This is a genomic window from Streptomyces sp. NPDC005863 (assembly GCF_042871345.1).
Lineage (GTDB): Bacteria > Actinomycetota > Actinomycetes > Streptomycetales > Streptomycetaceae > Streptomyces.
Genome location: NZ_JBIAII010000003.1, coordinates 56,904 through 113,109, shown reverse-complemented (window position 1 = coordinate 113,109; position 56,206 = coordinate 56,904). Strand labels below are relative to the sequence as shown.

At 72.1% G+C, this 56,206-nt stretch carries 54 protein-coding genes (1 of these 54 running past the window's edge); 36 read left to right on the top strand and 18 right to left on the bottom strand.

Annotation, left to right across the window (positions count from 1 at the left end; all coding sequences use genetic code 11):
• The 3 genes in view from ACFYO9_RS12900 to ACFYO9_RS12890 are tightly spaced (at most 56 nt apart) and all read right to left on the bottom strand, a layout consistent with a single transcriptional unit that may run on beyond the window.
• Nucleotides 1–230, bottom strand: partial view of a DsbA family protein gene (locus ACFYO9_RS12900; RefSeq protein WP_355813514.1) — the 5' end (the start) only. Its footprint begins 568 nt before the window's first position; the window shows 230 of its 798 coding nt (coding positions 1–230); its start codon is at nucleotides 228–230; the stop codon falls past the left edge of the window.
• Between the two features lie 44 nt (nucleotides 231–274).
• Complete coding sequence (locus tag ACFYO9_RS12895; RefSeq protein ID WP_358777457.1) at nucleotides 275–958, bottom strand: hypothetical protein; 684 nt, start codon at nucleotides 956–958, stop codon at nucleotides 275–277.
• Nucleotides 959–1,014: 56 nt separating this feature from the next.
• On the bottom strand, nucleotides 1,015–2,343 hold the full coding sequence (locus tag ACFYO9_RS12890) for a DUF2252 domain-containing protein (protein ID WP_358704476.1): 1,329 nt from the start codon (nucleotides 2,341–2,343) through the stop codon (nucleotides 1,015–1,017).
• 226 nt (nucleotides 2,344–2,569) lie between these two features.
• Here ACFYO9_RS12890 and dnaE point away from each other — a divergent pair, with 226 nt between their 5' ends.
• A complete protein-coding gene (gene dnaE, locus ACFYO9_RS12885) occupies nucleotides 2,570–6,112 on the top strand; it encodes a DNA polymerase III subunit alpha (RefSeq protein ID WP_358777414.1) in 3,543 nt (1,180 codons plus the stop codon).
• Nucleotides 6,113–6,219: 107 nt separating this feature from the next.
• Complete coding sequence (locus ACFYO9_RS12880) at nucleotides 6,220–6,465, top strand: hypothetical protein (RefSeq protein WP_355813506.1); 246 nt, start codon at nucleotides 6,220–6,222, stop codon at nucleotides 6,463–6,465.
• A 94-nt stretch (nucleotides 6,466–6,559) separates the two neighbouring features.
• Here ACFYO9_RS12880 and ACFYO9_RS12875 read toward each other — a convergent pair whose 3' ends face one another.
• Nucleotides 6,560–6,739: a hypothetical protein gene (locus ACFYO9_RS12875; RefSeq protein ID WP_355813503.1), complete on the bottom strand. Its 180-nt coding sequence runs from the start codon at nucleotides 6,737–6,739 to the stop codon at nucleotides 6,560–6,562.
• 310 nt (nucleotides 6,740–7,049) lie between these two features.
• On the opposite strand from ACFYO9_RS12875, the gene ACFYO9_RS12870 reads away from it, so the two are divergent.
• From ACFYO9_RS12870 to ACFYO9_RS12855, 4 genes are all read left to right on the top strand, one after another.
• Nucleotides 7,050–8,303, top strand: coding sequence for an NYN domain-containing protein (locus ACFYO9_RS12870; protein WP_355813500.1), 1,254 nt, complete (start codon nucleotides 7,050–7,052; stop codon nucleotides 8,301–8,303).
• 63 nt (nucleotides 8,304–8,366) lie between these two features.
• Nucleotides 8,367–9,401: an ABC transporter ATP-binding protein gene (locus ACFYO9_RS12865; protein WP_388666247.1), complete on the top strand. Its 1,035-nt coding sequence runs from the start codon at nucleotides 8,367–8,369 to the stop codon at nucleotides 9,399–9,401.
• Nucleotides 9,402–9,462: 61 nt separating this feature from the next.
• Nucleotides 9,463–10,284, top strand: coding sequence for an ABC transporter permease (locus ACFYO9_RS12860; protein ID WP_388666244.1), 822 nt, complete (start codon nucleotides 9,463–9,465; stop codon nucleotides 10,282–10,284).
• Nucleotides 10,285–10,404: 120 nt separating this feature from the next.
• Nucleotides 10,405–11,088, top strand: coding sequence for a DUF2567 domain-containing protein (locus tag ACFYO9_RS12855; protein WP_358777413.1), 684 nt, complete (start codon nucleotides 10,405–10,407; stop codon nucleotides 11,086–11,088).
• A 178-nt stretch (nucleotides 11,089–11,266) separates the two neighbouring features.
• On the opposite strand, the gene ybaK is transcribed toward ACFYO9_RS12855, so the two are convergent.
• The 4 genes from ybaK to ACFYO9_RS12835 form a co-directional block, all read right to left on the bottom strand.
• Complete coding sequence (ybaK, locus tag ACFYO9_RS12850; protein ID WP_358777412.1) at nucleotides 11,267–11,767, bottom strand: Cys-tRNA(Pro) deacylase; 501 nt, start codon at nucleotides 11,765–11,767, stop codon at nucleotides 11,267–11,269.
• 30 nt (nucleotides 11,768–11,797) lie between these two features.
• Entirely contained in the window at nucleotides 11,798–12,544 is a 747-nt protein-coding gene (locus ACFYO9_RS12845) for an LON peptidase substrate-binding domain-containing protein (RefSeq protein WP_355813492.1), read from the bottom strand.
• A gap of 2 nt (nucleotides 12,545–12,546) precedes the next feature.
• A complete protein-coding gene (locus tag ACFYO9_RS12840) occupies nucleotides 12,547–13,518 on the bottom strand; it encodes a hypothetical protein (protein ID WP_358777456.1) in 972 nt (323 codons plus the stop codon).
• 224 nt (nucleotides 13,519–13,742) lie between these two features.
• Nucleotides 13,743–15,257, bottom strand: coding sequence for an oxidoreductase (locus tag ACFYO9_RS12835; RefSeq protein WP_355813863.1), 1,515 nt, complete (start codon nucleotides 15,255–15,257; stop codon nucleotides 13,743–13,745).
• 218 nt (nucleotides 15,258–15,475) lie between these two features.
• Between ACFYO9_RS12835 and hisD the strand changes: the two genes are divergently transcribed.
• The 10 genes from hisD (at nucleotide 15,476) to ACFYO9_RS12785 (ending at nucleotide 23,197) form a co-directional block, all read left to right on the top strand.
• On the top strand, nucleotides 15,476–16,801 hold the full coding sequence (gene hisD / locus ACFYO9_RS12830; RefSeq protein WP_358777411.1) for a histidinol dehydrogenase: 1,326 nt from the start codon (nucleotides 15,476–15,478) through the stop codon (nucleotides 16,799–16,801).
• Nucleotides 16,798–17,913, top strand: coding sequence for a histidinol-phosphate transaminase (locus tag ACFYO9_RS12825; RefSeq protein ID WP_355813486.1), 1,116 nt, complete (start codon nucleotides 16,798–16,800; stop codon nucleotides 17,911–17,913). The genes hisD and ACFYO9_RS12825 overlap by 4 nt, the downstream gene beginning before the upstream one ends.
• The gene (hisB, locus tag ACFYO9_RS12820) at nucleotides 17,910–18,512 is read left to right on the top strand and encodes an imidazoleglycerol-phosphate dehydratase HisB (protein ID WP_355813483.1); all 603 of its coding nucleotides are present in this window, start codon (nucleotides 17,910–17,912) and stop codon (nucleotides 18,510–18,512) included. Before ACFYO9_RS12825 ends, hisB begins: the two co-directional genes overlap by 4 nt.
• Nucleotides 18,513–18,515: 3 nt before the next feature.
• Nucleotides 18,516–18,680 carry a hypothetical protein gene (locus ACFYO9_RS12815; protein ID WP_355813480.1) on the top strand — a complete coding sequence of 55 codons (165 nt, stop codon included), beginning with the start codon at nucleotides 18,516–18,518 and terminating at the stop codon, nucleotides 18,678–18,680.
• Between the two features lie 17 nt (nucleotides 18,681–18,697).
• Nucleotides 18,698–19,342 carry an imidazole glycerol phosphate synthase subunit HisH gene (gene hisH, locus ACFYO9_RS12810; protein ID WP_358777410.1) on the top strand — a complete coding sequence of 215 codons (645 nt, stop codon included), beginning with the start codon at nucleotides 18,698–18,700 and terminating at the stop codon, nucleotides 19,340–19,342.
• Entirely contained in the window at nucleotides 19,339–20,064 is a 726-nt protein-coding gene (gene priA / locus ACFYO9_RS12805) for a bifunctional 1-(5-phosphoribosyl)-5-((5-phosphoribosylamino)methylideneamino)imidazole-4-carboxamide isomerase/phosphoribosylanthranilate isomerase PriA (protein WP_355813475.1), read from the top strand. The genes hisH and priA overlap by 4 nt, the downstream gene beginning before the upstream one ends.
• On the top strand, nucleotides 20,061–20,456 hold the full coding sequence (locus tag ACFYO9_RS12800) for a RidA family protein (protein ID WP_358777409.1): 396 nt from the start codon (nucleotides 20,061–20,063) through the stop codon (nucleotides 20,454–20,456). Before priA ends, ACFYO9_RS12800 begins: the two co-directional genes overlap by 4 nt.
• The gene (gene hisF / locus ACFYO9_RS12795) at nucleotides 20,453–21,208 is read left to right on the top strand and encodes an imidazole glycerol phosphate synthase subunit HisF (protein ID WP_358777408.1); all 756 of its coding nucleotides are present in this window, start codon (nucleotides 20,453–20,455) and stop codon (nucleotides 21,206–21,208) included. Before ACFYO9_RS12800 ends, hisF begins: the two co-directional genes overlap by 4 nt.
• A gap of 149 nt (nucleotides 21,209–21,357) precedes the next feature.
• A complete protein-coding gene (locus tag ACFYO9_RS12790; RefSeq protein WP_358777407.1) occupies nucleotides 21,358–21,939 on the top strand; it encodes a helix-turn-helix domain-containing protein in 582 nt (193 codons plus the stop codon).
• 13 nt (nucleotides 21,940–21,952) lie between these two features.
• The gene (locus ACFYO9_RS12785) at nucleotides 21,953–23,197 is read left to right on the top strand and encodes an MFS transporter (RefSeq protein ID WP_358777406.1); all 1,245 of its coding nucleotides are present in this window, start codon (nucleotides 21,953–21,955) and stop codon (nucleotides 23,195–23,197) included.
• Nucleotides 23,198–23,244: 47 nt separating this feature from the next.
• On the opposite strand, the gene ACFYO9_RS12780 is transcribed toward ACFYO9_RS12785, so the two are convergent.
• A complete protein-coding gene (locus ACFYO9_RS12780; RefSeq protein ID WP_355813463.1) occupies nucleotides 23,245–23,880 on the bottom strand; it encodes a TIGR03085 family metal-binding protein in 636 nt (211 codons plus the stop codon).
• Nucleotides 23,881–23,962: 82 nt separating this feature from the next.
• Between ACFYO9_RS12780 and hisI the strand changes: the two genes are divergently transcribed.
• The 11 genes from hisI to lgt all read left to right on the top strand — a co-directional run bounded on the left by hisI (nucleotide 23,963) and on the right by lgt (nucleotide 32,728).
• On the top strand, nucleotides 23,963–24,358 hold the full coding sequence (gene hisI, locus ACFYO9_RS12775) for a phosphoribosyl-AMP cyclohydrolase (protein WP_355813460.1): 396 nt from the start codon (nucleotides 23,963–23,965) through the stop codon (nucleotides 24,356–24,358).
• An 11-nt stretch (nucleotides 24,359–24,369) separates the two neighbouring features.
• Entirely contained in the window at nucleotides 24,370–25,878 is a 1,509-nt protein-coding gene (locus ACFYO9_RS12770) for an anthranilate synthase component I (protein ID WP_358777405.1), read from the top strand.
• Between the two features lie 7 nt (nucleotides 25,879–25,885).
• Nucleotides 25,886–26,533, top strand: coding sequence for a TIGR02234 family membrane protein (locus ACFYO9_RS12765; RefSeq protein WP_358777404.1), 648 nt, complete (start codon nucleotides 25,886–25,888; stop codon nucleotides 26,531–26,533).
• Nucleotides 26,534–26,642: 109 nt separating this feature from the next.
• On the top strand, nucleotides 26,643–26,867 hold the full coding sequence (locus ACFYO9_RS12760; protein WP_355813452.1) for an HGxxPAAW family protein: 225 nt from the start codon (nucleotides 26,643–26,645) through the stop codon (nucleotides 26,865–26,867).
• 128 nt (nucleotides 26,868–26,995) lie between these two features.
• Nucleotides 26,996–27,421: a DUF2752 domain-containing protein gene (locus ACFYO9_RS12755; protein ID WP_358777403.1), complete on the top strand. Its 426-nt coding sequence runs from the start codon at nucleotides 26,996–26,998 to the stop codon at nucleotides 27,419–27,421.
• Nucleotides 27,422–27,560: 139 nt separating this feature from the next.
• Complete coding sequence (gene trpC, locus ACFYO9_RS12750; protein WP_355813446.1) at nucleotides 27,561–28,370, top strand: indole-3-glycerol phosphate synthase TrpC; 810 nt, start codon at nucleotides 27,561–27,563, stop codon at nucleotides 28,368–28,370.
• Nucleotides 28,371–28,379: 9 nt separating this feature from the next.
• Entirely contained in the window at nucleotides 28,380–28,526 is a 147-nt protein-coding gene (gene trpM / locus ACFYO9_RS12745) for a tryptophan biosynthesis modulator TrpM (RefSeq protein WP_199843006.1), read from the top strand.
• Between the two features lie 138 nt (nucleotides 28,527–28,664).
• Nucleotides 28,665–29,948 (top strand): tryptophan synthase subunit beta, encoded by a 1,284-nt coding sequence (gene trpB / locus ACFYO9_RS12740; RefSeq protein WP_358777402.1) that lies wholly within the window; start codon nucleotides 28,665–28,667, stop codon nucleotides 29,946–29,948.
• Nucleotides 29,945–30,760 carry a tryptophan synthase subunit alpha gene (trpA, locus tag ACFYO9_RS12735; protein WP_358777401.1) on the top strand — a complete coding sequence of 272 codons (816 nt, stop codon included), beginning with the start codon at nucleotides 29,945–29,947 and terminating at the stop codon, nucleotides 30,758–30,760. The genes trpB and trpA overlap by 4 nt, the downstream gene beginning before the upstream one ends.
• A 63-nt stretch (nucleotides 30,761–30,823) precedes the next feature.
• Nucleotides 30,824–31,603 carry a thioredoxin domain-containing protein gene (locus ACFYO9_RS12730; RefSeq protein WP_358777400.1) on the top strand — a complete coding sequence of 260 codons (780 nt, stop codon included), beginning with the start codon at nucleotides 30,824–30,826 and terminating at the stop codon, nucleotides 31,601–31,603.
• A 117-nt stretch (nucleotides 31,604–31,720) separates the two neighbouring features.
• Complete coding sequence (gene lgt / locus ACFYO9_RS12725; protein ID WP_358777399.1) at nucleotides 31,721–32,728, top strand: prolipoprotein diacylglyceryl transferase; 1,008 nt, start codon at nucleotides 31,721–31,723, stop codon at nucleotides 32,726–32,728.
• 84 nt (nucleotides 32,729–32,812) lie between these two features.
• Here the strand turns inward: lgt and ACFYO9_RS12720 are convergent, their stop codons facing one another.
• The 6 genes from ACFYO9_RS12720 to ACFYO9_RS12695 all read right to left on the bottom strand — a co-directional run bounded on the left by ACFYO9_RS12720 (nucleotide 32,813) and on the right by ACFYO9_RS12695 (nucleotide 40,352).
• Nucleotides 32,813–33,646 (bottom strand): CoA ester lyase, encoded by an 834-nt coding sequence (locus tag ACFYO9_RS12720; RefSeq protein ID WP_355813432.1) that lies wholly within the window; start codon nucleotides 33,644–33,646, stop codon nucleotides 32,813–32,815.
• Nucleotides 33,643–34,887 carry a CoA transferase gene (locus tag ACFYO9_RS12715; RefSeq protein ID WP_358777398.1) on the bottom strand — a complete coding sequence of 415 codons (1,245 nt, stop codon included), beginning with the start codon at nucleotides 34,885–34,887 and terminating at the stop codon, nucleotides 33,643–33,645. The genes ACFYO9_RS12720 and ACFYO9_RS12715 overlap by 4 nt, the downstream gene beginning before the upstream one ends.
• Nucleotides 34,884–36,263 (bottom strand): ADP-ribosylglycohydrolase family protein, encoded by a 1,380-nt coding sequence (locus ACFYO9_RS12710; RefSeq protein WP_358777397.1) that lies wholly within the window; start codon nucleotides 36,261–36,263, stop codon nucleotides 34,884–34,886. The genes ACFYO9_RS12715 and ACFYO9_RS12710 overlap by 4 nt, the downstream gene beginning before the upstream one ends.
• Nucleotides 36,260–37,456 (bottom strand): ADP-ribosylglycohydrolase family protein, encoded by a 1,197-nt coding sequence (locus ACFYO9_RS12705; protein WP_358777396.1) that lies wholly within the window; start codon nucleotides 37,454–37,456, stop codon nucleotides 36,260–36,262. The genes ACFYO9_RS12710 and ACFYO9_RS12705 overlap by 4 nt, the downstream gene beginning before the upstream one ends.
• On the bottom strand, nucleotides 37,453–38,997 hold the full coding sequence (locus ACFYO9_RS12700; protein ID WP_388666241.1) for an ADP-ribosylglycohydrolase family protein: 1,545 nt from the start codon (nucleotides 38,995–38,997) through the stop codon (nucleotides 37,453–37,455). The genes ACFYO9_RS12705 and ACFYO9_RS12700 overlap by 4 nt, the downstream gene beginning before the upstream one ends.
• Nucleotides 38,998–39,344: 347 nt before the next feature.
• Nucleotides 39,345–40,352, bottom strand: a complete 1,008-nt coding sequence (locus ACFYO9_RS12695) for an ADP-ribosylglycohydrolase family protein (RefSeq protein ID WP_358778492.1) — start codon at nucleotides 40,350–40,352, stop codon at nucleotides 39,345–39,347.
• Between the two features lie 278 nt (nucleotides 40,353–40,630).
• Here ACFYO9_RS12695 and ACFYO9_RS12690 point away from each other — a divergent pair, with 278 nt between their 5' ends.
• The 6 genes from ACFYO9_RS12690 to ACFYO9_RS12665 all read left to right on the top strand — a co-directional run bounded on the left by ACFYO9_RS12690 (nucleotide 40,631) and on the right by ACFYO9_RS12665 (nucleotide 51,173).
• Entirely contained in the window at nucleotides 40,631–41,362 is a 732-nt protein-coding gene (locus ACFYO9_RS12690; RefSeq protein ID WP_358710725.1) for a VIT1/CCC1 transporter family protein, read from the top strand.
• 315 nt (nucleotides 41,363–41,677) lie between these two features.
• Entirely contained in the window at nucleotides 41,678–46,246 is a 4,569-nt protein-coding gene (gene gltB, locus ACFYO9_RS12685) for a glutamate synthase large subunit (RefSeq protein ID WP_358778493.1), read from the top strand.
• Nucleotides 46,239–47,699 (top strand): glutamate synthase subunit beta, encoded by a 1,461-nt coding sequence (locus tag ACFYO9_RS12680; protein WP_358778494.1) that lies wholly within the window; start codon nucleotides 46,239–46,241, stop codon nucleotides 47,697–47,699. The genes gltB and ACFYO9_RS12680 overlap by 8 nt, the downstream gene beginning before the upstream one ends.
• A gap of 354 nt (nucleotides 47,700–48,053) precedes the next feature.
• Complete coding sequence (locus ACFYO9_RS12675; RefSeq protein ID WP_358778495.1) at nucleotides 48,054–49,319, top strand: sugar ABC transporter substrate-binding protein; 1,266 nt, start codon at nucleotides 48,054–48,056, stop codon at nucleotides 49,317–49,319.
• A gap of 67 nt (nucleotides 49,320–49,386) precedes the next feature.
• The gene (locus tag ACFYO9_RS12670) at nucleotides 49,387–50,346 is read left to right on the top strand and encodes a carbohydrate ABC transporter permease (RefSeq protein WP_388666342.1); all 960 of its coding nucleotides are present in this window, start codon (nucleotides 49,387–49,389) and stop codon (nucleotides 50,344–50,346) included.
• Complete coding sequence (locus ACFYO9_RS12665; RefSeq protein ID WP_355813402.1) at nucleotides 50,343–51,173, top strand: carbohydrate ABC transporter permease; 831 nt, start codon at nucleotides 50,343–50,345, stop codon at nucleotides 51,171–51,173. The genes ACFYO9_RS12670 and ACFYO9_RS12665 overlap by 4 nt, the downstream gene beginning before the upstream one ends.
• Nucleotides 51,174–51,197: 24 nt before the next feature.
• Here ACFYO9_RS12665 and ACFYO9_RS12660 read toward each other — a convergent pair whose 3' ends face one another.
• A complete protein-coding gene (locus tag ACFYO9_RS12660; protein ID WP_358778496.1) occupies nucleotides 51,198–52,016 on the bottom strand; it encodes a chitosanase in 819 nt (272 codons plus the stop codon).
• A gap of 150 nt (nucleotides 52,017–52,166) precedes the next feature.
• On the opposite strand from ACFYO9_RS12660, the gene ACFYO9_RS12655 reads away from it, so the two are divergent.
• The gene (locus ACFYO9_RS12655; RefSeq protein ID WP_358710737.1) at nucleotides 52,167–52,394 is read left to right on the top strand and encodes a hypothetical protein; all 228 of its coding nucleotides are present in this window, start codon (nucleotides 52,167–52,169) and stop codon (nucleotides 52,392–52,394) included.
• Between the two features lie 22 nt (nucleotides 52,395–52,416).
• The gene (locus tag ACFYO9_RS12650; protein WP_358778497.1) at nucleotides 52,417–53,550 is read left to right on the top strand and encodes a hypothetical protein; all 1,134 of its coding nucleotides are present in this window, start codon (nucleotides 52,417–52,419) and stop codon (nucleotides 53,548–53,550) included.
• Between the two features lie 22 nt (nucleotides 53,551–53,572).
• Here the strand turns inward: ACFYO9_RS12650 and ACFYO9_RS12645 are convergent, their stop codons facing one another.
• Nucleotides 53,573–54,328 (bottom strand): glucose 1-dehydrogenase, encoded by a 756-nt coding sequence (locus tag ACFYO9_RS12645; protein ID WP_358778498.1) that lies wholly within the window; start codon nucleotides 54,326–54,328, stop codon nucleotides 53,573–53,575.
• Between the two features lie 75 nt (nucleotides 54,329–54,403).
• On the opposite strand from ACFYO9_RS12645, the gene ACFYO9_RS12640 reads away from it, so the two are divergent.
• Nucleotides 54,404–55,135, top strand: a complete 732-nt coding sequence (locus tag ACFYO9_RS12640) for a VWA domain-containing protein (RefSeq protein ID WP_358778499.1) — start codon at nucleotides 54,404–54,406, stop codon at nucleotides 55,133–55,135.
• A 26-nt stretch (nucleotides 55,136–55,161) separates the two neighbouring features.
• On the opposite strand, the gene ACFYO9_RS12635 is transcribed toward ACFYO9_RS12640, so the two are convergent.
• Nucleotides 55,162–56,013 carry a tyrosine-protein phosphatase gene (locus tag ACFYO9_RS12635; protein WP_358778500.1) on the bottom strand — a complete coding sequence of 284 codons (852 nt, stop codon included), beginning with the start codon at nucleotides 56,011–56,013 and terminating at the stop codon, nucleotides 55,162–55,164.
• Nucleotides 56,014–56,206: the final 193 nt, after the last annotated feature.

Here is a 56,206-nt window from a genome sequence, read left to right as displayed (position 1 = left end):
GCGTTCGCCGGGGTGACCACCTTCGCGTCGGCGGCCTCCTCCCACTTCGAGGGCGCGTTGGACTGCATGACGGCATAGCCCACGCCGCCGGCGATGGCGAGGACGGCGACGATGGAGACGCCGACGATGACGGACCGCTTGCGCTTCTCCCGCTTGCGCTCCGCTTCCTGCTGGGCGCGGATCCGCTCGCGGGCGGCGGACTTGGCGGCCTGGCTGTTGCGCTGGCTCATGATCTTCTTCTCCGTGTACGTGACTGCGTAGGGGGCTGCGGTGCTCAGGCGAAGGCGGCCGAGCACGGCGGTCCACGCCGTCCCACGAAGTGCACGAGCAGGCGTGTACGCGTGACCCGCGCCCGGCGCTCGGGGCGCGGCAGGCGCTGTACGGGCGGCCGCGGCGCGGTCACCGATGCGACCACGAGCAGCAGCGGCCGGAACGTCGCCGCGCCGACCGCGCGCAGCAGCTGGGCCAGCGCCCGCTCGCCGCGCCGCAGCCAGGCCGCCGCGAGGAGGCCCACACCGATGTGCGCGCCGAGCAGCAGCCAGGCGGCGCCCGGGTCCATGTCGGCGAGGAGCGAGGCGGTGCCGTGCCCCTCGGCGGTCATCCGGGCCAGCGGGGTGCCGACGGGGGCGCCGCCGCACAGCACGTCGAAGCCGACGGCGCGCAGCGGGCCCGCGACGGGGCCGCCGGCCTCGCCGTAACAGACGTGCTGGCCCGCGGTGAACACCGTGTCGGCGGCCAGCTCCAGGGGGATCAGGAGGGCGGCGATGTGGCCGTAGCCCCGCTCGTTCCCCGCCGTCGCGTAGGCGATGGCGAAGACGGCGGCGGCGATCGCCGCGACCGTGGCCGGCGGCAGGGGGGCGCGGGACAGCAGCACGTGCGACGCGGCGGAGAGCGTCACGACGAGTGCCGTGAAGAGCGCCGCGCGCACGGCCCTGAGCTGCGTCCCGGATATGTCCATCGCCGAGGAGTGTGCCATGTGTTCCTGTGGGAGCCCCTCGATGGGGCCCCGCAGGTCTACAGGCCGGGGATCCGGCCGTTGCGGAACAGGTCGACGAAGATCTGGTGGTCGCCGCGCGCGCGTGCCCCGTAGCTGTGGGCGAAGTCCACGAGCAGCTCCGCGAAGCCCTCCTCGTCGGCGGCGATGGCGGCGTCGATGGCGCGCTCGGTGGAGAACGGCACGAGCTCCGAGTGGCCGCTCTCGTCGTCCGCCGCGGCGTGCATGGCGGCCGTGGCGCGGCCCAGGTCGGCGACGACCGCGGTGATCTCGTCCAGGTCGTCGATGTCCGACCAGTCCAGGTCCACCGCGTACGGCGACACCTCGGCGACGAGCTGGCCCGCGCCGTCCAACTCGGTCCAGCCAAGCCACGGGTCGGCGTGCGCCTGCAGGGCGCGCTGCGAGATGACCGTGCGGTGGCCCTCGTGCTGGAAGTAGCCGCGGACCGCGGGGTCGGTGATGTGGCGCGAGACCGCGGGGGTCTGGGCCTGCTTGAGGTAGATCACGACGTCGTTCTCCAGGGCGTCGCTGTTGCCCTCCAGGAGGATGTTGTACGAGGGGAGGCCCGCGGAGCCGATGCCGATGCCGCGGCGGCCGACGACGTCCTTCACGCGGTAGGAGTCGGGGCGGGTGAGCGAGGAGTCCGGCAGCGTCTCCAGATAGCCGTCGAAGGCGGCGAGCACCTTGTAGCGGGTGGCGGCGTCGAGCTCGATGGAGCCGCCGCCCGGCGCGAAGCGGCGCTCGAAGTCGCGGATCTCCGTCATCGAGTCCAGCAGGCTGAAGCGGGTCAGCGAGCGGGCGTCGCGCAGCGCGTCCAGGAGGGGGCCCTGGGCGGTGTCCAGCGTGAAGGGCGGCACCTCGTCGCTCTTGGCGCCCGTCGCCAGGTCGTGGATCCGCGCGCGGTAGGCCGTGGCGTACGCCCGCACCAGGCCGGTGATCTGCTCGTCGCTCAGCGCCTTGCTGTAGCCGATCAGGGCCATGGAGGCGGCGAAGCGCTTCAGGTCCCAGGTGAAGGGGCCGACGTACGCCTCGTCGAAGTCGTTCACGTTGAAGATGAGGCGGCCCTGGGCGTCCATGTACGTGCCGAAGTTCTCCGCGTGCAGGTCGCCGTGGATCCACACCCGGCCCGTGCGGTCGTCCAGGTACGGGCCGCCGTGCTGCTCGCGCTCCTGGTCGGCGTAGAAGAGGCAGGCCGTGCCGCGGTAGAACGCGAAGGCGGAGGCCGCCATCTTCCGGAACTTCACCCGGAACGCGGCGGGGTCGGCGGCGAGGAGCTCGCCGAACGCGGTGTCGAAGACGGCGAGGATCTGCTCGCCGCGCTGCTCAGCACTGGGCTGCGGGACCGACATCGCTGGGTGCCTCCTGGTACGGGGGTGGTGCGTGACACGGGGGCGGACGCTCCGCTCCCGGGGACAGGGGATCTTCCGCCCCTTCGGGACAGGTGTTCCGCCCCTTCCAACGCTCGACCGTACCCCCGAGTGCCCGCCGGGTGTCACTGCCGCGGATTAGACTTCCACGCTGTCCCCCCAGACTGCCCGCAGCCTGTAGCCCAGCGTTTCCCGGAGGCCTTCCACCGTGACCAAGCCGCCCTTCACGCACCTGCACGTGCACACCCAGTACTCGCTGCTTGACGGTGCCGCGCGGCTCAAGGACATGTTCAACGCGGCCAATGAGATGGGCATGACGCACATCGCCATGTCCGACCACGGCAACCTGCACGGTGCGTACGACTTCTTCCACTCGGCGCAGAAGGCGGGCGTGACGCCGATCATCGGCATCGAGGCGTACGTGGCGCCGGAGTCGCGCCGGAACAAGCGCAAGATCAAGTGGGGCCAGCCGCACCAGAAGCGCGACGACGTGTCCGGTTCGGGTGGTTACACGCACAAAACGATCTGGGCGGCGGACAAGACGGGTCTGCACAACCTCTTCCGGCTGTCCTCGGACGCGTATGCGGAGGGCTGGCTCCAGAAGTGGCCGCGTATGGACAAGGAGACCATCTCCCAGTGGTCGCAGGGGCTGATCGCCTCCACCGGCTGCCCCTCCGGAGAGCTCCAGACCCGGCTGCGCCTCGGCCAGTTCGACGAGGCTGTGAAGGCCGCCGCCGAGTACCAGGACATCTTCGGCAAGGACCGGTACTTCCTGGAGCTGATGGACCACGGCATCGACATCGAGCGCCGGGTCCGCGACGACCTGCTCCGGGTCGGCAAGAAGCTCGGCATCCCGCCCCTGGTGACGAACGACTCGCACTACACGTACGCGCACGAGTCCGTCGCGCACGACGCCCTGCTCTGCATCCAGACCGGCAAGAACCTCTCGGACCCGGACCGCTTCCGGTTCGACGGCACGGGTTATTACCTGAAGTCGACGGACGAGATGTACGCGATCGACTCCTCGGACGCGTGGCAGGAGGGCTGCCGCAACACGCTCCTGGTCGCGGAGCAGATCGACACCACCGGCATGTTCGAGAAGCGCGACCTCATGCCGAAGTTCGACATCCCGGAGGGCTTCACCGAAGTCACCTGGTTCCAGGAGGAGGTCCGGGTCGGCATGGAGCGCCGCTACCCGGGCGGTGTCCCCGAGGACCGGCAGAAGCAGGCCGAGTACGAGATGGACATCATCATCCAGATGGGGTTCCCGGGGTACTTCCTCGTGGTCGCCGACTTCATCATGTGGGCCAAGAACAACGGCATCGCGGTCGGCCCGGGCCGTGGCTCCGCGGCCGGCTCGATCGTCGCGTACGCCATGGGCATCACCGACCTCGACCCGATCACGCACGGCCTGATCTTCGAGCGGTTCCTCAACCCCGAGCGCGTCTCCATGCCCGATGTCGACATCGACTTCGACGAGCGCAGGCGCGTCGAGGTGATCAGGTACGTGACGGAGAAGTACGGCGCCGACAAGGTCGCCATGATCGGCACGTACGGCAAGATCAAGGCGAAGAACGCCATCAAGGACTCCGCGCGCGTGCTCGGCTATCCGTACGCGATGGGTGACCGTCTCACCAAGGCCATGCCGGCCGACGTCCTCGGCAAGGGCATCGATCTCTCGGGCATCACCGACCCCAAGCACCCGCGATACAGCGAGGCGGGCGAGATCCGGGGAATGTACGAGAACGAACCGGACGTGAAGAAGGTCATCGACACAGCCAAGGGCGTGGAGGGCCTGGTCCGGCAGATGGGCGTGCACGCCGCCGGCGTGATCATGTCCAGCGAGCCCATCGTCGACCACGCCCCGCTCTGGACGCGGCACACCGACGGCGTGACCATCACGCAGTGGGACTACCCCCAGTGCGAGTCGCTCGGCCTGCTCAAGATGGACTTCCTGGGCCTGCGCAACCTCACCATCATGGACGACGCCGTCAAGATGGTGCGGGCCGGCAAGGGCATCGACCTGGAGATGCTCTCGCTCCCGCTCGACGACCCCAAGACCTTCGAACTGCTCTGCCGCGGTGACACGCTCGGCGTCTTCCAGTTCGACGGCGGCCCGATGCGCTCGCTGCTCCGCCAGATGCAGCCCGACAACTTCGAGGACATTTCCGCCGTCTCGGCCCTGTACCGGCCGGGCCCGATGGGCATGAACTCGCACACGAACTACGCGGAGCGCAAGAACGGCCGCCAGGAGATCACGCCGATCCACCCGGAGCTCGAAGAGCCCCTGAAGGAGACGCTGGGCCTCACCTACGGCCTCATCGTGTACCAGGAGCAGGTGCAGAAGGCCGCGCAGATCGTCGCCGGCTATTCGCTCGGCGAAGCCGACATCCTGCGCCGCGTGATGGGCAAGAAGAAGCCCGACGAGCTGGCGAAGAACTTCGTCCTGTTCCAGGAGGGCGCGAAGAAGAACGGCTACTCGGACGCCGCGATCCAGGCCCTGTGGGACGTCCTGGTCCCCTTCGCCGGCTACGCGTTCAACAAGGCACACTCCTCCGCGTACGGCCTGGTCACCTACTGGACCGCGTACCTGAAGGCGAACTACCCGGCCGAGTACATGGCCGCGCTGCTCACCTCGGTGAAGGACGACAAGGACAAGTCGGCCGTCTACCTCAACGAGTGCCGGCGCATGGGCATCAAGGTGCTCCCGCCGAACGTGAACGAGTCGGTGCACAACTTCGCCGCGCAGGGCGACGACGAGATCCTCTTCGGCCTGGAGGCGGTGCGCAACGTCGGCACCAACGTGGTGGAGTCGATCATCCGCTCGCGCAAGGCCAAGGGGAAGTTCACCTCCTTCCCCGACTACCTCGACAAGGTCGAGGCGACCGCCTGCAACAAGCGCACCACGGAGTCGCTGATCAAGGCGGGCGCCTTCGACACGATGGGGCACACCCGCAAGGGCCTCACCGCGCAGTACGAGCCGATGATCGACAACGTCGTGGCGGTCAAGCGCAAGGAGGCCGAGGGCCAGTTCGACCTCTTCGGCGGGATGGGCGACGAGTCGGGCGGCGACGAGCCCGGCTTCGGGCTCGACGTGGAGTTCTCCACCGACGAGTGGGAGAAGACCTATCTGCTCGCGCAGGAGCGGGAGATGCTCGGTCTGTACGTCTCCGACCACCCGCTGTTCGGTCTGGAGCACGTTCTGTCCGACAAGGCGGACGCGGGCATCGGGCAGCTCACCGGCGGTGACTACTCGGACGGCTCGATCGTCACCATCGGCGGCATCATCTCCGGGCTCCAGCGCAAGATGACCAAGCAGGGCAACGCCTGGGCCATCGCCACCGTCGAGGACCTCGCGGGCTCCATCGAGTGCATGTTCTTCCCCGCGACCTACCAGCTCGTCTCCACCCAACTCGTCGAGGACGCCGTGGTGTTCGTCAAGGGACGCCTCGACAAGCGCGAGGACGTACCGCGCCTCGTCGCCATGGAGATGCAGGTCCCCGACCTGTCGAACGCGGGCACCAACGCGCCCGTGGTGATCACCATCCCCACGGTCAAGGTGAGCCCGCCGATGGTCACCCGCCTCGGCGAGGTCCTCAGCCACCACCGGGGCAACAGCGAGGTGCGGATCAAGCTCCAAGGGGCGCAGAAGACCACGGTGCTGCGGCTCGACCGGCACCGCGTGAAGCCGGATCCCGCGCTCTTCGGCGACCTCAAGGTGCTGCTCGGCCCGTCCTGCCTGGCGGGCTGACCCGGCCCGCCCCTTACCTGACCCGCCCCTTACTTATGCAAAACGGACACCGGGAGGAGTAAGATGCATACTGCATCTACTTCTTCTCGCGTGTGAGGTTGAGAGCCGTGAACGCTGCCGCTGTCGACAAGGCCGTATTTCTGATGCGGGAGACGCACCAGTCCCCGGAGGCCACGCGCCTGGCGCTGCGGTCCTACTTCCCGCGGATGGAGTTCACCGACCGGGTGCGGCATGTACGGGCCGCGTACGCGCTCCTCCAGGGCGGCGGCCCGGTCGCGCGGCCGGGCCTCTCCGAGCTGCAGAGGCCGAGCACGTTCATGGTCGCCCACGAGCGGCACGGCTTCACCGACTGACCTGCTTACTGACGTAACCGCACGGCAAGGGGCGCACCCGCATCGGGTGCGCCCCTCATGTGTGCCTGGTCATGCGTCAGTTGAGTCGGACGCGTCAGTTGTGGCCGAAGCGACGCTGGTGCTTACGAGCAACATCCGCGGGGCTGCCCTGGGCCTGCGACTGCAGGGGGGACTGGGCCTCCGTCGCGGTCGACTTGGCCTGCTCCTGCGCCTGCTCGGCCTGCGAGGCGCGGTCCTGCTGGCCGCCCTGCTTGCGATTCTTGTTCTTGGCCATGGTGATCTTCCTCCTGAAGGGGATCTGGGGGCCATGACACGGCCAGACTCACATATGGGGCACAAGTGTGCATTTCAGAGAATTACCGTGCGTAATAAGGCCTGTCGGCGGGCGATCCGCCGATGCGCCACGCCGAAGATCGAGTTCCGGCCGTTAACCTTCGCCGGGTCGGGCAGACTCGAAGGAAACCCGACGCGGACCCGCACCCCTGATTCGTTGTCCTGACAGGGTGTCTTCGTGGGCCTTCGAGGGAACGTCCAGAGACCTCCGGGCACTGTTCTGGAACCTCCTGGGAAAGAGGGTGGACCGCGTGGATCGCTGCATCGTCCTGGTGGACGCCGGGTATCTGCTGGGCGCCGCCGCGAGTCTCCTCGCGGGCGAACCCTCCAGGTCCCGGATCACCGTCGATCACAGCGCCCTGATCCAGGGCCTGCGCGAGCGCGCGGAAGCGGACACCGAGCGCCCCCTGCTGCGCATCTACTGGTTCGACGGGGCCCCGGACCGGGTGCCGCAGCCCGAACACCGGCGGCTGCGCGTCATGCCGCGCGTGACGGTCCGGCTCGGCGCCCTGACCCGCAGCGACGGCCGGTGGGCGCAGAAGGGCGTGGACGCCGCGATGCACGCCGAACTGACCGAACTGGCCCGCAACCGCGCCTGCTCCGACGTCGTGCTCGTCACCGGCGACGGCGATCTGCTGCCCGGCATGATGGCCGCCAAGGAGCACGGAGTCGCCGTCCACCTCTGGGCCGTGCAGGCCGCCGACGGCGACTACAACCAGTCCGAGGACCTGGTCGCCGAGGCCGACGAGCGGCGCGTGCTCGACCGGGCCTGGATCACCAAGGCCGTACGCCCCAAGGAGCTCACCGGCATCTGCGCGCCGCCGCCCGCGCCCCGCCCGGAGATCGCCGCGATCCTCTCCGCGCCGCTGCCCGAGTCCGCGCTCGCCGCCGCCGCGCAGCACGCAGAGACGGAGGCGCCCGACCGGCACGCCGCCCCCGCAGCCAACGGCCGCCGGGACACCGAGCACGCCGCCGAGCACCGGATCGCCGCGGCCAAGGGCGTGCCCACCCCCAAGGACCTGGCCGCCCTGCGCGGCCCCGGCACCCAGACCGCCGCCCAGCACCCCACCAACGCCACCCTGCGCTGGTCCTCCGACAAGGGCTGGGTCGAGCGCCCCGGCGGCGCGGCCGAGGGCCCCGAGGTCGCCGCGCTGCCAACCCTCGCCCAGCTGACCACGGCCGAGCAGCGCTGGGCCGACCGGGAGGAGGACATCACCACCGTCGGCGGCGACCCCTACGAGGTCGGACAGGTGTTCGCACGACGCTGGATGGCGCGCCTCCCGGAACAGCACAACCTGCAGAAGCTGTCGACGATGTACCCCCGGATCCCGCACCGCATCGACGGGGAACTCCTCCGCTACGCGGCCCGTTTCGGCCTGCTCGCCCACAAGGACGACCAGATCGACGAGCACGACCGCTATGCGATCCGGGCCGGTTTCTGGCGCGAGGTCGATGTGCGGACCGCCGCCGAGCACGCCCCCGCGGGGGACCGCGCCGGAGACTGACACGGGACGTAAGGGGCGCCCCGGGCGTCGCCCGCGCCCGCCGACCCCGTAGGCTCGTCCTTCGTGAGTACGCGCCCGGCACCGGCAGTCCGACAGGGACACCGTCAGGAACACGGCACCGACACCGTCTGCGCGGTGCGCGACCTGGTCCGGACGTACCCCGCCGCCCGTGCCCGCCGCGGCAGGCCCGCGACCCCCGAGATCCGCGCCACCGACGGCATCTGTCTGACGGTCGAGCGCGGCGAGATCTTCGGCCTGCTCGGCCCCAACGGCGCCGGCAAGTCCACCCTCGTACGCCAGCTGACCGGCCTCATGCGGCCCGACAGCGGGAGCGTCGAGATCCTCGGCCACGACATCGTGCGCCACCCCGAGCGGGCCGCCCGCATCCTCGCGTACCTGGGGCAGGAGTCCACCGCCCTGGACGAGCTGACCGTGTCGCTGGCCGTCGAGACGACCGGACGGCTTCGCGGTCTCGAAGTTCCGCGGGCCCGGGCCGAGCGCGACGCGGTCCTGGAGGAGCTGGGGCTCACGGCGCTGGCCTCGCGGCCGCTGAAGAAGCTGTCGGGCGGGCAGCGGCGGCTCGCCTGCTTCGCCACCGCGCTGGTGGGGGAGCGGCGGCTGCTCGTCCTCGACGAGCCGACCACCGGCATGGACCCCGTCGCGCGGCGGGCCGTCTGGGCGGCGATCGACCGGCGCAGGGCCGACCAGGGGGCGACGGTCGTGCTCGTCACCCACAACGTCATCGAGGCCGAGACGGTCCTCGACCGGGTCGCGGTCCTCGACCAGGGCAAGGTCATCGCCTGCGACACCCCCGCCGGACTCAAGGAGCAGGTCGCGGACGAGGTGCGGGTGGAGCTGGTGTGGCGCGAGCGGGCGCCGCTGGACGTGCCCGAGGTCGCCGCGCTGCGCTCCAGCGCCGTGGAGTCGGGGCGGCGGTGGTCCCTGCGGCTCGCCCCCGACGAGGCGCGGGCCGCGGTGGCGGCGGTCACCGGCGGGGCCGCGTTCGCCGCGCTCGACGACTTCACGCTGGCGACGCCCAGCCTGGAGGACGTCTATCTGGCGTTGGGCGGCAGCGGACGGGGGCTGGTGAAGGCGTGAGCGTGGACGACGGTGAAGGCAGGACCTTGGACGACGGAGACGACGACGGAAGGGTTGCCCGGTGAGTGCCGTTCCCCTCGAGGCCGTGCTGCGGGTCGACGGGCGTGACGAGGCGACGGACGGGGGCCCCGCGCCCCTCGGGCCCCCGGCCCGGCTGTTCCCGGCGCTCTCGGCCGTGTACCGGGCCCAGCTGTCCCGGGCCCGGGTCGCCCGGATACCGCTGCTGTTCGTGGCGACCTTCCAGTCCGTCGGGATCATGATCCTGATGCGGGGCGTCGTCGACGGGGGCGGTGAGGCGCGGGCGGTGGTGGCCGGCTCCTCCGTGCTCGTCGTCGCCTTCGTCGCGCTCAACCTGCTCGCGCAGTACTTCGGGCAGCTCCGCTCCGACGGCGGGCTCGACCACTACGCCACCCTGCCCGTGCCGCCCGCCGCCGTGGTCCTCGGCGCCGCGGCCGCGTACGCCTCCTTCACCGTGCCCGGCACCTTCGTCACGGCGGTCGTCGGGTGCGCGCTCTTCGGCCTCCCGCTCACCCATCTGTGGGTGCTCGTCGCGGTGATCCCGCTGGCCGGTGCCGCGCTCGCGGGGCTCGGCGCGGCCCTCGGCCTGCTCGCGCCGCGCCCGGAACTGGCCACGCTCCTCGGCCAGATGGGCATGTCGGCGGCGCTGCTGCTCGGCGTGCTGCCGGCCGACCGGATGCCCGCGCCGCTGCAGTACGCGCGTGACCTGCTGCCCTCGACGTACGGCGTGGAGGCCTTCGCCCGTACGTTCGGGCCGGATCCGGACTGGGCGGTGGTCGCGCTCGACCTGGCGGTCTGCGCGGGCGTCGGCGTGGTCTCGCTGGCCGTCGCCACCTGGGCGTTCCGCCGCGCGGCCGTCCGCTGAGGCAGCGGGGACGCAGCGGGGAAGCAGCGAGGACGCGCCGCACCGGCGCGCGGGGGCGGCGCGCGGCCCTTCCGCCGGGCCCACCCGCCGGAACACAGGTACGCCTGGCACGATGTGGGGGTGACCGCACCGCTGACACCCTCCCAACCGCCGCACCACCAACCCCCGTACGACTCCTGGCAGGCAGCCGCGCAGCCGTCGGGAGCGACGGCTCCCCACGGACACCTGGAGGACGGTCCCGGCATGAAGACCGAAGTACTGCGGGCCGCGGTGACCATGGTCGTGGTGGCTGTCAGCGGCCTGCTGCTCGCGGCCCTGTGGGTGTGGCTCGCGCCGCGGGTGCCGCTGATCTCCGACGGCAAGGCGGTGTACCTCAAGGACACCGAGGGCGAGCAGGCGATGGGCGTGGACGGAACGTTCACGCTCCTCGCGCTCGGCTTCGGCCTGGTCTGCGGGATCGTCGTGTTCCTGCTGAGCAGGCGCGGTGGCATCCCGCTGGTGGTCGGTCTCGGGGTCGGCAGCCTGCTCGGCGCGCTGCTCGGCTGGAAGGCGGGCATCTGGCTGGGGCCCGAGACGGACGTGGTGGCGCACGCCAAGGCCGTCGGCAAGGGCGTCGTCTTCGACGCGCCGCTGGAACTCAAGGCCAAGGGCACGGTCCTCGCGTGGCCGCTGGCCGCGCTGGCCGTACACCTCGGCCTCACCGCCCTGTTCGGCCCACGGGACCCCGAGCCCTACCCGGCGCCGATGCCGTACGCGGGGCCTCAGGACGACGTGCGGCCGGACGGGATGCGCCCGAACGCCTAGAGCCCTTCGCTCGGGTCAGGCCGGGCGTCTCCCGTGGTTGGCCTTGCGCTTCTTCGTTCGCCATTTCCGCATGCGCGTCTTCTTCGACATGCCCTCGGTACTAGTCCCGTACGGGACCGGTGTCGAGGGCGCTTTCACGTCGTCCGCGCGGACGACGTGAAAGGGCGCAGGGCCCGCCTCAGGCCCTGCCGACCGGCGCCAGCACCGCGCCCGTGAGCTTCGCGAGGTCGGCCGGTGCCAGTTCGACCTCCAGGCCTCTGCGGCCCGCCGAGACGCAGATCGTGGCGTGTGCCGACGCCGAGTCGTCCAGGACCGTGCGCAGCCGCTTGCGCTGGCCGAGCGGGGAGATGCCGCCGCGCACATAGCCCGTGGTGCGCTCGGCGGCGGCCGGGTCGGCCATGACGGCGCGCTTGCCAAAGACCGCGGCGGCCAGCGCCTTCAGGTCCAGGGTGCCCGCGACCGGGACGACGGCCACGGTCAGCTCCCCGTCGACCTCGGCGACCAGGGTCTTGAAGACCCGGTCGGGGGAGACGCCCATGGCCTCGGCGGCCTCCTCGCCGTACGAGGGGTGCGCCGGGTCGTGCTCGTAGGAGTGGACGGTGAAGGACGCACCGGCCGCGGTGAGCGCCACCGTCGCGGGCGTGCCTCCCGCCTGCTGCTTCTTCTGTTTCTTCGCCAAGGTGCTCGCGCCTTACGTCAGTTGAGGACGTCAGTTGAGGCTCGTCGTCCCGCGTGTCAGCTCCGTCGCGGGCAGGGACGGCAGATTGCGGATGATCGCGGTCTCGGAGCGCAGCAGCTTCAGCTCGTCCCGCAGCCGCGACGCGGTGTCCGGCGCCTCCAGGAGCCGCTGCTTGGTGGCGGTGTCCAGGACGGCCGCCGCGGCCACCAGGAACGACACGACGGACGGGTCGTCGGGCAGCTCGGCCCCCGTCGACAGCGACCGCTCCCGCGCCCCGGCCAGCCGCTTCTGGTAGGAGCGGAAGGCCCGCAGCACTCCTTCGGCCAGGGTGCCCGCGCCGTCGCCCGGCTCCTCGGGCACCTCCTCGACCTCGGCGGTGAGGAAGGCGCCGGAGGCGTCGACGGAGTGGATCCGCACCCGGGTGGTGCCGGTCGCGAGGACCTCGAAGCCGCCGTCGGCGCGCTCCCTGATGGTCGCCGCGTCCGCGACGCAGCCCACGGTGTGGAAGGCCTTGAGCGGGTCGTCGCCGAAGCCGGCGGCGGGGCCGTGCTCGGGCAGCGCCGTCGGGTCGGGGAGGCCGGGCGCGCTCGGCGCCACCTCCAGGCCGTCGCGGATCGCGACGACCGCGAACCGGCGCTGGTCCTCCTCGGACGTCTTGAGCAGCTCGCGCATCATGGCGCGATATCGCTCCTCGAAGACGTTCAGGGGCAGCACGAGGCCGGGGAACAGCACCGAGTTGAGCGGAAAGAGCGGAAGCCGGGTGGTCACGACCGGCAAGCCTAATGGTCGCCGGAGCGGCTCGGCCCGCGCGGAGGGCGCAACGGCGTCATCGACGCCACTTCGATGCGTACGCCGTCGCGCAGCTCCAGGAACTGGCCGAGCGGATCGTCGGCCATCCGGTCCCAGGGGAAGGACGTCGCGTACGGCCCGATCAGGCGCAGCTGCTCCAGGGCCTCGTCCCAGCGTTCCAGGCGGACCAGGACGTAGGTGAGGAGGTTGCGGACCTCGGCGGGCCACGGGTCCCCGGCCGCGTACCGCAGGGACAGGCCGATCGCGAGGTCCGCCGCCGCGTCGAGCCGTGCGCGCGGCACCTTGCCCGAGGGGCTGGTCAGATACGCGAAGGCGGCCCGCGCGGGAAGGACCTGTATCAGCGAGCCGGGCAGCGCGTCGCCCGCGGCCCGCTCGGCGAAGTCGAAGCACTCGCGGTGCGAGCCGTACCAGGCGGCCGAGAGGTACTGCAGGGCGGAGGCGTGGCAGCCGTAGTGGTACGAGGAGCGGCGCACCGCCTCCTCCCACAGCTGTTCGAAGACGGTGTGCGGGGCGTGGGTGCCGCGGGCGTGGTCGAGGGCGATCCGCCAGGGCACCGGGTCGCGCGGGTCGGCCTCGGCGGCGGCGGTGAGCAGCGGGCCCGACTCGCGGAGCAGCTCGGCGCGGGCCGGCGACTCCCAGCCGCGGACGACGGCGAGCTCGGCCTTGACGAGCAGCGCGTCGGGGTCGTGCGGACAGGCGTTCAGCCAGTCGTCGAACCACTCGGGGCGGGAGCGGGCGAAGGCGGCGAGCCGGGTGGCGTAGCGGTCGCGGTTCTCCCACTCGGCGGCCTCGCGGGTGGTGGCGAGGACCTTCGAGGCCGGGCCGTACTCACCGCGCCCGGCGGCGACGAGCGCGGGGGCGAGCCGCTCGTCGGGCACGTCGAGGAGCACCTCGTCGTCCGGCGGCAGCCCGGCGGCGAGCCGCGGGGTGTGCCGGACCATGCGGGCGGTACGGATGAAGGCACGCAGCACCGTGCCCTCCTTTACGCCTCAACCGGAGCCGCTCGCGCGGGCTCGCCGGTCACCTCGTGGTTGCTCGTTTGCCGGTCGCTGGGATGACGGTCGAGGGGCGGGGAAGGTTGCCTGCGGTCGCGTAACGGTTCGGCCCGCGACGGCCGGATCCGGCCACGCGAGGTCGCCCTTTCCGGCCGGGCCCGGTCCGGCCCTCAGTTGCGGCGCAGGAGGCGGGTCGCGCCCGCGGCCACCGTCGTGGCCAGGACCCAGCCGAGCAGGATCAGCGCGGTGGAGAACCACTGCCAGCCGCCGTGCAGCTGCCAGTAGGTGTCCTGGCCGAGGTTGATGACGGGCAGCAGCAGGTCCAGGGAGAACAGGGCGGGGTCCCAGTCCGGATGCTCGTCCGCCTTGATCGCCGGCGGGTCGGCGCGCGAGAAGATCACCGCGCTGACCGCCCAGAGCACCGCCATCCAGACGGCGGCCCGGCCCGGCCGGTAGCCGTAGGCGACGGTCCAGTCCTGCGCGTACCCCCACAGCTTCGCCGCCAGCGGCAGCGTCTCGCGGCGCCTGCGCTGCTTGGCGAGGAGGACCTCGCGGGCGTCGGCGTCCTCGCCGCCGTTGCGCAGGACGGCGGCGAGCTTCTCGTACGGCTCGGGGTTGTACTCGGCCGTGGCGGCCGCCACCCAGCTCAGCCGCCGGGCCAGCGGGAAGCTGCCGACGGGCACCAGGTTCTCGTAGCTGAACCCGCCCATCTGCAGCCCGCCGGGGCCGGGCCAGCTCGTCGCCCGGTCGATGAGGTTGACCACCTTGACGCCGGACAGCACGACCTTGCCGCGCTGCGGCGTCTCGCCGAGGAAGCGCAGCTCGGGCGTCTGGACGCGGCGCAGCGACAGCTCCTGGTCGTTCTGGAGGGTGAAGCGGGCCTGCGCGAAGTCGATGGCGTCGCCGAAGCGGCCGTCGTCGAGGCGGATGCCGCCCACGCACTCGAAGCGCTGCACCCGGGTGCCGCGGGCCGGTGTCGTGCCGCTGGTCTGCGGCGGATTGCCGACGGCGGCCGGGGTCAGGTACAGGGTGCGCTCGACGGTCAGCTGCGGGGCGTTCAGGGCGTGCCGGCCGTACTGGTTGATGAGCTTGCTGCCGCGCAGGCTGAGCGAGACGCCGATCTTCGCGCCGCGCAGGCTCAGCTCGCCGTGCGACTCCATCATCTCGGCCTGCAGGTCCTGGCCGACGGTGAGGCCGTCGCCGGTGATGGAGCGGCTGCGCCGGTCGCGGTAGACCACGGCCTGGTTCAGGAGCAGGTCGGTGCCGATGTGCGCGTCGGTGAGGCGGATGCCGTTGTGCACCCGGCAGCGCGGCAGGTGCAGGTCGCCCTCGGTGTGCAGCCGGGCGGCCTCGACGCGCGGGATCGAGCAGTCGACCAGGCGCAGGGTGGCGAAGCGGGCCTCGGGGAGCAGCACCTCCTTCTCGAACCGGCAGTGCTTCATCTCGGTGTACGGGCCGATCGTGCCGCCCGCGAGGTCGAGCACGTCGGTGATCTGCACGCCCGCCAGCTTCAGCGAGGAGACCCGTCCCGCCAGCGCGGGCGGGCCGTCCAGAAGCAGCCAGCAGACGATCCGTGCGCGCACGCTGCGCTCGGGGCCCCAGGGGTGCCCGCCGTGCGGGTCGTCGACGGCGGGATCGCCGGACCTGAGGTCGTAGACGCTGCCGTTGCGGAAGGCCTGCCACATGCCGATCTCCGCGGCGGTCAGCCCGTCCGGCGGGTCCCCGGTGGCGTCGTCGACCACTGCTCGTGCCCTCCCTTTTCAGGCGCGCGTTGCTCGCACACCTGTTTCATGCCCGCTGTGTGACCGGCTGAACGCTAGTGGTGAACGCCCTCTTCCGGGGTTCATATCAGCCAGTGATACGGGCGTCCGGTGCCGAAAGAAGGTCTGAGAGAATTGATCCCGTGATCTCTCGAATCGATCTGCGCGGCGACGCCCTCCCCGAGGGCCCCGCTCTGCGCTCCCTGCTGCCCCGTGCCGACTTCGACGTCGCGGCCGCCCTGGAGAAGGTGCGGCCCATCTGCGAGGACGTGCATCATCGGGGCGACGCGGCGCTGATCGAGTACGCGGAGAAGTTCGACGGTGTCCGTCTCGACCGGGTCCGCGTCCCCGCCGCCGCGCTGACCGAGGCCCTGGCCGGCCTCGACCCGGCCGTGCGCGAGGCCCTGGAGGAGTCGATCCGGCGCGCCCGCGCCGTCCACCGCGCGCAGCGCCGGGCCCCGCACACCACACAGGTCGTGCCGGGCGGCTCGGTCACCGAGAAGTGGGTGCCCGTCGAGCGCGTCGGTCTGTACGCCCCCGGCGGCCGTTCCGTCTACCCCTCGTCCGTGATCATGAACGCGGTCCCGGCGCAGGAGGCGGGCGTCGAGTCGATGGCGCTCGCGTCCCCGCCGCAGGCCGACTTCGGCGGCCTGCCGCACCCGACGATCCTGGCGGCCTGCGCGCTGCTCGGCATCGACGAGGTGTACGCGGTCGGCGGCGCCCAGGCCGTCGCGATGTTCGCGCACGGCACCGAGAGCTGCGCCCCGGCCAACATGGTCACGGGCCCCGGCAACATCTGGGTCGCCGCGGCCAAGCGCTACTTCACCGGGCGCATCGGCATCGACACCGAGGCGGGCCCGACCGAGATCGCGGTCCTCGCCGACGACACCGCCGACGCGGCGCACGTCGCGTCCGACCTGATCAGCCAGGCCGAGCACGACCCGCTCGCGGCCGCGGTCCTGGTCACCGACTCCCTCGCGCTCGCCGACGCGGTCGTCAAGGAGCTGGAGCCGCAGGTCGCCGCCACCAAGCACGTCGAGGACCGGATCGCGCCCGCCCTCGCGGGCCGCCAGTCCGCGATCGTCCTGGTCGACGGCCTGGCGGAGGGCCTGAGGGTGGTCGACGCGTACGGCGCCGAGCACCTGGAGATCCAGACCGCGGACGCCACCGCCGTCGCCGACCGCGTCAAGAACGCCGGCGCGATCTTCGTCGGCCCCTGGGCGCCGGTCTCGCTCGGCGACTACTGCGCGGGCTCCAACCACGTCCTGCCGACCGGCGGCTGCGCCTGCCACTCCTCGGGGCTCAGCGTGCAGTCGTTCCTGCGCGGCATCCACATCGTGGACTACTCCCGCGAGGCCCTCGCCGATGTGGCGCACCACGTGGTGACGCTCGCCGAGGCCGAGGACCTGCCGGCGCACGGCGCGGCGGTCAAGGCCCGCTTCGGGTGGAAGGTGCCGGTGAGCAAGTGACCACCATCGACGACCTGCCCGTCCGCGACGAGCTGCGCGGCAAGTCCCCCTACGGCGCGCCCCAGCTCGACGTCCCCGTACGCCTGAACACCAACGAGAACCCCTACCCGCTGCCCGAGCCGCTGGTGGAGCGCATCGCCGAGCGGGTCCGCGCGGCCGCCCGCGACCTCAACCGCTACCCCGACCGGGACGCCGTCGAGCTGCGCACCGAGCTCGCCCGCTACCTCACCCGCACCGGCGGCCACGAGGTCACCCTCGCCAACGTCTGGGCGGCCAACGGCTCCAACGAGGTCATCCAGCAGCTGCTGCAGACCTTCGGCGGCCCCGGCCGCACGGCCATCGGCTTCGAGCCCTCGTACTCGATGCACGGCCTCATCGCGCGCGGCACCGGCACGGGCTGGATCTCCGGCCCGCGCCACGCCGACTTCACCATCGACGCGCGGGCCGCCCGGCGGGCCATCGCCGAGCACCGCCCCGACGTCGTCTTCATCACCACGCCCAACAACCCCACGGGCAACGCCGTCCCGGCCGCGACGGTCCTCGACCTGTACGAGGCCGCGCAGGCCGCCAAGCCGTCGCTGGTGGTCATCGACGAGGCGTACGTGGAGTTCAGCCACGGCGACTCGCTGCTCCCGCTGATCGAGGGGCGGCCGAACCTCGTCGTCTCGCGCACCATGTCGAAGGCGTTCGGCGCGGCGGGGCTGCGGCTCGGCTATCTCGCCGCGGACCCGGCGGTCGTGGACGCGGTGCAGCTGGTGCGCCTGCCGTACCACCTCTCGGCCGTCACCCAGGCCACCGCGCTCGCCGCCCTGGAGCACACCGACACGCTCCTGAAGTACGTGGAGCAGCTCAAGTCCGAGCGCGACCGCCTGGTCACCGAGCTGCGCGCGCTGGACTACGAAGTGACCGACTCCGACGCCAACTTCGTGCAGTTCGGGCGGTTCGACGGCGAGGGCGGCGCGCACGCGGTGTGGCAGCGGATCCTCGACCGGGGTGTCCTGGTACGGGACAACGGCGTGCCGGGATGGCTGCGCGTGTCCACCGGAACCCCCGAAGAAAACGACGCGTTCCTCGATGCGGTACGCGAACTGAAGAAGGAGCAGAGCGCATGACCCGCGAAGGCCGCGTCGGCAGAGTCGAACGCACCACCAAGGAGACGTCCGTCGTCGTCGAGATCGACCTCGACGGCACCGGCAAGGTCGATGTGTCGACCGGCGTCGGCTTCTACGACCACATGCTCGACCAGCTCGGCCGCCACGGCCTCTTCGACCTCACGGTCAAGACCGACGGCGACCTGCACATCGACACCCACCACACCATCGAGGACACCGCGCTGGCCCTCGGCGCCGCCTTCAAGCAGGCGCTCGGCGACAAGGTGGGCATCTACCGCTTCGGCAACTGCACCGTCCCGCTCGACGAGTCGCTCGCCCAGGTGACGGTCGACCTCAGCGGCCGCCCGTACCTCGTGCACACCGAGCCCGAGACCATGGCGCCGATGATCGGCACGTACGACACGACGATGACCCGGCACATCCTGGAGTCCTTCGTCGCCCAGGCGCAGATCGCCCTGCACGTGCACGTGCCCTACGGCCGCAACGCCCACCACATCGTGGAGTGCCAGTTCAAGGCGCTGGCCCGCGCGCTGCGGTACGCCTCGGAGCGCGACCCGCGCGCGGCCGGCATCCTTCCCTCCACGAAGGGCGCGCTGTAACCCATGACCGGTCTGAACACCATCCTGATCGTCGTCGGTCTCTTCCTGCTCGGCGGCATCATCTCCTTCGTCAAGCAGGGCATGCCGAAGAGCCTGATCACGCTGCTCTCCATCGGCGCCGCCATGTGTCTGGCCGCGGGCATCATGCGGCTCGACTACTGGAACTGACGGGAGGCGTCACCGACATGAGTACTCCTCGCAAGAAAGTGGTCGTCTTCGACTACGGCTTCGGCAACGTCCGCTCCGCCGAGCGCGCCCTCGCGCGCGCGGGCGCCGACGTCGAGATCACCCGCGACTACGACACGGCCATGAACGCCGACGGCCTGCTCGTGCCCGGCGTCGGCGCCTTCGCCGCCTGCATGCAGGGGCTCAAGGAGGCGCGCGGCGACTGGATCGTCGGGCGCAGGCTGGCCGGCGGGCGGCCCGTCATGGGCATCTGCGTCGGCATGCAGATCCTCTTCGCGCGCGGCATCGAGCACGGCGTGGAGACCGAGGGCCTCGACGAGTGGCCCGGCACGGTCGGCCCGCTGAAGGCCGAGATCGTCCCGCACATGGGCTGGAACACCGTCCGGGCCTCCGCGGGCTCCCCGCTCTTCAAGGGCCTGGACGACGACGCGCGCTTCTACTTCGTGCACTCCTACGCGGTGCACGAGTGGTCCCTCGAAGTGGCGAACCCGGCGATGCGCGCCCCGTACGTGCACTGGTCCACGCACGGCGAGCCCTTCGTGGCGGCCGTCGAGAACGGCGCGCTGAGCGCCACCCAGTTCCACCCCGAGAAGTCCGGCGACGCCGGCGCCCAGCTCCTCACCAACTGGATCGGAACCCTGTGAGCACCCTCGAACTCCTTCCCGCCGTCGACGTGCGCGACGGCCAGGCCGTACGCCTCGTCCACGGCGAGTCCGGCTCGGAGACCTCCTACGGCTCCCCGCTGGAGGCCGCCCTCGCCTGGCAGCGGTCGGGCGCCGAGTGGCTGCACCTGGTCGACCTGGACGCCGCGTTCGGCACCGGCGACAACCGCGAGCTGATCGCCCAGGTCGCGGGCGCCATGGACATCAAGGTCGAGCTGTCCGGCGGCATCCGCGACGACGACACGCTCGCCGCCGCCCTCGCCACCGGCTGCACCCGCGTCAACCTCGGCACCGCCGCCCTGGAGACCCCCGAGTGGGTCGCCAAGGTCATCGCCGAGCACGGCGACAAGATCGCGGTCGGCCTCGACGTGCGCGGCACCACGCTGCGCGGCCGCGGCTGGACCCGCGACGGCGGCGACCTCTACGAGACCCTGGCGCGCCTCGACACCGAGGGCTGCGCCCGCTACGTGGTCACCGACATCGCCAAGGACGGCACGCTGCAGGGCCCCAACCTGGAGCTCCTGAAGAATGTCTGCGCGGCGACGGACCGTCCCGTGGTGGCCTCCGGCGGCGTCTCGTCCCTGGACGACCTGCGCGCCATCGCCGAGCTCGTGCCGCTCGGCGTCGAGGGTTCCATCGTGGGCAAGGCGCTGTACGCCAAGGCGTTCACGCTGGAGGAAGCGCTGGAGGCCGTGGCGCGATGAGTGAGCTGCGACGAGTTCAGAGCGGGAGCCCCTGGGAAGAGGCCTTCGGTTTCGCCCGCGCCGTCGAGGCGGGCGACCGGGTCGTCGTCGGCGGCACCACCTCCTTCAAGGGCGACGTCCTGTACGGCGAGGGCGACCCGTACGAGCAGGCGCGGGTCGCGATGGCCAACGCGCTGGAGGCGATCGGCGAGCTCGGGCTCGGCGCCGACTCCGTGATCCGCACCCGGCTCCTGCTGACCCACGCGCGGGACGTCGACGCGGTGGGCCGCGCCCACCAGGAGGTCTTCGGATCGGTGCGGCCGGTCATGACGATGGCGGTCGTCTCCGGCTTCGTCGACTCGCGCATCCTGGTCGAAGTGGAACTGGAAGCCTTCCGAGGAGCCCCGGCATGACGCTCGCGGTACGCGTGATCCCCTGCCTGGACGTGGACGGCGGCCGGGTCGTCAAGGGGGTCAACTTCCAGAACCTGCGCGACGCGGGCGACCCCGTCGAGATGGCCAAGGTGTACGACGCGGAGGGCGCCGACGAGCTGACCTTCCTGGACATCACCGCGTCCTCCGGCGACCGCGAGACCACGTACGACGTGGTGCGCCGCACCGCCGAGCAGGTCTTCATCCCGCTCACGGTGGGCGGCGGCGTGCGCACCGCGGAGGACGTCGACAAACTGCTGCGCGCGGGCGCGGACAAGGTCGGCGTCAACACGGCCGCCATCGCGCGCCCCGAGCTGATCCGCGAGATCGCGGAGCGGTTCGGGCGCCAGGTGCTCGTGCTCTCCGTGGACGCGCGCCGCACCCCGACGGGGGGCTTCGAGGTGACGACCCACGGCGGCCGCAGGTCCGCCGGGATCGACGCGGTGGAGTGGGCGCACCGCGCCGCCGAGCTCGGCGCGGGCGAGATCCTGCTCAACTCGATGGACGCGGACGGCACGAAGGACGGCTACGACATCGAGATGATCGAGGCCGTCCGCAAGCACGTCTCGGTGCCGGTCATCGCCTCCGGTGGGGCGGGCCGCCTGGAGCACTTCCCGCCGGCCGTCGCGGCCGGCGCGGACGCGGTGCTCGCCGCGTCGGTCTTCCACTTCGGTGATCTGCGGATCGGCGAGGTCAAGGAGACGTTGCGGGGGGCGGGGCACGCGGTGCGGTAGCCCTGCGGTCGGCTTGCGGGCCCCGGTCACCCTGTGGTGGCCGGGGCCTTCTGCGTATCCGGCTCCGTGTCGGAGCGAAGGGAAAGTTGCGCAAAAACTGTTGCGCAAAAATAGTTGTGCAACTTTTCTTTCGTACCTACGGTGGAGGCATGGAGAACCGGCGCAGGATCACGGACCTCGACACCCTCAGGGCCTTCGGCCACCCGCTGCGGATGAAGCTGTACAGCACGCTGCGCGTGGGCGGCCCCGCGACCGCCTCGCAGCTCGCCGCGCAGGTCGACGAGGCGGTCTCACTGGTCAGCTACCACCTGCGCAAGCTCGCCGAGCCCGGCCTCATCGAGGAGGCCGCGACGCAGAGCGCGGACGCGCGGGAGCGGTGGTGGCAGGCCGCGCAGGACACGCTGAGCTTCCGCCACGAGGACTTCAAGGACACACCGGAGGGCGCGGCCACGCACGCCGCCGTCCTGCGCGGCCTCATCGCGCACCGCAGGGAGCAGTACGAGACCTACCTCGACCAGCAGGAGGCGTGGGGCGAGCAGTGGCGCACGGCCGCGGACCAGTCGGACTACCTCGCCCGGCTGAACCCCGCCGAACTCAGCGCCCTGAACGCCGAGATTCACGCACTGATCAGGAGCTACGAGGAGCGCGGCAAGGCGGCCGAGGCGGCCGGCGACACCGAGGGGCGCGAGCACGTCGCCGTGCACATGGCCAGCTTCCCCTTCCGGATTTGAACGGAGGCACCCCGTGACCACCGCGACAGCCACCCCGCTCGCACCCGACCGCCCGGCCCACCGCGACGCCAACGTCCTGCGCTGGCTCGGCGCCTACACCACGTCGATGGTCGGCGACGGCATCTACTTCGTCGCCCTCTCCTGGGCCGCGGCCCGCGGCGGCAGCCCCGGCCAGGCGGGCCTGGTCCTCGCTGTCGGCGCCTTCCCCCGCGCCGCCCTCATGCTCGGCGGGGGAGTCGTCGCCGACCGGTTCGGGCCGCGCCGCGTCGTCATCGGCAGCGACGCGGTCCGCTGCGCGGTGATCCTCACGGCCGCCGCACTGCTGCTCGCCGCCTCGCCCGGGATCTGGCTGCTCGCCGTCCTCGCGCTGGTCTTCGGCGCCGTCGACGCGCTCTTCCTGCCGAGCGTGGGCGCGCTGCCGCCGCGCCTCACGGCGCCCGGCCAGCTGGGCCGCGTCCAGGGCATGCGGGGGCTCGCGCAGCGGATCGCCACGGTGGTCGCCGCGCCGCTGGGCGGCCTCGCGGTGGCGTTCGGCGGTCCCGCCGCCGCGTTCGGCGCCGCCGGTGTCCTGTTCGCCCTCTCCCTCGTGCTGCTGGTCGCCGTACGGCTGCGCCCGCTGCCCGCCGACGACCGGGCGGTACGCGGCGGCTCGGCCCTGCGTGAACTCGCCGACGGGCTGCGCTACATCCGCGGCCACCGCGTCCTGGCCCCGCTGACGCTCGTGGCGGCGGTGACGGAGCTCGGCTTCGCGGGGCCCGCCAACATCGGCCTGGTGCTCCTCGCCGACGAGCGCGGCTGGGGTGCCTCGGGGATGGGGTGGATCATCGCGGGCTTCGGCGGCGGCGCGGGGCTCGCGGCCCTGCTGCTCGCCGTGCGGGGGCGGATACCCCGGGCCGGGGCGGTGCAGGCGGCGGGCATCGTCGCCGGCGCGGCCGCCCTCGCGGGCATCGGCTTCGCCCCCTCGGTCGCGGTGGCCACGGCGGCCGGGCTCTGCGTGGGGCTGTGCACCGGGCTCGGCGGCGCCCTGATCGCGGCGCTCACGCAGACCTTCACCGACCCCGCCTACCTGGGGCGCGTGACCTCCGTGTTCACCCTCTTCACCATGGGCGTCGCGCCGCTCTGCTACCCGGTCGTCGGCGCGGCGATCGGGGTGTGGGGCCTGGAGCCGGTGTACGCGGCCTGCGCGGCGCTGAGCGCGGCCGGCGGCGTCATCGGCCTCTGCTCAGGCCCCCTGCGCCGCGCCGAACTGCCCCGCTGAGCGGGGCAGCCGCACGGGCCGGGGGAGCCGCACGGGCCGGGGGAGCCTCACAGCCCCAGCTGCTTGGTCTCGTGCAGCGTCGCGATCGCGCTCTTGTCGCCGTCCAGCTCGACGTCGGCGACCTCCTGCCTGCCGTACGCGAACAGCAGCAGCTCCGCGGGCTCACCCGTGACCGTCACCACCGGCACGCCCCGGTGCGCCACCGCCGTCCGGCCGTCCGGGCGGCGCAGCACCAGGCCCACCGGCGCCTTGCGGCCCACCAGGCGGGCCGAGCGCTCCAGACGGGACCACAGGGCGTCCGCGAAGACCGGGTCGAGCACGCGCGGCGTCCAGCCGGGCCGCGCACGCCGCACGTCCTCGGTGTGGATGTAGAACTCCACGGCGTTCGCCGCCTCGTCGATCTGCTTGAGCGAGAAGGGCGAGAAGCGCGGCGGTCCGGTCCTGATGAGCTGGATCAGCTCCTCGTACGGCTTCGCGGCGAACTCGTCCTGCACCCGCTCCAGGCGCCCCGCCAGCTGCTTGATCAGCAGACCGCCCGCCGCGTCCGCGCGGCGCTCGCGCACCACCACGTGGGCGGCCAGATCCCGCGTCTTCCAGCCCTCGCACAGAGTCGGCGCCTCAGGGCCCTCCGCCTCCAACAGATCGGCGAGGAGAAGTCGTTCACGCTTCGCATGGGTCGACATGTCCGCCAGCCTACGACCGCGCGGCCGGTCCGCACAGTGGACGCCCGGCGGAAGCGCCCCACCAGAGCGGCACAATGGGCCCATGACCAGCGTCCCGCCGCCCAGCAGCAACCTCGCCCCGGACATCGCCGCGCGTCTCAAGCGCGGCGCCGACGGCCTCGTACCCGCCATCGCCCAGCAGTACGACACCGGTGAGGTGCTGATGCTCGGCTGGATGGACGACGAGGCGCTGCACCGCACCCTCACCACGGGCCGCTGCACCTACTGGTCGCGCAGCCGCCAGGAGTACTGGGTCAAGGGCGACACCTCCGGCCACTTCCAGTACGTCAAGGAGGTGGCGCTCGACTGCGACGCGGACACCGTCCTCGTCCAGGTCGACCAGGTCGGCCCCGCCTGCCACACCGGCACCCGGACCTGCTTCGACACCGACGTGCTCCCCGTGCAGCCCGTGCCCGGCGGACCCGCGCCCGGTCAGTAGGGTCTGCTGCCATGGACCTCGAGACCTTCCGCAAGCTGGCGGCCGACCGCCGCGTGATCCCCGTCAGCCGCAAACTCCTCGCGGACGGCGACACCCCCGTGGGCCTCTACCGCAAGCTCGCCGCCGAGCGCCCCGGCACCTTCCTCCTGGAGTCCGCGGAGAACGGCCGGTCCTGGTCCCGCTACTCCTTCGTCGGCGTGCGCAGCGCCGCCACCCTCACGGTCCGCGACGGCGAGGCCCACTGGCTCGGCACCCCGCCGGTCGGCGTGCCCACCACCGGCGACCCGCTCGAAGCGCTGCGCGCCACCGTCGGCATACTGCACACCCCGCGCGACCTGGTCGGCGCCGACCAGCTGCCGCCCTTCACCGGCGGCATGGTCGGCTACCTCGGCTACGACATCGTGCGCCGCCTGGAGAAGATCGGCCCCGGCGAACGGGACGACCTGCGCCTGCCCGAGCTGACCATGCTCCTCACCAGCGACCTCGCCGTCCTCGACCACTGGGACGGCTCGGTCCTGCTGATCGCCAACGCGATCAACCACAACGACCTGGAGACCGGCGTCGACGAGGCCCACGCCGACGCCGTCGCCCGCCTGGACGCCATGGAGGCCGACCTCTCCCGGCCGCTCTCCCAGCCCCCCGCCGCCCTGCCGCCCTCCGAGCTCCCCGCGTACACCGCCCTGTGGGGCGGCCCCCAGTACCAGGACGCCGTCGAGGACATCAAGGAGCGCATCCGGGCCGGCGAGGCCTTCCAGGTCGTGCCCTCGCAGCGCTTCGAGACCCCGTGCACGGCGAGCGCCCTCGACGTCTACCGCGTCCTGCGGGCCACCAACCCCTCGCCGTACATGTACCTGTTCCGCCTCGACGGGTTCGACGTGGTCGGCTCCTCGCCCGAGGCGCTCGTCAAGGTCGAGGACGGGCGGGCCATGGTCCACCCCATCGCCGGGACCCGGCACCGCGGCGCCACCCCGCAGGAGGACCAGGCGCTCGCCGACGAGCTGCTCGCCGACCCCAAGGAGCGCGCCGAGCACCTGATGCTCGTCGACCTGGGCCGCAACGACCTGGGCCGGGTCTGCGAGCCCGGCTCCGTCGAGGTCGTCGACTTCATGTCGATCGAGAAGTACTCGCACGTCATGCACATCGTGTCGACGGTCACCGGCCGGGTCGCCGAGGGCCGGACCGCCTTCGACGTGCTCACCGCCTGCTTTCCGGCCGGCACCCTCTCCGGCGCCCCCAAGCCGCGCGCCATGCAGATCATCGACGAGCTGGAGCCGTCCCGCCGCGGCCTGTACGGCGGCTGCGTCGGCTACCTCGACTTCGCGGGCGACTCCGACACCGCCATCGCCATCCGCACCGCCCTGCTCCGCGACGGCACGGCGTACGTGCAGGCAGGGGCCGGTGTCGTCGCCGACTCCGACCCCGTCGCCGAGGACACCGAGTGCCGGAACAAGGCCGCCGCGGTGCTGCGCGCCATCCACACCGCGAACCGGCTGCACGACGGTTTTGGCCGTGAGGGATAGTGGACGGGTGACTTCTGCCGTTCCTCCGCCCCGTATCGAGGCCGATGCCGAGAGCCCGGCCCAGCGCAGCAGCCGGCGCAGCATCGCCGCCGCGCTGCTGCTCGGCGCCGTCGGCGCCGCCCTCGCGCTGCTCGCCTCCCGCCAGGACTGGGCCCACGGCACCGCGTCGGTGGCCGGCGGCGACCTGCCGCTGACCGCCAGCGGCGGTGACGTCACCGGCGTGCCCGCGGCCCTCGCCATAGTCGGCCTCGCGGCCCTCGTCGCCGTCTTCGCGGTCCGCCGCACCGGCCGCATCCTGGTCTCCCTGCTGCTCACGCTCAGCGGCGGCGGCATCGTGGCCGCCGCGCTGCTCGGCGCGCGGGACAGCTCCGCGCTCGACGAGAAGGCCGCCACGGCCGCCGGTGACGCCGCCGCCACCATCCACGGCCTCAGCCACACCGGCTGGCCGTACGCGGCCGCCGCCGCCGGCGCGATGCTCCTGCTCGCCGGGCTGCTCGCGCTGACCTACGGCCGGTCCTGGCCCGCCATGTCGGGACGGTACGAACGAGACGGCACCCCGAGCCCCCGCAAGGCCCGCCGCGCCGTCGACCCCGAGCGGCCCGAGGAGCTGTGGAAGGCCCTCGACCGCGGCGAGGACCCGACGCGCGGAACATGACCCCCCGCGCTCGTGGCACCCGTGCGGGTACGGGACAATGTGACCGAGCGTCGGACACGTGGCGGGCTTCCCACCCACCGCCACGCACAGAGCAACGAGGAGCACATCAATGGCGGGCAGCCACGGACACACCCCGGCCGCTTGGACCGGTTCCATCATCGCCTTCATCGGTTTCTGCGTCGCCGGTGCCTTCATGGTGATGGCGAACGTGCCGGGCTTCTGGGCCGGCATGGCGATCATCGCCATCGGCGGCCTCGTGGGCGGTGCCATGCGCATGGCGGGCCTGGGCTCGGAGAAGCGCACGCCGCGCCGGACCGTGAGCTCCGAGAGCTGACCTCGACGTACGACAAGAGGCGGACCGGCGGGTGCCGGGGCCGCCTCTTTCGTGTGTCCGGCTCCCTCGCGGGATGCGCCCGGCCCGGCCGCCGGGCGACCCGCCCGGGCGCGCGGCACAATGCACGGGTGACCGCCGAACCCGGGAGCGCCGCACCCGCCGTCCTGACCCGCCTGCTCGTGCCGGCCGGCCTGCTCGCCGCGGTCGCCGCCGCCTTCGCCTACGTCGGCGCCGTCGACCCGAACGAACCCGGCCACTACCCCGCCTGCCCGCTGCTGCGCCTCACCGGCGTCTACTGCCCCGGCTGCGGCGGCCTGCGCAGCGCCCACGCCGTGGTCCACGGCGACCTCGCGGCGGCCCTCGGCGCCAACGCGCTCGCCGTCGCCGGGTACGCGCTCTTCGCCGTGGTGTGGGCCGTATGGGTGGTCAGGGAGGCCCGCGGACGGCCCGTGCGGATCGAGTTGGGGCCGGTGACGCTGTGGGGTTTCGGCGTCCTGGTGACGCTCTTCACCCTCGTACGCAATCTGCCGTTCGGGTCATGGCTGCATCCCTGAAACCGCAGGCCGCACGGGTGACGGCTGTCCAGGTCGTGGGACGGGCGTCAACCGGATGCGAAGCCTTCGCCCTCGTGCGGATACCATCGCAGTGACCAGCTTGAACGTCAGCTCAACCGTCAGGAAGGGGGCCGCTCGCGTGAGTGTGCTCGACGAGATCATCGACGGAGTCCGTGCCGACCTCGCGGAGCGGCAGGCGCGCGTCAGCCTCGACGAGCTCAAGGAGCGCGCGGCCAAGGCCCCCGCCGCCAAGGACGGCGCGGCGGCCCTGCGCGGCGACGGCGTCAAGGTCATCTGCGAGGTGAAGCGCTCCAGCCCCTCCAAGGGCGCGCTCGCCGCGATCGCCGACCCGGCGGGACTCGCCGCCGACTACGAGGCGGGCGGCGCCGCCGTCATCTCCGTGCTCACCGAGGAGCGCCGCTTCGGCGGCTCGCTCGCCGACCTGGAGGCCGTCCGGGCCAAGGTCGACATCCCGGTGCTCCGCAAGGACTTCATCGTCACCTCGTACCAGCTGTGGGAGGCCAGGGCGTACGGCGCCGACCTCGCGCTGCTGATCGTGGCCGCCCTGGACCAGCCCGCCCTGGAGTCGCTCATCGAGCGCGCCGAGTCGATCGGCCTCACGCCGATCGTCGAGGTGCACGACGAGGACGAGGCCGAGCGGGCCGTGGACGCGGGCGCCCGGGTGATCGGTGTGAACGCCCGCGACCTGAAGACCCTCAAGGTCGACCGCTCCACCTTCGCGCGCATCGCGCCCGAGCTGCCCGACAGCGTCGTCAAGATCGCCGAGTCCGGTGTGCGCGGCCCGCACGACCTGATCGCGTACGCCAACGAGGGCGCCGACGCGGTGCTCGTCGGGGAGTCCCTGGTCACCGGCGGCAACCCGAAGGCCGCGGTCTCCGACCTGGTCGCCGCGGGCACGCACCCCGCCCTGCGGCACGGACGGAGCTGACCCTCCCCGATGACCGCCTTCGCCCGCCTCGCACCCGGCTGCCGTCCCCGCGGCTGCCGGGCGCCCGCGCGGCGCGTGCGGGGCCGGCGGGTGCGGTACCACATCGGTGCGGAGCCGGGCCAGATCCCCGGCATGCGATGGCAGGGCGGCGCCTGAACTGAAGAGCCCCGCGCCGTTGCCGGCCAGGGTGTCGTCGCGACCGCGGCCCGTCATGGGCTTGTCGCGCAGTTCCCCGCGCCCCTGAGGGGCGCGCCCAGCCCCCGTCCTCATCGTCAGCTCTGGCAAGGATCTGTCATGCCCAGCGAGTACTTCATCCCCGACCCGGAGGGTCACATCCCCAGCGCCGAAGGGTACTTCGGCGCCTTTGGCGGCAAGTTCATCCCGGAGGCCCTCGTCGCCGCCGTGGACGAGGTCGCCGTCGAGTACGACAAGGCCAAGAACGACCCCGAGTTCGCCCGCGAGCTCGACGACCTCCTGGTCAACTACACCGGCCGCCCCAGCAGCCTCACCGAGGTGCCCCGCTTCGCCGAACACGCGGGCGGCGCCCGGGTGTTCCTCAAGCGCGAGGACCTGAACCACACCGGCTCGCACAAGATCAACAACGTGCTCGGCCAGGCCCTGCTCACCCGGCGGATGGGCAAGACCCGCGTCATCGCGGAGACCGGCGCCGGCCAGCACGGCGTCGCCACCGCCACCGCGTGCGCGCTCTTCGGCCTCGAATGCACCATCTACATGGGCGAGATCGACACCGAGCGCCAGGCCCTGAACGTGGCCCGGATGCGGATGCTCGGCGCCGAGGTCATCGCCGTGAAGTCCGGCAGCCGCACCCTGAAGGACGCCATCAACGAGGCGTTCCGCGACTGGGTCGCCAACGTGGACCGCACGCACTACCTCTTCGGCACCGTCGCGGGACCGCACCCCTTCCCCGCCATGGTCCGCGACTTCCACCGGGTCATCGGCGTCGAGGCCCGGCGGCAGATCCTGGAGCGCGCGGGACGTCTGCCCGACGCCGCCGTGGCCTGTGTGGGCGGCGGCTCCAACGCCATCGGCCTCTTCCACGCCTTCATCCCGGACGCCGGTGTCCGGCTCATCGGGTGCGAGCCCGCGGGCCACGGCATCGAGACCGGCGAGCACGCGGCCACGCTGACCGCGGGCGAGCCCGGCATCCTGCACGGCTCCCGGTCGTACGTCCTGCAGGACGAGGAGGGCCAGATCACCGAGCCCTACTCGATCTCCGCGGGGCTCGACTACCCCGGCATCGGCCCCGAGCACGCCTACCTCAAGGACAGCGGCCGCGGCGAGTACCGCGCGGTCACCGACGACGCCGCCATGCAGGCCCTGCGCCTGCTGTCGCGCACCGAGGGCATCATCCCGGCCATCGAGAGCGCCCACGCGCTCGCCGGCGCGCTCGACGTCGGCAAGGAGCTCGGCAAGGACGGCCTGATCGTCGTCAACCTCTCCGGGCGCGGCGACAAGGACATGGACACGGCCGCGCGCTACTTCGGCCTGTACGACACCGACGCCGCCGTCGAGGCGGACGCCGCGGCCACCGCGGAGATCGAGGGGGACGCCAAGTGAGCGGCAACATCAGGCTGTTGGACGAGACCCTGGCCGGCGCCAAGGCCGAGGGCCGCGCCGCCCTCATCGCCTACCTGCCCGCCGGCTTCCCGACCGTCGACGGCGGCATCGCGGCCGTCAAGGCGGTCTTCGACGGCGGCGCGGACGTGGTCGAGGTCGGCCTGCCGCACTCCGACCCGGTCCTCGACGGCCCGGTCATCCAGACCGCCGACGACATCGCGCTCAAGGCCGGCCTCAAGATCGCCGACGTGCTGCGCACGGTCCGCGAGGCGTACGAGGCGACCGGCAAGCCGGTGCTCGTCATGACGTACTGGAACCCGATCGACCGCTACGGCGTGGAGCGGTTCACCGCCGAGCTCGCCGAGGCGGGCGGCGCGGGCTGCATCCTGCCCGACCTGCCCGTCCAGGAGTCCGCGCTCTGGAGGGAGCACGCCGACAAGCACGACCTGGCGACGGTCTTCGTGGTCGCGCCGAGCAGCAAGGACGAGCGGCTCGCCACCATCACCGCGGCGGGCTCCGGCTTCGTCTACGCGGCGTCGCTGATGGGCGTCACGGGCACCCGTGAGTCCGTCGGGGAGCAGGCCCAGGACCTGGTGCGGCGCACCAAGGCCACCACCGGCCTGCCGGTCTGCGTCGGCCTCGGCGTCTCCAACGCCCGCCAGGCCGCCGAGGTCGCGGGCTTCGCCGACGGGGTGATCGTCGGCTCCGCGTTCGTGCAGCGGATGCTGGACGCGCCGGACGAGGCCGCGGGCCTGGCCGCCGTGCGCGCCCTCGCCGGTGACCTCTCGAACGGCGTACGCGGGACGTCGTAACCCGTACGGGTGGATATGGGACCGGGGAGGCACGCTCGTGCCTCCCCGGTTCGTTGGCGGGGTGTGAGCGAGAAGAACCGTGAGGAAAAGCGATCGGCCCGCGTGCGGCTGGCGGAAGAGCGAGAGCGGCAGAAGGCCCGCGACAAGAAGCGCCGTGCGCTGATCGTCGGGGCCGCCGTGGTCGGAGTCCTGGGCCTGGCCGCCGTGGTGGGGCTGCTCGCCGCGGGCTCGGGCGACGACAAGAGCGACTCGGCGGGCCCGTTGGCCATCCCCAAGGGGGCGACCGGCAAGGACCGGCTTGCGCTGCCGGCCGGCAAGGACGACGCCAAGTCGACCCTCACCGTGTGGGAGGACTTCCGCTGCCCGGCCTGCAAGGGGTTCGAGGACGGCTTCCGCTCGACGGTCCACGAGCTCACCGACAAGGGACAGCTCAAGGTGGAGTACCACCTGGCCACCCTCATCGACAGGAACCTCGGCGGCAGCGGCTCGCTGCGCGCGGCGAACGCCGCGGGCTGCGCCCAGGACGCCGGCAAGTTCCCGCCGTTCCACGACGTGCTCTACAAGAACCAGCCCGCGGAGACCGACGACGCGTTCGGCAGGAACGACAAGCTGATCGAGCTCGCCGGACAGGTCGACGGCCTCGACACCGCCGCCTTCAAGAAGTGCGTCGAGGACGGCAAGCACGACAGCTGGGTGCAGAAGTCCAACCAGGCGTTCCAGGACGCCAAGCTGCAGGGCACGCCCACCGTGCGCCTCGACGGCAAGGACATCTTCGGCGACCAGAGCAACCCGCTGACGCCCCAGAAGCTGAAGAAGATGGTGGAAGAGGCGAACCGGAGCTGACGCCCCGGCGGGTGGCGGGGGCGGCATGTCCGTGGCCTAAGGCGGCGTTCCTGTTATGGATACGTAGCCGGACCGGTTGCCGCCCCCGAGGCCCGGCACGGTAGCGTCGGACGCGTCATGGACCTTGCCTTCATTCCCAGTCCGTCGCGCGGTGTGGTCGAACTCGGACCCATCCCGTTGCGCGGCTATGCGTTCTGCATCATCATCGGCGTCTTCGTGGCCGTCTGGCTCGGCAACAAGCGGTGGATCGACCGCGGGGGCCGCGCAGGCACCGTGGCCGACATCGCCGTGTGGGCCGTGCCGTTCGGCCTCGTCGGCGGGCGTCTCTACCACGTGATCACGGACTACCAGCTGTACTTCAGCGACGGCCGTGACTGGGTGGACGCCTTCAAGATCTGGGAGGGCGGCCTCGGCATCTGGGGAGCGATCGCGCTCGGCGCGGTCGGCGCGTGGATCGGCTGCCGCCGCCGCGGCATCCCGCTGCCCGCCTGGGCCGACGCGCTGGCCCCGGGCATCGCCCTCGCCCAGGCCATCGGCCGCTGGGGCAACTGGTTCAACCAGGAGCTGTACGGCAAGCCCACGGATCTGCCCTGGGCGCTGAAGATCACGTCGGCGGAGGACGGCCGGGTCCCCGGCACCTACCACCCCACCTTCCTGTACGAGTCGTTGTGGTGCATCGGCGTCGCCGTCCTGGTCATCTGGGCCGACCGCCGCTTCAAGCTGGGCCACGGCCGGGCGTTCGCGCTGTACGTCGCCTCGTACTGCGCCGGGCGCGGCTGGATCGAGTACATGCGGGTCGACGACGCGCACCACGTGCTCGGCCTGCGGCTGAACGTGTGGACCGCCATCGTGGTGTTCCTCCTCGCGGTCGCCTACCTGGTGCTGTCCGCGCGGACCCGCCCCGGCCGCGAGGAGATCGTGGAGCCGGGCGCCGGCGCCGGCGCCTCCGGCGAGGATGACGGAGACGGTGCCGCCGCGAAGGCCGAGACCGGCACCGCGGCCGACACCAAGGCGGACGCCGAGGACGGCGCGAAGGTCGGCGCCGACGGCGAGGCGAAGAGCGCGGACAAGAGCGGCGCGAAGAGCGCGGGCAAGAGCGAGGCCAAGTCCGCCGACAAGAGCTGAGCCGACAGCGCTGAGACGTCGGTCGTACGTGGAGGGGCCCCGGATCCTGTGATCCGGGGCCCCTCGTGCGTACGGCGGGTGCCGTCACCTCCTGCGGGCCAGCGCGAGGATTCGTCGCGCGCCCTCCACCACCGCCGCGTCCACGAAGCGGCCGTCCGGCAGGGCCAGCGCGCCCTCGTCGGTCGCGGCCGCCTTGGTGATCTCCTCCGCCGTCTCGATCTCCTGTGCGGTGGGCAGATAGGCCCGCTCGATCACCGGCAGCTGGCGCGGGTGGATCGCCGCGCGGCCGAGGAAACCGAGGGCACGGCCCCGGGCGCACGAGGCGGCGAGGCCGTCCAGGTCGCGGATGTCCGGGTGGACCGACTGGGCGGGCGGGGCCAGGCCCGCGGCGCGCGCGGCGACCACTACGCGGGAGCGCGCCCAGTCCAGGCCCGCGTCCTCGCGCACCCCGAGGTCGGCGCGGAGGTCGGCCTCGCCGAGAGAGATGCCGTGCAGGGCGGGGTGCGCGGTGGCGATGGCGAAGGCGTGCTCCAGGCCGAGCGCCGACTCCAGGAGGGCGTGCAGGGCGGGGGCGCCGCCGCCGGAGGGGGCCGCGCGGTCGGCGACCCGGACGATCTCCGCGCGCGAGGTGACCTTGGGCAGGCGCAGGCCCGCCACGCCCTCCAGTGCGGCGACGGCCCGCAGGTCGGCCTCGGCGAGCGGGCCGTCCAGGGCGTTCACGCGGACGTGGACGGGGAGCGGCTGGGGGTCGGTGAGGAGCTCCGCCGTCGCGGCCCGCGCGTACTCCTTGCGGTCGGGCGCGACCGCGTCCTCCAGGTCGACGATCACCGCGTCGGCGCCCGCGTGGAGGGCCTTGGCGACCACGTCGGGCCGGTCCCCGGGAACGTACAGCCAGGTCAGGGGGGAGTGAGCGGTCACAGGGCGCCCTCCTTGCGCAGGGTGGTGATCTCCCGTTCGGTCAGGCCGAGTTCGGTGAGGACGGCGTCGGTGTCGGCGCCGTGCGGGCGGCCCGCCCAGTGGATCGCGCCCGGGGTCGCGGAGAGCCGGAAGAGGACGTTCTGCATGCGCAGCGGGCCGAGCTCCGGGTCGTCGACCGTGGTGAGCGTGTTCAGGGCGGCGTACTGCGGGTCGGTCATGACGTCGGTGACGTCCTGGACGGGGGCGACCGCGGCCTCCGCCTTCTCGAAGGCCTCGACGACCTCGTCCCGGGTGTGCCGGGCGATCCAGGCACCGACCGCACCGTCGAGGACGTCCGCGTGCGCCGCGCGGTCCGCGCCCGTCGCGAACCACGGCTCGGCGATCAGTTCGGGGCGGCCCACCAGGTGCATCACGCGTTCCGCGATCGACTGGGCCGAGGTGGAGACGGCGACCCACCTGCCGTCCGCCGTGCGGTAGGTGTTGCGGGGCGCGTTGTTGGTGGAGCGGTTGCCGGTGCGCGGCTGTACGTGGCCCAACTGGTCGTACCAGAGCGGCTGGGGGCCGAGGACCGTGAGGATCGGCTCGATGATCGCCATGTCCACCACCTGGCCCTGGCCCGTGCGGTCACGGGCCGCGAGCGCCGTCATCACCGCGTACGCCGTCGCCAGGCCCGCGATGGAGTCGGCGAGGCCGAACGGCGGCAGGGTCGGGGGGCCGTCCGGCTCGCCGGTGACCGCGGCGAAACCGCTCATCGCCTCGGCGAGCGTGCCGAATCCGGGGCGGCGTGAGTACGGTCCGAACTGGCCGAAGCCGGTGACGCGGGCCAGCACCAGACGCGGGTTGACCGCACTCAGCTCCGGCCAGCCGAGGTCCCACTTCTCCAGGGTGCCGGGGCGGAAGTTCTCCACGACCACGTCGGCGGTGGCGGCCAGGCGCAGCAGGGTGTCGCGGCCGCCCGGCGTCGACAGGTCGCAGGTCGTCGTGCGCTTGTTGCGGCCGAGCAGCTTCCACCACAGGCCGACGCCGTCCTTCGACGGGCCGTGGCCGCGGGAAGGATCGGGGCGCGTGGGGTGTTCGACCTTGATGACCTCCGCGCCGAAGTCGCCGAGCATCGTGGCGGCGAGGGGGCCCGCGAAGAGCGTGGCGAGGTCGAGGACGCGCAGGCCGGTGAGGGGAGCGGTCCCGGTGCCCTTCGCGGTGTGCGTGGGGTTCGTCGGCGGCGGGTTCGTGGTGTCCGTCATGGGCGGTACGCCTCCCGGGTGGCGGTGGCGGTGGCGGTGGTGGCAGGGGCGGTGGTGGCCAGGTCGGTGGTGATCTCCGCGAGGGTGTCGAAGCCGATGCCGTTGAAGTCGCCGACGGACGTGGCGAGCCGGTTCTTCAGTGGCGCCGTCCAGCGCTCGGGGAGCCGGTCGGGGTGCCCGGCGAGGAGTCCCGCGACCGAGCCCGCCGTCGCGCCGTTGGAGTCGGTGTCCCAGCCGCCGGAGACGGCGCGCGTGATGGAGCCCGTGAAGTCGCCGTCGGCGTGGGTGAGGGCGGCGGCGATGAGGGCGGCGTTGGGCGCGACGTGCACCCAGTGGTGGGTGGCGTACGCCGCGTGGAGGCGGTCCACGACCTCGTCGAACTCCCTTGTGGACTCTGCCAGTTGGATGCCCAGGCGAACGCCTCCGGCGAGTCGGCAATCCGGCGGTACGGCGGCGAGTCCGGCGCGCAGACAGTGGTGGACGTCCACGTCTCCGGCCGCCGCCTCGGCGATCGTGGCGGCCACGAACATCGCGCCGTACACGCCGTTGTCCGTGTGGGTCAGGGCGGCGTCGCGGCGGGCCTGCTCGGCGGCCGCGCCGGGCGCCCCGGGGTTGGTCCAGCCGTGCACGTCGGCGCGGATGAGGGCGCCGATCCACTCGCGGAAGGGGTTGTGGTGGGTGGCGGTGTGCGGGGGTTCGAGACCGTGCAGGAGATTGCGGTAGGCGACGCGTTCGGCGGTGAAGGTGCGGCCCGCGGGGAGTTCGTCGAGCCAGAGCCGCGCCACGTCCGCGGTGGTGAAGGACTTTCCGTGGCGCCGCAGCAGAAGCAGGTTCAGGAGCGGGTAGTTGAGGTCGTCGTCCTCGGGCATGCCGTCGATGTTCTCGGCGAGGGAGGTGGCGGCGGAGCGCCGGTTCCAGGGGTACGCCTCCCGGAGCTCGGGCGGGACACCGCGTTCGGTGAACCAGGTGGTCAGCGGCCAGTTGCCGGTCGCGGCCGCGAGCCTGCGCAGGCCGGCCAGCGGGAGCTTCTCGACGGGCTTGCCCAGCAGGCAGCCAGCGGCCCGCCCCAGCCAGGCGGCGTGCAGACGGCCGCGCAGGTCGGCCACCCGGTACGGGCGGCGCGGCCCCGCAGCGCCGCGCGCCACCACTCCCGGTGGGCCCGGCGGGGGTGTCAGCTCGTCGAGCAACTGCTCGGCCAGGGCGCGCAGTCGGGCCGGTACGGGGCCCGGGGAGGCGCCCGCGGTGGGCGGCGCCGGATGGCCGCCCGCCGCGAGCCAGCGGGCGCGCACGGAGGTGACGCAGCGGCCCTCCTGCTCGGCCTGCCGGAGTTCGTGGCCGATCAGGTCCTCCGGCTGGACCCAGGTGAGCCGGATCATCGCGCGGCCGTCAGCGACGCGAACGCGGACTCGTGGGCGCGGCGGCGGCGCACGTCACGGGCGAAGACCTCCTCGGCCACCGAGGCGAGCACCGTCGCCGGACCGTGCAGGTCGAGGCGGGAGGCCTCGGCGACCTGCCCGGCCCACTCGGCGGGCACCGCCGCCGCGCCGCGCAGGGCGCCCGCGAGCGCGCCGCTCATCGTGGCGATGGAGTCGCAGTCACGCCCGTAGTTGACCGAACCGAGCACGGTGCGGCGGTAGTCGGCCGCGCCGACCAGCAACATGCCCAGGGCGACGGGCAGTTCCTCGATGGTGTGCAGGCGGGAGGGGCGGCGGGCGCCGAGGGAGGGGGCGCGGTAGTCGGGGCCGACCGTGTCGAAGGGGGCGACGGCGGCCCGGATCGGGGCCAGCGCCGTCTCGAAGTCGGTGTGGCGCGCGGCGACTTCGGCCACCGCCTCGATCGCGGCGCGGGTGCCGTCCTTCGCCAGGGCGAGGCAGGCGTCGATCACGGAGGTGGGGGTCGCCCCGGGCGTGCAGGCCGCCGCCACCGCCGCGGCGAAGACGGCCGCCGCCTCACGCCCGTACGAGGACTGGTGGGCGCCCGCGATGTCCAGGGCCTCGGCGTAAGCGCCCCGCGGGTGGGCCGCGTTGACCAGGCCGACCGGGGCCATGTACATCGCCGCACCGCAGTTGACGATGTTGCCGGCGCCCGCCTCGCGCGGGTCGACGTGGCCGTAGTGCAGGCGGGCCACGAGCCACTTCTCGGCCAGGAAGACCCGGTGAAGGGGGAGCGCCTCGGCCTCCAGTTCCGGGATCCAGCGCGGGTTCGTCATCAGGTCGGGGACGAGGTGGTCGGCCACGGCGTAGGCGTCGAGGTGGTCGCGGACGGTGGCGTACACGCGGATCAGGGCGTGCGTCATCAAGGTGTCGTCGGTGACGTGCCCGTCGCCCTTGTGGTACGGGGCGATGGGGCGGGCGGTGCGCCAGCGGTCGCCGTTCCAGGGGCCGACGATGCCGTGGACCCGGCCGCCGTGGCGCTCGGCGATCTGCTCGGGCGCGTACCCCTCGACGGGCCCGCCGAGCGCGTCGCCGACGGCGGCGCCGACGAGGCTGCCGGTGATGCGGTCGGCGAGGGGCAGGTCGGCGGTGGGTGTCGTGGACGTGTTCGGGGTTCCGGGTGCCGTGGTCGTCATGTTCGGTGTGGTCCCTCCGGTGCGGTGCGTTCGGTGCGTTCGCGTTCGCGTTCGGTGCGGGCCGGGAGTTCCGTGTCCGCCAGGTGTCGGGCGAGTTCCACCAGGTCGGTGCCGGCGAGGCGGGGGAGCGCGCAGCCGGAGAGGGCGCGGCAGGCGTCGCGCCAGGCCTCGGGGATCGCGGCCGCGGTGCCGAGGACGCCGGTGAGGGCGCCGGTGAGCGCGGGCGCGGAGTCGGCGACGCGCGAGAGGCACGCGGCGGCGGGCACCGCCTCGCCGATACGGCCGCGGGCCGCGGTGGTCAGGGCGAGGGCGACCGGGACGGTCTCGGCGGCGGCGATGCCGTAGCTGTAGACGTGGTCGACGATCTGGTGCTCAAGGAGCGGTACGAGGGCGAAGGCGCCGTCGTCCGCCTGGGCGCGGGCCATCTTCACGGCGTGCCGGGCGTTCCTGCCGATCTCCGTGTGCCCGGGGAGCTGGTCGAGGGCGGCGTCCACCGCGGTGTCGACGTCGGGGTCGACGAGGGCGACGGCGATCGCCGCGGCCATCGCGCGGGCGCCGTGCGTGCCGTCGCCGTCCTGGGTGTAGCGGGCGTCGAACTCGGCGAGGTCGGCGGCCGGTTGGGGGTCGCCGGGGTGGACGAGGGCGAGGACGCAGGCGCGTACGCAGGCCGCGTCGTCGAAGTAGTGCGGGTTGTCGTGGCCGGTGGCGGGCGGGCGCAGGCCGGCGGCGAGATTGCCGAGGCCCGCGCGTACGGAGATGCGGGCGCGCAGGGGGAGGACGGCGGACTCGACCTCGGGGGCGCGGGCCGCGGCGGCGGCGATCTCGGCGGCGAGGGTGTTCCAGGCGAGGTCGAGGGCGGCGCGGACGCGGCGGTCCGCGGACAGGTGCGGGTCCAGGGTGCCGTCCGCTGCGCGGAGCAGGGACTCGGCGGTGAACGCCGCCCATTCGGCGTCGTCGGAGGGACCGAGGCGGAGGGGTTCCGGGGGTTGGTTCAGGGCGATGGGGACGGGGAGGGTGGTGGTGGCGTTCTGCTCGGCGAAGGTGTCGAGTTCGCGGGTGAGGCGGCGTGTCCACTCGGGCATGCGGGTTGCTCGGTGCCGGGCGGCGGGCCACCCGGCGGCGTCGCCTGCGGCGAGGCCGAGGAGGAGTCCTTCGGCGGGGACGGGGTGCCTTCGGCCGAGGCCTCCGCTTTTGGTGCCCGGCACCGGGGGCTGTGCGCTTCTTCGGCCGGTGCCACGGGTGGGGTTGCCCGGTGCCGTGGGTTGTGAGCTTCGGCTGGTGCGACGGTTGGCGTTGCCCGGCGCCGTGGGCTGTGCGCTTTGGCTGGTGCGACGGTTGGCGTTGCCCGGCGCCGTGGGCTGTGCGCTTTGGCTGGTGCCACCGTTCTCGCCCCCCGGCGCCGGGGGCTGTGCCCACCCGTTCCTCCCCCAGTGCCTCAAGGGCCTGGGGGGACCCCCAGCGGAACGCCTGCCCACAGCGGGGGTGGCTGGGGCGGAATGCCTGCCCACAGCCGGGGCGGCTGGGGCGGAACGCCTGTCCACAGCGGGGACGGCCGGGGTGGGGTGGCTGCCCACAGCGGGGACGGGGGCGGCGGGGGCCGGGGTGCCTGGGGTACTGGGCGGTGCGGGGTGAACGGGTGGGTGGGTGGGAATGGTCCGCCGCGGAGCGGCGGGGTTTGGGGTACTGGACGGTGCGGGGTGAACGGGTGGGTGGGTGGGAGTGATCCGCCGCGGAGCGGCGGGACTGGGGGTGCTGGACGCGGCGGGGCTGGGGGTGCTGGACGCGGCGGGGCTGGGGGTGCTGGACGCGGCGGGGCTGGGGGTGCTGGACGCGGCGGGGCCGGGGGTGTTGGGCGGAGCCGCGGGGTCGGGGGACGTCTCGTCGGGGGTCATGTGGCAGACCCCGCAGGGGTCAGGAGGTCGGCCACGTCAAGGACGTGGTGCCCCCGCATCGACGGCAGACAACTGCCCCGCGCCGCCCCGATCACCGCCGACCAGGGCGGCGGAATCGCCGAGGCGCCACACGTGGCGCCGGAGAGCGCCCCCGCCACCGCCGCCGTCGTATCCGCGTCCCGCCCCATGTTCACTGCCGTGAGCACCGCGCAGCGAAAGTCGCCGCGCGCCACCGCGTACGCGCCGAACGCCAGGCCCACCGCCTCCGGCGCGAGGTCCGTCCACGGGTAGCCGCCGATGACCACCGCGGAGCGGACCGCCCGTTCGCCCTCGTGCGCGACCGCCACCGCGCGCCGCAGGGAGCGGGCCGTCCAGCAGTCGTCCGGGATGACGGAGAGGGCCGCCGCCACCACGGCGTCCACCCGCGCCCCCGCCATCGCCGCCGCGACCCCCGCCGCCACCGCCTGGCCGCCGTAGATGCCCTCGCCGTCATGGCTGACGGAGCCGTCGACGGCGACGAGGCGGGCCGCCTCGTGCGGGCGGCCCGCGGCGAAGACGCCGAACGGCGCGGCCCGCATCGCCAGGCCGTCGCTCCAGGCGTGCCGGTGCTGGGCGGAGATGGGGGCGGCGAGGCCCCGGCGCAGGTTCTCCAGGGTGCCGCGTTCGCTGAAGCCCGCGCCGCGGAACGGTCCCTCGTCGAGGTCCGCGATCCACTCGTGCCAGGCCGTCTCGACGTGCGCGACCGTCAGCGCGGAGCCGTGCCGGGCGAGCAGCAGTCCGGAGAAGATCGCGTACTCGGTGTCGTCGGTGCCGGCCGGGTGCTCGGCCACGTACCCCGTGATCCGGCCCCAACGGCGGCGGATCTCGGACGGTTTCATGTTCTCGGCGGGGGCGCCGAGCGCGTCGCCGACCGCGAGGCCGAGCAGCGCGCCGCGCGCCCGCTCGCGGAGGTCGTCGGCGTCGCCGGGGGCCGGGGCCGAGGGAACGCATGCGGTGGACGCCATGCCGTGCCTCCCTTGTGCGCGGTGGGGCGCGGAAGTGTGCGGACCGCTGGATGCGGTGCTTGGTGCATCCCTGCCACGCGGCGCGCTCAGAAGAGCATGAAGGGGCTCAGATCACCCCTTCGCTCGTCCCGGTGGGCGCCTCCGAGCCATCGGGCGATACCTCCGCGACTCCCTCCACGCGGCGCGTTTTCGCAGGTAAGTACGGCCTTCCTTGCTGGCGGGAGATTTTTTTCGCGCGTACTTTCGAGATCGTCCAACCACGCACGAGGGGGCTCACCATGGCGATCATCGAGACCGAAGCGACGCTGCACGAGGCGCACCGCGACAACCACACCCACCGCGACGTGAACGGCGGCTGGCTGCGCCCCGCGGTCTTCGGGGCGATGGACGGCCTGGTCTCCAACCTGGCCCTGATGACCGGCGTGGCGGGCGGCGCCGTCTCGCGCGAGACCATCGTCATCACCGGCCTGGCGGGCCTCGCCGCCGGTGCCTTCTCCATGGCGGCGGGCGAGTACACCTCCGTGGCCTCCCAGCGCGAGCTCGTCGAGGCGGAACTGGACGTCGAGCGCCGTGAGTTGCGCAAGCACCCCGCGGACGAGGAGCGCGAGCTCGCCGAGCTGTACGCGTCGCGCGGCGTCGAGCCCGAGCTGGCCCGCGAGGTCGCCCGGCAGCTCTCCAAGGACCCCGAGCAGGCCCTGGAGATCCACGCCCGCGAGGAGCTCGGCATCGACCCGGGCGACCTGCCCTCGCCGACCGTCGCCGCCGTCTCGTCCTTCGGCTCCTTCGCGCTCGGCGCCCTGCTGCCCCTCCTGCCGTACCTGCTGGGCGCCACCGTGCTGTGGCCCGCCCTGCTGCTCGCGCTGATCGGGCTCTTCGCCTGCGGCGCGGTGGTGGCGAAGGTGACCGCGCGCTCCTGGTGGTTCAGCGGTCTGCGGCAGCTCGCGCTCGGTGGCGCGGCGGCCGGTGTGACGTACGCCCTGGGCACTCTGTTCGGTACGGCCGTAGGATGAGGCGCTGCAGGCATATGCGAGACCTTGCATAAGTAGCCGTTACCTGGCGGTTTCGAACCCGTGATCACGGGGCATGAGCCGTAAGCGCTGCGGGCAATGAGGCCCGTGTCGCTTTGCCGCTCAGGGCCCACGGCCACGGATCTGTCCGCAAGGGCCCTCTCTGAACCGCTCCCACCTCAGCGAGCGGTGTCCACATGGTGGAATGAACTATCCGCTTTTCGAGAAGCGTTCCATCATGTAACCTGCACGAAATTTCGCCAGGGCCAACGTCGTCCCTTGCTTTTTGTTCTTGCCTCGACGACGACGGGAGTGCCGATGCGTACCCACGCCTGGTCGCCCATGGACGGTCGCCCCGCCCCCCAGGGGATGTACGACCCCCGCAACGAACACGACGCCTGCGGTGTCGGGTTCGTGGCCACCCTCACCGGTGTGGCCAGCCATGAACTGGTCGAACAGGCGCTGACCGTACTGCGCAACCTCGAGCACCGCGGCGCCACCGGCTCCGAGCCGGACTCGGGCGACGGTGCGGGCATCCTGCTCCAGGTCCCCGACGCCTTCCTGCGCGAGGTGGCCGGATTTAAACTCCCGGCCGCCGGTGCCTACGCCGTCGGCATCGCCTTCCTGCCGGTCGACACCGCCGGCACCACGGACGGCGCCGTCTCACAGATCGAGACGATCGCCTCCGAGGAGGGCCTGACGGTCCTCGGCTGGCGCGACGTGCCCGTCGCCCCCGAGCTGCTCGGCGCGACCGCCCGCGCGACCATGCCCGTCTTCCGGCAGATCTTCGTCGCCGACGGCGACACCGAGGGCCTGGACCTTGACCGCAAGGCCTTCCTGCTGCGCAAGCGCGCCGAGCGCGAGGCCGGCACGTACTTCCCCTCGCTCTCCTCGCGCACCATCGTCTACAAGGGCATGCTGACCACCGGCCAGCTGGAGCCCTTCTTCCCCGACCTGTCCGACCGCCGCTTCGCCACGGCCGTCGCGCTCGTCCACTCCCGCTTCTCGACGAACACGTTCCCGAGCTGGCCGCTCGCGCACCCGTACCGCTTCGTCGCGCACAACGGCGAGATCAACACGGTCAAGGGCAACCGCAACTGGATGCGCGCCCGCGAGTCGCAGCTCGCCTCCGACCTCTTCGGCGCGGAGAAGCTCGACCGGGTCTTCCCGATCTGCACCCCGGACGCCTCCGACTCCGCCTCCTTCGACGAGGTCCTGGAGCTCCTGCACCTCGGCGGGCGTTCGCTGCCGCACTCCGTCCTGATGATGATCCCGGAGGCCTGGGAGAACCACGCCTCCATGGAGCCGGCCCGGCGCGCCTTCTACCAGTACCACTCCACGATGATGGAGCCCTGGGACGGCCCGGCCTGCGTCACCTTCACCGACGGCACCCAGGTCGGCGCGGTCCTCGACCGCAACGGTCTGCGCCCCGGCCGCTACTGGGTCACCGACGACGGCCTCGTCGTCCTCGGCTCCGAGGTCGGCGTCCTCGACATCGACCCCGCCAAGGTCGTCCGCAAGGGCCGCCTGCAGCCGGGCCGGATGTTCCTCGTCGACACCGCCGAGCACCGCATCGTCGAGGACGACGAGATCAAGGCCGGACTCGCCGCCGAGAAGCCGTACCAGGAGTGGCTGGAGGCCGGCGAGATCGAGCTGTCCGACCTGCCCGAGCGCGAGCACATCGTGCACACGCACGCCTCCGTCACGCGCCGCCAGCAGACCTTCGGCTACACCGAGGAAGAGCTGCGCATCATCGTCGCGCCGATGGCCAAGACCGGCGGCGAGCCGCTCGGCTCCATGGGCACCGACACCCCGATCGCCGCCCTCTCCGAGCGACCCCGGCTGATCTTCGACTACTTCACGCAGCTGTTCGCGCAGGTCACCAACCCGCCGCTGGACGCCATCCGCGAAGAGCTCGTCACCTCGCTGCACAGCTCGCTCGGCCCGCAGGGCAACCTCCTGGAGCCGACCGCCGCGTCCTGTCGCAGCGTCACCCTGCCCTTCCCGGTGATCGACAACGACGAGCTGGCCAAGCTCATCCACATCAACGCCGACGGCGACATGCCCGGCATGAAGGCCGCGACGCTCTCCGGCCTCTACCGGGTCGGCGACGGCGGCGCCGCGCTCGCCGCCCGTATCGACGAGATCTGCGCCGAGGCCGACGCCGCCATCGAGGCCGGCGCCCGCCTGATCGTGCTCTCCGACCGGCACTCCGACGCCGAGCACGCGCCGATCCCCTCGCTGCTGCTCACCGCGGCCGTCCACCACCACCTCATCCGCACCAAGCAGCGCACCCAGGTGGGCCTGCTCGTCGAGGCGGGCGACGTGCGCGAGGTCCACCACGTGGCCCTCCTCATCGGCTACGGCGCCGCGGCCGTCAACCCCTACCTCGCGATGGAGTCCGTCGAGGACCTCGTCCGCGCCGGCACCTTCCTGCCCGGCATCGAGGCCGAGCAGGCCATCCGCAACCTCATCCACGCCCTCGGCAAGGGCGTCCTGAAGGTCATGTCCAAGATGGGCATCTCCACCGTCGCCTCCTACCGCGGCGCCCAGGTCTTCGAGGCCGTCGGTCTCGAAGAGGCCTTCGTGGACCGGTACTTCAGCGGTACGACCACGAAGATCGGCGGCGCCGGACTCGACGTCATCGCGCAGGAGGTCGCCGCCCGGCACGCCAAGGCCTACCCGGCCTCCGGCATCCCCTCCGCGCACCGCGCGCTGGAGATCGGCGGCGAGTACCAGTGGCGCCGCGAGGGCGAGCCGCACCTGTTCGACCCCGACACGGTCTTCCGCCTCCAGCACTCCACGCGCAGCCGCCGCTACGACATCTTCAAGCAGTACACGGGCCGCGTGAACGAGCAGTCCGAGCGCCTGATGACGCTCCGCGGACTCTTCGGCTTCAAGAGCGACCGCCCCTCGATCTCCATCGACGAGGTCGAGTCCGCCGCCGAGATCGTCAAGCGGTTCTCCACCGGCGCCATGTCGTACGGCTCGATCTCCCGCGAGGCGCACGAGACCCTCGCCATCGCCATGAACCAACTGGGCGGCAAGTCCAACACCGGTGAGGGCGGCGAGGACCCGGAGCGCCTGTACGACCCGGCGCGCCGCTCCTCCATCAAGCAGGTCGCCTCCGGCCGCTTCGGCGTGACCAGCGAGTACCTCGTCAACGCCGACGACATCCAGATCAAGATGGCGCAGGGCGCCAAGCCCGGCGAGGGCGGCCAGCTGCCCGGACACAAGGTCTACCCGTGGGTCGCCAAGACGCGTCACTCGACGCCCGGCGTCGGCCTGATCTCGCCGCCGCCGCACCACGACATCTACTCCATCGAAGACCTCGCCCAGCTGATCCACGACCTGAAGAACGCGAACCCGCAGGCGCGGATCCACGTGAAGCTGGTCTCCGAGGTCGGCGTCGGCACGGTCGCCGCGGGCGTCTCCAAGGCGCACGCGGACGTGGTGCTCATCTCCGGCCACGACGGCGGCACGGGCGCTTCGCCCCTGACGAGCCTCAAGCACGCGGGCGGCCCCTGGGAGCTCGGCCTCGCCGAGACCCAGCAGACCCTGCTGCTCAACGGCCTGCGCGACCGCATCGTCGTACAGACCGACGGCCAGCTGAAGACCGGCCGCGACGTCATCATCGCCGCGCTGCTCGGCGCCGAGGAGTTCGGTTTCGCGACCGCGCCGCTCGTCGTCTCCGGCTGCGTCATGATGCGCGTCTGCCACCTGGACACCTGCCCGGTCGGCATCGCCACGCAGAACCCGGCGCTGCGCGAGCGCTTCTCCGGCAAGGCCGAGTACATCGTCAACTTCTTCGAGTTCATCGCCGAAGAGGTCCGCGAGCTCCTCGCCGAGCTCGGCTTCCGCTCGATCGAGGAGGCCGTCGGCCACGCCGAGCTCCTCGACACCGAGAAGGCCGTCAGCCACTGGAAGGCGCAGGGCCTGGACCTGGAGCCGCTGTTCCACGTGCCGGCGCTGCCCGCGGGCGCCGTCCGGCACCAGGTCACGGTCCAGGACCACGGCCTGGAGAAGGCGCTCGACAACGAGCTGATCAGGCTCGCCGGCGACGCGCTCGCCGCGGCCGGCGCGACCGACGCGCACCCGGTCCGCGCCCAGGTCGCCATCCGCAACATCAACCGCACGGTCGGCACCATGCTCGGCCACGAGGTGACGAAGAAGTTCGGCGGCGCCGGTCTGCCCGACGACACCATCGACATCACCTTCACCGGCTCGGCCGGCCAGTCCTTCGGCGCCTTCGTGCCGCGCGGCGTGACGCTGCGCCTGGAGGGCGACGCCAACGACTACGTCGGCAAGGGCCTCTCCGGCGGCCGCATCGTGGTCCGCCCGGACCGCGGCGCCGACCACCTCGCCGAGTACTCGACGATCGCGGGCAACACCATCGCGTACGGCGCGACCGGCGGCGAGCTGTTCCTGCGCGGCCGCACCGGCGAACGCTTCTGCGTCCGCAACTCCGGTGCCACGGTGGTCTCCGAGGGCGTGGGCGACCACGGCTGCGAGTACATGACCGGTGGCCACGCGGTGGTCCTCGGCGAGACGGGCCGCAACTTCGCGGCCGGCATGTCCGGCGGCATCGCGTACGTGATCGACCTCGACCGCGACAACGTCAACGCGGGCAACCTGGGCGCCGTCGAACCGCTGGACGACACCGACAAGCAGTGGCTGCACGACGTCGTGCGCCGCCACCAGGAGGAGACGGGCTCGACCGTCGCCGAGAAGCTGCTCGCCGAGTGGGACACCGCCGTGGAGCGGTTCAGCAGGATCATCCCCAGCACGTACAAGGCAGTGCTCGCCGCCAAGGACGCCGCCGAGCGAGCCGGTCTCTCCGAGACCGAGATCACCGAGAAGATGATGGAGGCGGCGACCAATGGCTGATCCCAAGGGCTTTCTCAACCACGGCCGCGAGGTCGCGCAGACCCGCCCGGTCGGCGAGCGCGTCCAGGACTGGAACGAGGTCTACGTTCCCGGCTCGCTCCTCCCGATCATCTCCAAGCAGGCCTCGCGCTGCATGGACTGCGGCATCCCGTTCTGCCACAACGGCTGTCCGCTCGGGAACCTGATCCCGGAGTGGAACGACTACGCCTACCGCGAGGACTGGTCGGCGGCGCAGGAGCGCCTGCACGCCACCAACAACTTCCCGGAGTTCACCGGCCGGCTCTGCCCGGCCCCGTGCGAGTCGGCGTGCGTGCTCGGCATCAACCAGCCGCCCGTCACCATCAAGAACGTCGAGGTCTCGATCATCGACCAGGCCTGGGACCGCGGCGACGTCGCGCCCCAGGCCCCGGAGCGCCTCTCCGGCAAGACCGTCGCCGTCATCGGCTCGGGCCCGGCCGGTCTCGCCGCCGCCCAGCAGCTGACCCGGGCCGGCCACACGGTCGCCGTGTACGAGCGCGCCGACCGCATCGGCGGTCTGCTGCGCTACGGCATCCCCGAGTTCAAGATGGAGAAGCGGCACATCAACCGCCGCATCGAGCAGATGCGCGCGGAGGGCACCAAGTTCCGCACCGGCGTGGAGATCGGCCGCGACATCGACGCGGCGAAGCTGCGCAGGCGGTACGACGCGGTGGTCATCGCGGCCGGCGCCACCACCGCCCGCGACCTGCCCGTCCCCGGTCGTGAGCTCAAGGGCATCTACCAGGCGATGGAGTACCTCCCGCTGGCCAACAAGGTCCAGGAGGGCGACTACGTCACCACGCCCGTCTCCGCCGAGGGCAAGCACGTCGTCGTGATCGGCGGCGGCGACACCGGCGCGGACTGCGTGGGCACCGCCCACCGCCAGGGCGCGGCCTCGGTGACCCAGCTGGAGATCATGCCGAAGCCGGGCGAGGACCGCGCGCCGCACCAGCCGTGGCCGACCTTCCCCATGCTGTACAAGGTCACCTCCGCGCACGAGGAGGGCGGCGAGCGGGTCTACGCCGTCAACACGACCCACTTCGAGGGCGACGAGGACGGCAACGTCCAGTTCCTGCACCTCGTCGAGGTCGAGTTCGTCGAGGGCAGGCTGACCCCGAAGCCGGGCACCGAGCGGAAGATCCCCGCCCAGCTCGTCACCCTCGCGATGGGCTTCACCGGCACCGACCGGGAGAACGGCCTCGTGGACCAGTTCGCCCTGGAGCTCGACGAGCGCGGCAACGTCGCGCGCGACGGCGAATTCCAGACGAACGTCCCCGGTGTCTTCGTCGCCGGCGACGCCGGGCGCGGCCAGTCGCTCATCGTCTGGGCGATCGCCGAGGGCCGTTCGGCGGCGCGCGGCGTGGACCATTTCCTCACCGGTGCGAGTGACCTTCCGGCCCCGATCCGCCCCACGGACCGCTCCCTGACGGTCTGACCCGTAAGGTATGACCCGTACGGTTTTGGCCGTACGACCCCTATACGTCCCGTACAACGGCGTACGGAACTGAGCGGCGCCCGCCTCGTCCCCGACCGGACCTGGGCGGGCGTCGTCGCGTCCGGACCCGTCTTGGCCCGGCCCCGATGAGGGCGCCCCGTGCAACGGATGCGTTGCATGGGGCGCAATGCTATGAGCGTATGTTGCGTCACCCGCAACCCTCATTACGGTTCGGCCGCTTATACCAATGGGTCTAGACCGCCTCGGCCAGGTGTGACCACAATCGCTCCCACCAATCGGAACCTGGAGGGGGCCGGCATGAATCGACGTGTCATCGCCGCTGGTTGTATCGCCATGAGTCTCGGACTGACCGCCACGGCGTGCGGTGGGGATGACGGCGACGAGGGCGGCAGCGCCACCGACGGAAAGGGCAAGACCCTGACCGTATGGATCATGGAGGGGACCAACCCCGACGCGCGCCCGTTCTTCAAGGAGGCCGGGAAGGCCTTCGAGAAGAAGACCGGCGCGAAGATCCACGTCGAGTACCAGCAGTGGGCCACCGCCCAGAAGAAGTTCACGACCGCCATCGAGGGCGGCTCGGACCAGGTGCCCGACGTGGCCGAGGTCGGCACCACCTGGGTGCCGCAGTTCGCGGAGACCGACGCGCTCGTCGACGTCACCGACAAGGTCAAGGAGTCGGGCCTCGGCAACGACCTGGTCGAGGGCCTCAAGGACGCCGGCACGCTGGACGGCAAGCAGTACGGCATGCCCTGGTACGCGGGCGTCCGCTCGATCGTCTACCGCAAGGACATCTTCGAGAAGCACGGCCTCAAGCCCCCGACCACCTGGAAGGAGCTGGAGGCGACCGCCAAGGCGCTCAAGGCGAAGGAGCCGAAGATGGTCTCCTTCCCGGTGGCGGGCGGCGCGGAGATGTTCGCGACCCCCTTCATCTGGGGCGCGGGCGGTGAGCTCGCCACCGAGTCCGGCGGCAAGTGGAAGTCCGGCGTCAACTCGCCCGAGGCCATCAAGGGCATCGAGTACTACACGGGCCTCGCCACCAAAGACAAGGTCTCCCCGGCCAAGGTCAACACCTGGACGGAGAAGGAGGTCGGCGACGCCTGGAACAAGGGCGAGATCTCCATGGCCATCGGCGGCAACTGGACCCCGAAGGCCATCGTCGAGAACAACCCCGACCTCAAGGGCAAGCTCGGCGCCGTCCCCATTCCGGGTGAGAACGGCGGCATGAGCAAGTCCTTCCTCGGCGGCTCCTACCTGTCCACCTTCGACACGGACAAGAAGGACCTCGCCTGGGAGTTCGTGAAGATGCTGACCACCGGCGAGTTCGCCGCCAAGTGGGCCGAGCAGAGCAACTACTTCCCCGGCCAGAACTCCGAGCTGAAGAAGATCGAGGCGAAGAAGGACCCGCTGGTCGAGCCGTTCGCCAAGCAGATGCTGGAGGCCGGCGCGACGGTCCCCAAGACCAAGTCGTACGGCGAGATCCAGGCCTCGAAGGTCATCCCCGGCATGATCCAGTCGATCCTCACCGGCAAGTCGTCCGTGAAGGAAGCGGCGGACAAGGCGGCCAAGGACATGGACGCCATCTTCGCCAAGGACGAGTAGAAAAGGGCGAGTTCCGCAACTTGAAGGACTTACCGTGAAAGACACGCTCGTCAGCGGGGAGCCGAAGATCCCGGCTCCCCGCGGCCCCCGGCAGCCCGACGTCGCGGCCGAGGCGGCCCGTCGCCGCAAGAAGTTCGTCACCCTCACCCGTCCCTGGCTGCTCCTCGCCCCCGCCCTCGTGGTCCTCGCGGGCCTGCTGCTCTGGCCGCTGATCCAGGTCGGCAAGCTCTCCCTGCAGGACTACAAGGTCAAGTTCGGTGGCGGCGTCGGCACGTACACCGGCTTCGACCACTACGGCGACCTGCTCTCCAGCGGCCTGCTGTGGAAGACGGTCCTGCCCAACACCGTCTTCTTCGCCGTCGCCTGCGTCGGCCTGACCGTCGCGCTCGGCACCCTGGTGGCCCTGCTGCTCAACCGCCTCGGCCCGACCTGGCGGATGATCTGCTCCATCGCGATCCTCGCCGCCTGGGCCATGCCGGCGGTGACCGGCACGTACGTCTGGATCTGGCTCTTCCAGCCCCAGGACGGCATGGCCAGCCAGATCGCGGGATCGATCGGCCTGATCGACCCCGAGACCACCAACTGGTTCACCGAGCGCGGCCCGTTCTACGCCATCGCCACGCTCAACGTCGTCCACCACGGCTTCCCCTTCGTCGCCATCACCGTCCTCGCGGGACTCATGACGATCCCCAAGGAGCTGTACGAGGCGGGGGAGTTGGACGGGGCCAATGCCTGGCAGCGGTTCTGGAACATCACCGTGCCGACGATCAAGCCGGTCTTCCTCGTGGTGACCATCCTCTCCACCATCTGGGACTTCAAGGTCTTCACCCAGGTGTATCTGCAACCCGGCGGCGACGGCTCCAACGAGGACGTCTACAACCTCGGCGTCTTCTCCTACATCCAGGCCTTCGCCAAGAACGACTACGGCACGGGCGCCGCGGCCGCGGTCCTGCTGACCGTGCTGCTCCTGATCATCACCGTCGTCTACATCCGCACGCTGTTCCGGCAGGGGGAGGAGGACCTGTGACCCGCCGCACCACGCTCGCCTCGCGCATCGGACTGCCGGCCGCGGTCGCCGGGCTCCTGCTCTTCACGCTCTTCCCCGTCTACTGGATGATCTCCACGGCGCTCGACCCGAAGGCCGCCCTGCGCGGCTCGGACCTGCTGCCGAGCGGTCTCAGCCTGGAACACTTCGAATTCGTCTTCGACAAGGGCAACTTCGGCACGTATCTGCTGAACTCCGCGCTCGTCGGCCTCGCCACGATCGTCGCGGCGGCGCTGCTCTCGCTCTTCGCGGCCATCGCGGTGGCGCGGTTCAAGTTCCGCTTCCGCACCTCCGTGCTGATCATGATCCTGGTCGTGCAGATGGTGCCGCTGGAGGCCCTGGTCATCCCGCTCTTCATCCAGATGCGGGACTACGACCTGCTCAACTCGCTCCTTGGCCTGAGCATCGTCTACATCGCGCTCTCGCTGCCCTTCGCGATCTGGACGCTGCGCGGCTTCGTCGCGACCGTGCCCAAGGAGGTCGAGGAGGCCGCCTACATCGACGGGGCGTCCTGGCCGCGGATGTTCTGGTCGGTCCTGCTGCCGCTGGTCGCGCCGGGGCTCGTGGCCACCTCGATCTTCGCCTTCATCACGGCGTGGAACGAGTTCGTCTTCGCGTACACCTTCATGAAGGGCAGCGACAAGTACACGGCCGCCGTGGGCATTTACCAGTTCTTCGGCGAGAACTCGACGGCCTGGGGCCCGGTCATGGCCAGCTCCACGCTGGTCACCGTGCCGGTGATGATCTTCTTCGTGATCGTGCACCGGAAGCTCGGCTCGGGCCTCGCGGCGGGCGCGGTCAAGGGCTGACGGCCGGCCGGCGGGTGTACGGGGTCACGGCACTTTGTACGTCTCCCCGTACACCTTCCAGGTCAGCGGCGTCTTCAGGGCCAGATTGCCCTCGTCGAGGAAGGTGCGCTGCGCGGTGTCCACGCGGGAGGTGTCGCGGTGCGCCGTCTCCCGCTTCATCGCGGCGCGGCGGACGTCCAGGAAGGCGTCGAGGTACGCCTTCTCGTCGCCGCCCCGGGACGGCGGATCCGCCCGCTTCATGGCCGCCTCGCGCAGGCCCTGGAAGGAGCGGGGGCCGGGTCCTGGGCCGTGCATGACCAGCGCGTCGTAGTAGATGAACTGGCCGAGCGAGCCGAGGCCGTCGCGCTCGGCCCTGCGCACCGCCGGGTCGAAGTAGCCGCGGTCGCGTGCCCGGTCCTGGGCCCTGCGGAACGCGGGCTTCGCCGCCTCCGCCTTCCAGGCCCCGGTGAAGCCGGCGCCCAGGCCCTGGTGCGAGTCGCTGCCGTCCACCTCGCGCAGGGCGGGCAGATAGCGTGCGAGGCCGTTGTGCGGATGGGACCTGGTGTACCGCTCGACGAGGGCCAGCAGGTCGTGCGTGCCGGTGCAGAAGCCGATGAGGCCCGCGGTGTAGCCGCGGCCGTCGCCGATGTCCTCGACGTAGCCGTACTGGCCGCGCCAGTCCAGCGTCGAGTTCTCCGCGCTCGACACCAGCTGCTGCGCCAGTTCCTTCTTCGCGGGCGCGGCGAGTCCGCGGTCCCGCCCGCCGTTCCCCGCGTCGCTCCGGTCCGGGGCGCCGCCCGCGAGACACGCGGCCGTGGCGGCGAGCGGGACCACGGCGAGCAGGAGGAGACCGGCGCGTTTCATCCGGCCAAGATTACGTGGACACGACCTGCGGGACGTCCCGTGGCTCCCACCCGGCGTCGGCCCGCGGGGCCCCACTCTATTGACTAAAAGTCAATTCGGCGCCAGTCTCTGGTCCCGGACCCGGCCATGCGGCCGGCCAAGGGAGGCGACGTGGACACCGAGACACGGCAGCGACGCGAGCGACTCGCCGCGGAGCTGCGCGACCAACCACCGCAATCCTTCGGGCAGTTGACGCCCGACCAGCTCACGACGCTGGCCGACGCGCTGGAGCGGCAGCGCGAGAGCCGGGCCGCGGGACTGAACGGAGCCGCCGAGGAGGCGCTCAAGCTCGTGCCCGCGCTGGCCCGCGGTCCCGTCCGCCGGATTCTCTTCCGATAGCCGAGTGGAGCGAGGAGTCAGCATGGACAAGCTGCGCGGCAGGGCCGAGACCCGCAAGATCGCCCACCTGCTCGACGTCGAACCGGACACGCTCGCCTTCCTTCAGGGCCTGCCCGTCGAGGACGTACGCCGCTTCCGCACCCAGAGCGTCGCCGCGCTCTTCGACCGGGCGCCCGACATGCTCGACCGGATCGCGGCCGCCACCAGGCTCGTACCGGCCGGCGTCGCGGCCGCCATCTCGCAGAAGGCGCTCGGCCCACGCCTGGCCGCCGCCGTCGCGGGACGGCTCGAACCCGCCCGCGCCGCCGACATCATCGAGAAGCTGCCGGTCTCCTTCACCGCCGAGTCCTGCGGCCACCTCGACCCGCGCCGCATCGAGGGCATCGTCGACCGCCTCGACGAGGACCTGGTCGTCCGCATCGCCGTGACCCTCGCCGAACGCGGCGACCACCTCACCATGGGGCGCTTCGTCGGCCATCTGTCCGACGCCGCGCTGCGGCGCATCCTGCCCTCGGTCGACGACGCCGCCGTACTGAAGACGGGCTTCGCGATCGACGTGCCCGAACGGCTCGGCCACATCATCGACCTGATGGGCCCCGACCGGCTCGCGGCCGTCATCGGCTCCGCGGCCGCCGACGGCCTGTGGCCCGAGGCGCTGGCCGTCGCCGGCATGGTGACGGGGGAGCAGCGCGGCCGCATCGCCTCGCTCGCCGCAGGACAGCCGCAGCACCGGCTCGATTCCCTGGTCGCCACGGTCGCGGAGCAGGACCTGTGGGAGTCCCTGCTGCCCCTGGTCGCGCTGCTCGACGACGAGGAGCGGCGCGCGGTGGCCGAACTGCCCTCGCTGCGGGACGCGGACGTGCTCGCCGGGATCGTGCGCGCGGTGGTGGTCACCGGGCTGTGGGCTCAGTTCCTGCCCCTGGTCGAGGTGTTGCCGCCACAGGCCCGTACGGTCGTCGCGGGCACGGCGGGGGCGCTGCCGGAGGCCGACCTGGACGCGCTCGCCCGGGAGGTCGACAAGCAGGACCTGTGGGAACTGGTCATGCCGCTGGTCGAGTTGATGGACGACGACGCGAAGACGCGGATCTTCGCGCTGCCGGCGTTCCAGGAGCAGGGGGGCGGGGGCGAGGGCGGGGTGTCCGGGGCTCGTCCCTGACCGGTGGAGCCCCGCGGGCCGGTCACCCCGTCGTCGACCCGCCGTCCACGGTGAACTCCGCGCCCGTGACGTACGACGAGGCGTCCGACGCCAGGAACAGCACCAGCTCGCCGACCTCCTCCGGGCGGCCCATCCTGCCGAGCGGCAGGTGCGACCAGTCCCGCCCGGCGGAGGCCGCGGAGATCATCGGGGTGTCGATCGCCCCCGGATGCACGGAGTTGACCCGCACCCGGTGCCGCGCCAGATCCAGCGCGGCGGAGCGGGTCAGACCGCGCAGCCCGAACTTCGTCGACCCGTACGCCGCGTGGCCCGGGATGCCGACCAGGCCCGCCGTCGACGACACGTTCACGATCGAGCCGCCGCCCACCTCCTTGAACGCGGGCAGCACCGCCTGGATGCCCAGGAACGGTCCGAGCAGATTGACCCGGACCAGCTCCTCGAAGTTCTCGTACGTCTCGACCTCCACGGACGCCGTGCGCCACAGCGCGGCATTGTTGACCAGGGCGTCCAGCCGCCCGAAGGCGTCGAGCGCGCCCGCCACGGCCGAGGCCCAGCTCCGCGCGTCGGTGACGTCATGGCGTACGAACAGCCCCTGGCCGCCCAGGGAATCGGCGACCTCGCGGCCCTCCTCCTCGCGTACGTCCGTGACCACGACCCGGGCCCCCGCGGCCGCGAACAGCCGGGCCTCCGCCGCTCCTTGGCCGCGTCCCGCACCCGTGATGAGGACGGTTCGGCCGTCCAGTCCGTAGGAGATCCTTCGCGTGTCCCCGGAATCCATGTCACCCTCCATGCATGCCGAATCGGCATGTGTCTAGCAGCCATATGGGCAAGCCGGAAGGGGCGGGACGAAGCGATGGGACCTGCGATCAGTCTGCGCAAGGTGGAGGACTCGGCGCCCGCGCTGGTCGACCTCTACAAGAGCGCCGGGGTCTCCCTGCGCAAACACGGTCTCGAAGGGGCGCGGGCGGCGGTCTACCTCGTCGTCGACTACTCCGGTTCCATGCGGGAGTACTACAAGGACGGCAGCGTCCAGGCCCTCGCCGACCGGGTGCTCGGGCTCTCCGCGCACCTGGACGACGACGGGGTCGTGCCCACCGTCTTCTTCTCCACGGACATCGACGCGGTGACGGACATCGCGCTGGACAACCACCGCGGCCGGATCGACGCGATCGTGGCCGGGCTCGGGCACATGGGCAAGACCAGCTACCACCTGGCGATGGACGCGGTCATCGACCACTACATGGACAGCGGCTCGCGCGCGCCCGCCCTCGTCGTCTTCCAGACCGACGGCGGCCCCATCAACAAGCTCGCCGCCGAACGCTATCTGTGCAAGGCGGCCAAGCTGCCGCTGTTCTGGCAGTTCATCGGGTTCGGCGACCCGAGGAGCAAGCAGTTCGACTACCTCCGCAAGCTCGACGAACTCGCCGTCCCCGCCAAGCGCCCGGTCGACAACGCGGGCTTCTTCCACGCCGGGCACGACCCCCTGGCGCTGCCGGACGACGAGCTCTACGACCGGCTCGTGGGGGAGTTCCCGGCGTGGCTCGCGGCGGCGCGGGCGGGCGGGATCGTGCCCCGAGCGGAATGAGGGTGCCCCGAGCCGGATGAGGGGCCCTAGTCGACCATGCGCCGGCGCAGCTTCAGGATGGTGCCGGCGTCGAGGCCGAGCCCCTTGGACAAATAGCCCGTGAAGCCGCCGTACCGCCGCGTCGCCTCGTCGAGCGCCGTGCCGAGGTAGTCGGTGCGGACCTCCTGCAGCGGGATGACCAGGTCCGGGTTCTCCATCAGGCCGCCCTGCTTGAGCGCCGCCCGCAACTGGGCGTCGTACGCGGCCCGGTAGGTGTTGGACGCCAGGTAGTCGTCGACGGCGGTCCGCTCCGGCACGCCGACGAGCCGCAGCAGCAGATACGTCGTCCAGCCGGTGCGGTCCTTGCCCGAGGTGCAGTGGTAGAGCAGCGGCGTACGGCTGTTCGCGACGGAGCGCAGGGTGGCCGCGAACTGGGCGCGGTTGGCGGAGTCGGTGACGAAGGTGCGGTAGACCTCCCGCATGAACGCGGCCGCCTTGCCGTTGCCCAGCATCTCCTCCTGCTTGACCGGGTCCTTGGAGCCGATGGCGGTGAGGAGCTGGGCGAACAGGCCGTTGTCCGTGACCGGCCGGGAGACCGCGGCGACCCCGGCGGGCAGCCGGTCCGCCCCGTCGTACTGCACCTCGGCGGGCACCCGGAAGTCGACGACCGTCTTCACCCCGAGCCCGGCGACCGTGCCGAGGTCGGCGTCGGTGAGCTTGTTGAGGGCATCGGCACGGAAGACCCGCCCGTAGGCGACCCGCTCCCCGTCGTACGTCCGGTATCCGCCCACGTCACGCACGTTGACCGAGCCCTGGAGCGGAATGTGGTGGACGGTGCCGGCGGCGCGCGGCGCGACCGGAACGGCGGCTCCGACGGGCGCGGCGCCCCCGACGGGCACGGCGGCCCCGGCGGGCCCGGCCCAGAGGGGCAGGGTGCCCAGGACGAGAGCGGAGACGACGAGCCCGGTCGCGGTACGGGTACAGGTTCGGGTTCGGGGGCGAATACGGGTGGAATGGGGCGTGGTACAGGGACGAGAGATGCGCATCGGTTCGCCTTTCTCCGGACCAACCAAGCGATTGTTTGGTAGAAGG

Excerpts from the sequence above, each read along its gene's own strand:
- ACFYO9_RS12690 (WP_358710725.1), top strand. The coding sequence starts at position 40,631 with ATGGCGATCATCGAGACCGAAGCGACGCTGCACGAGGCGCACCGCGAC.
- trpB (WP_358777402.1), top strand. The coding sequence starts at position 28,665 with ATGCCCAGCGAGTACTTCATCCCCGACCCGGAGGGTCACATCCCCAGC.
- ACFYO9_RS12715 (WP_358777398.1), bottom strand. The coding sequence starts at position 34,887 with ATGACGGACACCACGAACCCGCCGCCGACGAACCCCACGCACACCGCG.
- ACFYO9_RS12835 (WP_355813863.1), bottom strand. The coding sequence starts at position 15,257 with ATGTGGCAGGCCTTCCGCAACGGCAGCGTCTACGACCTCAGGTCCGGC.
- ACFYO9_RS12780 (WP_355813463.1), bottom strand. The coding sequence starts at position 23,880 with ATGTCGACCCATGCGAAGCGTGAACGACTTCTCCTCGCCGATCTGTTG.
- ACFYO9_RS12890 (WP_358704476.1), bottom strand. The coding sequence starts at position 2,343 with ATGTCGGTCCCGCAGCCCAGTGCTGAGCAGCGCGGCGAGCAGATCCTC.
- ACFYO9_RS12770 (WP_358777405.1), top strand. The coding sequence starts at position 24,370 with ATGGACCTCGAGACCTTCCGCAAGCTGGCGGCCGACCGCCGCGTGATC.
- hisH (WP_358777410.1), top strand. The coding sequence starts at position 18,698 with ATGAGTACTCCTCGCAAGAAAGTGGTCGTCTTCGACTACGGCTTCGGC.
- hisI (WP_355813460.1), top strand. The coding sequence starts at position 23,963 with ATGACCAGCGTCCCGCCGCCCAGCAGCAACCTCGCCCCGGACATCGCC.
- ACFYO9_RS12800 (WP_358777409.1), top strand. The coding sequence starts at position 20,061 with ATGAGTGAGCTGCGACGAGTTCAGAGCGGGAGCCCCTGGGAAGAGGCC.
- ACFYO9_RS12840 (WP_358777456.1), bottom strand. The coding sequence starts at position 13,518 with ATGGTCCGGCACACCCCGCGGCTCGCCGCCGGGCTGCCGCCGGACGAC.
- ACFYO9_RS12815 (WP_355813480.1), top strand. The coding sequence starts at position 18,516 with ATGACCGGTCTGAACACCATCCTGATCGTCGTCGGTCTCTTCCTGCTC.
- ACFYO9_RS12760 (WP_355813452.1), top strand. The coding sequence starts at position 26,643 with ATGGCGGGCAGCCACGGACACACCCCGGCCGCTTGGACCGGTTCCATC.
- ACFYO9_RS12875 (WP_355813503.1), bottom strand. The coding sequence starts at position 6,739 with ATGGCCAAGAACAAGAATCGCAAGCAGGGCGGCCAGCAGGACCGCGCC.
- ACFYO9_RS12640 (WP_358778499.1), top strand. The coding sequence starts at position 54,404 with ATGGGACCTGCGATCAGTCTGCGCAAGGTGGAGGACTCGGCGCCCGCG.
- lgt (WP_358777399.1), top strand. The coding sequence starts at position 31,721 with ATGGACCTTGCCTTCATTCCCAGTCCGTCGCGCGGTGTGGTCGAACTC.
- hisB (WP_355813483.1), top strand. The coding sequence starts at position 17,910 with ATGACCCGCGAAGGCCGCGTCGGCAGAGTCGAACGCACCACCAAGGAG.
- ACFYO9_RS12650 (WP_358778497.1), top strand. The coding sequence starts at position 52,417 with ATGGACAAGCTGCGCGGCAGGGCCGAGACCCGCAAGATCGCCCACCTG.
- ACFYO9_RS12675 (WP_358778495.1), top strand. The coding sequence starts at position 48,054 with ATGAGTCTCGGACTGACCGCCACGGCGTGCGGTGGGGATGACGGCGAC.
- ACFYO9_RS12790 (WP_358777407.1), top strand. The coding sequence starts at position 21,358 with ATGGAGAACCGGCGCAGGATCACGGACCTCGACACCCTCAGGGCCTTC.
- gltB (WP_358778493.1), top strand. The coding sequence starts at position 41,678 with ATGCGTACCCACGCCTGGTCGCCCATGGACGGTCGCCCCGCCCCCCAG.
- ACFYO9_RS12705 (WP_358777396.1), bottom strand. The coding sequence starts at position 37,456 with ATGACGACCACGGCACCCGGAACCCCGAACACGTCCACGACACCCACC.
- ACFYO9_RS12895 (WP_358777457.1), bottom strand. The coding sequence starts at position 958 with ATGGACATATCCGGGACGCAGCTCAGGGCCGTGCGCGCGGCGCTCTTC.
- ACFYO9_RS12660 (WP_358778496.1), bottom strand. The coding sequence starts at position 52,016 with ATGAAACGCGCCGGTCTCCTCCTGCTCGCCGTGGTCCCGCTCGCCGCC.
- trpM (WP_199843006.1), top strand. The coding sequence starts at position 28,380 with ATGACCGCCTTCGCCCGCCTCGCACCCGGCTGCCGTCCCCGCGGCTGC.
- ACFYO9_RS12695 (WP_358778492.1), bottom strand. The coding sequence starts at position 40,352 with ATGGCGTCCACCGCATGCGTTCCCTCGGCCCCGGCCCCCGGCGACGCC.
- ACFYO9_RS12645 (WP_358778498.1), bottom strand. The coding sequence starts at position 54,328 with ATGGATTCCGGGGACACGCGAAGGATCTCCTACGGACTGGACGGCCGA.
- ACFYO9_RS12710 (WP_358777397.1), bottom strand. The coding sequence starts at position 36,263 with ATGATCCGGCTCACCTGGGTCCAGCCGGAGGACCTGATCGGCCACGAA.
- ACFYO9_RS12680 (WP_358778494.1), top strand. The coding sequence starts at position 46,239 with ATGGCTGATCCCAAGGGCTTTCTCAACCACGGCCGCGAGGTCGCGCAG.
- hisF (WP_358777408.1), top strand. The coding sequence starts at position 20,453 with ATGACGCTCGCGGTACGCGTGATCCCCTGCCTGGACGTGGACGGCGGC.